At 62.5% G+C, this 57,423-nt stretch carries 52 protein-coding genes and 3 pseudogenes (2 of these 55 only partly in view); 15 read left to right on the top strand and 40 right to left on the bottom strand.

Going from position 1 to position 57,423, the window contains the following annotated elements; all coding sequences use genetic code 11:
- Positions 1–189, top strand: the 3' end of a protein-coding gene (locus tag NLY36_RS23595) for a LacI family DNA-binding transcriptional regulator (protein WP_023695152.1). The gene continues 906 nt to the left of window position 1, outside the view; the window shows 189 of its 1,095 coding nt (coding positions 907–1,095); its start codon lies beyond the left edge, outside the window; its stop codon occupies positions 187–189.
- Positions 190–365: 176 nt separating this feature from the next.
- Here the strand turns inward: NLY36_RS23595 and NLY36_RS23590 are convergent, their stop codons facing one another.
- From NLY36_RS23590 to NLY36_RS23555, 8 genes are all read right to left on the bottom strand, one after another.
- The gene (locus NLY36_RS23590; protein WP_023735709.1) at positions 366–1,784 is read right to left on the bottom strand and encodes an NAD(P)/FAD-dependent oxidoreductase; all 1,419 of its coding nucleotides are present in this window, start codon (positions 1,782–1,784) and stop codon (positions 366–368) included.
- Positions 1,781–2,644: a PfkB family carbohydrate kinase gene (locus NLY36_RS23585; RefSeq protein WP_023695150.1), complete on the bottom strand. Its 864-nt coding sequence runs from the start codon at positions 2,642–2,644 to the stop codon at positions 1,781–1,783. The genes NLY36_RS23590 and NLY36_RS23585 overlap by 4 nt, the downstream gene beginning before the upstream one ends.
- Entirely contained in the window at positions 2,641–3,495 is an 855-nt protein-coding gene (locus NLY36_RS23580) for a sugar phosphate isomerase/epimerase family protein (RefSeq protein ID WP_023726218.1), read from the bottom strand. The genes NLY36_RS23585 and NLY36_RS23580 overlap by 4 nt, the downstream gene beginning before the upstream one ends.
- 21 nt (positions 3,496–3,516) lie before the next feature.
- On the bottom strand, positions 3,517–4,377 hold the full coding sequence (locus NLY36_RS23575; RefSeq protein ID WP_023686871.1) for a carbohydrate ABC transporter permease: 861 nt from the start codon (positions 4,375–4,377) through the stop codon (positions 3,517–3,519).
- Positions 4,374–5,333 (bottom strand): carbohydrate ABC transporter permease, encoded by a 960-nt coding sequence (locus NLY36_RS23570; RefSeq protein WP_023682778.1) that lies wholly within the window; start codon positions 5,331–5,333, stop codon positions 4,374–4,376. The genes NLY36_RS23575 and NLY36_RS23570 overlap by 4 nt, the downstream gene beginning before the upstream one ends.
- Before the next feature lie 11 nt (positions 5,334–5,344).
- Positions 5,345–6,664, bottom strand: coding sequence for an ABC transporter substrate-binding protein (locus NLY36_RS23565; protein WP_023735710.1), 1,320 nt, complete (start codon positions 6,662–6,664; stop codon positions 5,345–5,347).
- A 28-nt stretch (positions 6,665–6,692) separates the two neighbouring features.
- Positions 6,693–7,706 (bottom strand): SIS domain-containing protein, encoded by a 1,014-nt coding sequence (locus NLY36_RS23560; RefSeq protein WP_023686869.1) that lies wholly within the window; start codon positions 7,704–7,706, stop codon positions 6,693–6,695.
- Between the two features lie 172 nt (positions 7,707–7,878).
- Complete coding sequence (locus NLY36_RS23555; protein WP_023667745.1) at positions 7,879–8,901, bottom strand: LacI family DNA-binding transcriptional regulator; 1,023 nt, start codon at positions 8,899–8,901, stop codon at positions 7,879–7,881.
- 1,013 nt (positions 8,902–9,914) lie between these two features.
- Here NLY36_RS23555 and NLY36_RS23550 point away from each other — a divergent pair.
- From NLY36_RS23550 to NLY36_RS23525, 6 genes are all read left to right on the top strand, one after another.
- Positions 9,915–10,994, top strand: a complete 1,080-nt coding sequence (locus NLY36_RS23550; protein WP_023692318.1) for a substrate-binding domain-containing protein — start codon at positions 9,915–9,917, stop codon at positions 10,992–10,994.
- A gap of 365 nt (positions 10,995–11,359) precedes the next feature.
- On the top strand, positions 11,360–12,352 hold the full coding sequence (locus NLY36_RS23545; RefSeq protein ID WP_023735711.1) for a substrate-binding domain-containing protein: 993 nt from the start codon (positions 11,360–11,362) through the stop codon (positions 12,350–12,352).
- 80 nt (positions 12,353–12,432) lie between these two features.
- Positions 12,433–13,947 (top strand): sugar ABC transporter ATP-binding protein, encoded by a 1,515-nt coding sequence (locus NLY36_RS23540; RefSeq protein WP_023735712.1) that lies wholly within the window; start codon positions 12,433–12,435, stop codon positions 13,945–13,947.
- Positions 13,940–14,947 (top strand): ABC transporter permease, encoded by a 1,008-nt coding sequence (locus NLY36_RS23535; RefSeq protein WP_023667741.1) that lies wholly within the window; start codon positions 13,940–13,942, stop codon positions 14,945–14,947. The genes NLY36_RS23540 and NLY36_RS23535 overlap by 8 nt, the downstream gene beginning before the upstream one ends.
- Entirely contained in the window at positions 14,944–15,969 is a 1,026-nt protein-coding gene (locus NLY36_RS23530; protein ID WP_023695143.1) for an ABC transporter permease, read from the top strand. Before NLY36_RS23535 ends, NLY36_RS23530 begins: the two co-directional genes overlap by 4 nt.
- A complete protein-coding gene (locus NLY36_RS23525) occupies positions 15,966–16,817 on the top strand; it encodes a sugar phosphate isomerase/epimerase family protein (RefSeq protein ID WP_023667739.1) in 852 nt (283 codons plus the stop codon). The genes NLY36_RS23530 and NLY36_RS23525 overlap by 4 nt, the downstream gene beginning before the upstream one ends.
- Before the next feature lie 239 nt (positions 16,818–17,056).
- Here the strand turns inward: NLY36_RS23525 and NLY36_RS23520 are convergent.
- Positions 17,057–17,289: pseudogene (locus tag NLY36_RS23520) on the bottom strand (alcohol dehydrogenase catalytic domain-containing protein); the annotation flags it as partial.
- Positions 17,290–17,365: 76 nt separating this feature from the next.
- On the opposite strand from NLY36_RS23520, the gene NLY36_RS23515 reads away from it, so the two are divergent.
- Positions 17,366–18,316: a helix-turn-helix domain-containing protein gene (locus NLY36_RS23515; RefSeq protein ID WP_023695141.1), complete on the top strand. Its 951-nt coding sequence runs from the start codon at positions 17,366–17,368 to the stop codon at positions 18,314–18,316.
- Positions 18,317–18,455: 139 nt separating this feature from the next.
- On the opposite strand, the gene NLY36_RS23510 is transcribed toward NLY36_RS23515, so the two are convergent.
- The 10 genes from NLY36_RS23510 to NLY36_RS23465 all read right to left on the bottom strand — a co-directional run bounded on the left by NLY36_RS23510 (position 18,456) and on the right by NLY36_RS23465 (position 26,978).
- Positions 18,456–19,442, bottom strand: a complete 987-nt coding sequence (locus tag NLY36_RS23510) for a branched-chain amino acid ABC transporter permease (RefSeq protein ID WP_023686861.1) — start codon at positions 19,440–19,442, stop codon at positions 18,456–18,458.
- Positions 19,443–19,447: 5 nt separating this feature from the next.
- Positions 19,448–20,344: a branched-chain amino acid ABC transporter permease gene (locus NLY36_RS23505; protein WP_023695140.1), complete on the bottom strand. Its 897-nt coding sequence runs from the start codon at positions 20,342–20,344 to the stop codon at positions 19,448–19,450.
- Positions 20,341–21,048, bottom strand: a complete 708-nt coding sequence (locus NLY36_RS23500; RefSeq protein WP_245260223.1) for an ABC transporter ATP-binding protein — start codon at positions 21,046–21,048, stop codon at positions 20,341–20,343. Before NLY36_RS23500 ends, NLY36_RS23505 begins: the two co-directional genes overlap by 4 nt.
- 1 nt (position 21,049) lies before the next feature.
- Positions 21,050–21,787, bottom strand: coding sequence for an ABC transporter ATP-binding protein (locus NLY36_RS23495; protein WP_023695138.1), 738 nt, complete (start codon positions 21,785–21,787; stop codon positions 21,050–21,052).
- Positions 21,788–21,929: 142 nt separating this feature from the next.
- Positions 21,930–23,138 (bottom strand): amino acid ABC transporter substrate-binding protein, encoded by a 1,209-nt coding sequence (locus NLY36_RS23490; protein ID WP_023735714.1) that lies wholly within the window; start codon positions 23,136–23,138, stop codon positions 21,930–21,932.
- Positions 23,139–23,193: 55 nt separating this feature from the next.
- A complete protein-coding gene (locus NLY36_RS23485; RefSeq protein ID WP_023695136.1) occupies positions 23,194–23,583 on the bottom strand; it encodes a nuclear transport factor 2 family protein in 390 nt (129 codons plus the stop codon).
- Between the two features lie 17 nt (positions 23,584–23,600).
- Positions 23,601–24,395: a MoaF C-terminal domain-containing protein gene (locus NLY36_RS23480; protein ID WP_023695135.1), complete on the bottom strand. Its 795-nt coding sequence runs from the start codon at positions 24,393–24,395 to the stop codon at positions 23,601–23,603.
- A 13-nt stretch (positions 24,396–24,408) separates the two neighbouring features.
- Positions 24,409–25,197, bottom strand: a complete 789-nt coding sequence (locus NLY36_RS23475; protein WP_023695134.1) for an SDR family NAD(P)-dependent oxidoreductase — start codon at positions 25,195–25,197, stop codon at positions 24,409–24,411.
- A gap of 264 nt (positions 25,198–25,461) precedes the next feature.
- Complete coding sequence (locus NLY36_RS23470) at positions 25,462–26,049, bottom strand: YceI family protein (protein WP_023735715.1); 588 nt, start codon at positions 26,047–26,049, stop codon at positions 25,462–25,464.
- A 35-nt stretch (positions 26,050–26,084) separates the two neighbouring features.
- Positions 26,085–26,978 (bottom strand): hypothetical protein, encoded by an 894-nt coding sequence (locus tag NLY36_RS23465; protein ID WP_023695132.1) that lies wholly within the window; start codon positions 26,976–26,978, stop codon positions 26,085–26,087.
- A 208-nt stretch (positions 26,979–27,186) separates the two neighbouring features.
- Between NLY36_RS23465 and NLY36_RS23460 the strand changes: the two genes are divergently transcribed.
- The gene (locus tag NLY36_RS23460; RefSeq protein ID WP_156933195.1) at positions 27,187–28,689 is read left to right on the top strand and encodes an aldehyde dehydrogenase family protein; all 1,503 of its coding nucleotides are present in this window, start codon (positions 27,187–27,189) and stop codon (positions 28,687–28,689) included.
- A gap of 4 nt (positions 28,690–28,693) precedes the next feature.
- The gene (locus NLY36_RS23455) at positions 28,694–30,283 is read left to right on the top strand and encodes a GMC family oxidoreductase (RefSeq protein ID WP_023695130.1); all 1,590 of its coding nucleotides are present in this window, start codon (positions 28,694–28,696) and stop codon (positions 30,281–30,283) included.
- A 152-nt stretch (positions 30,284–30,435) separates the two neighbouring features.
- Here NLY36_RS23455 and NLY36_RS23450 read toward each other — a convergent pair whose 3' ends face one another.
- Entirely contained in the window at positions 30,436–30,600 is a 165-nt protein-coding gene (locus tag NLY36_RS23450; RefSeq protein ID WP_023715648.1) for a hypothetical protein, read from the bottom strand.
- Here NLY36_RS23450 and NLY36_RS23445 point away from each other — a divergent pair.
- Positions 30,560–30,813, top strand: a pseudogene (locus tag NLY36_RS23445) (MBL fold metallo-hydrolase); the annotation flags it as partial. The gene NLY36_RS23450 and the pseudogene NLY36_RS23445 overlap by 41 nt on opposite strands.
- Positions 30,814–30,836: 23 nt before the next feature.
- On the opposite strand, the gene NLY36_RS23440 reads toward NLY36_RS23445, so the two are convergent.
- The 7 genes from NLY36_RS23440 to NLY36_RS23410 form a co-directional block, all read right to left on the bottom strand.
- On the bottom strand, positions 30,837–31,580 hold the full coding sequence (locus tag NLY36_RS23440; protein ID WP_023686849.1) for an ATP-binding cassette domain-containing protein: 744 nt from the start codon (positions 31,578–31,580) through the stop codon (positions 30,837–30,839).
- Positions 31,581–31,589: 9 nt separating this feature from the next.
- Positions 31,590–32,789 carry an alanine racemase gene (locus tag NLY36_RS23435; RefSeq protein WP_023729115.1) on the bottom strand — a complete coding sequence of 400 codons (1,200 nt, stop codon included), beginning with the start codon at positions 32,787–32,789 and terminating at the stop codon, positions 31,590–31,592.
- A 12-nt stretch (positions 32,790–32,801) separates the two neighbouring features.
- Positions 32,802–33,770, bottom strand: coding sequence for an ABC transporter permease (locus NLY36_RS23430; protein WP_023686847.1), 969 nt, complete (start codon positions 33,768–33,770; stop codon positions 32,802–32,804).
- A gap of 35 nt (positions 33,771–33,805) precedes the next feature.
- Positions 33,806–34,867, bottom strand: coding sequence for a substrate-binding domain-containing protein (locus NLY36_RS23425; RefSeq protein ID WP_023735717.1), 1,062 nt, complete (start codon positions 34,865–34,867; stop codon positions 33,806–33,808).
- Positions 34,868–34,934: 67 nt separating this feature from the next.
- The gene (locus tag NLY36_RS23420) at positions 34,935–35,996 is read right to left on the bottom strand and encodes a substrate-binding domain-containing protein (RefSeq protein ID WP_031249128.1); all 1,062 of its coding nucleotides are present in this window, start codon (positions 35,994–35,996) and stop codon (positions 34,935–34,937) included.
- A 31-nt stretch (positions 35,997–36,027) separates the two neighbouring features.
- Positions 36,028–37,281 (bottom strand): M20 family metallopeptidase, encoded by a 1,254-nt coding sequence (locus NLY36_RS23415; RefSeq protein WP_023667730.1) that lies wholly within the window; start codon positions 37,279–37,281, stop codon positions 36,028–36,030.
- Complete coding sequence (locus NLY36_RS23410) at positions 37,278–38,492, bottom strand: ROK family transcriptional regulator (protein ID WP_023681814.1); 1,215 nt, start codon at positions 38,490–38,492, stop codon at positions 37,278–37,280. The genes NLY36_RS23415 and NLY36_RS23410 overlap by 4 nt, the downstream gene beginning before the upstream one ends.
- A gap of 919 nt (positions 38,493–39,411) precedes the next feature.
- Here NLY36_RS23410 and NLY36_RS23405 point away from each other — a divergent pair.
- A complete protein-coding gene (locus NLY36_RS23405) occupies positions 39,412–40,758 on the top strand; it encodes a family 1 glycosylhydrolase (protein ID WP_023695123.1) in 1,347 nt (448 codons plus the stop codon).
- Between the two features lie 271 nt (positions 40,759–41,029).
- The gene (locus NLY36_RS31690; protein WP_156933196.1) at positions 41,030–41,338 is read left to right on the top strand and encodes a MucR family transcriptional regulator; all 309 of its coding nucleotides are present in this window, start codon (positions 41,030–41,032) and stop codon (positions 41,336–41,338) included.
- Between the two features lie 172 nt (positions 41,339–41,510).
- Here NLY36_RS31690 and NLY36_RS23395 read toward each other — a convergent pair whose 3' ends face one another.
- From NLY36_RS23395 to NLY36_RS23365, 7 genes and pseudogenes are all read right to left on the bottom strand, one after another.
- On the bottom strand, positions 41,511–42,059 hold the full coding sequence (locus tag NLY36_RS23395; protein WP_023667727.1) for a hypothetical protein: 549 nt from the start codon (positions 42,057–42,059) through the stop codon (positions 41,511–41,513).
- Positions 42,060–42,248: 189 nt separating this feature from the next.
- Positions 42,249–42,525 (bottom strand): annotated as a pseudogene (locus tag NLY36_RS23390) (Arm DNA-binding domain-containing protein); the annotation flags it as partial.
- Positions 42,526–42,816: 291 nt separating this feature from the next.
- Positions 42,817–44,394 (bottom strand): glutamine-hydrolyzing GMP synthase, encoded by a 1,578-nt coding sequence (gene guaA / locus NLY36_RS23385; RefSeq protein WP_023695122.1) that lies wholly within the window; start codon positions 44,392–44,394, stop codon positions 42,817–42,819.
- A gap of 55 nt (positions 44,395–44,449) precedes the next feature.
- Positions 44,450–45,118, bottom strand: coding sequence for a 5'-methylthioadenosine/S-adenosylhomocysteine nucleosidase (locus NLY36_RS23380; protein WP_023695121.1), 669 nt, complete (start codon positions 45,116–45,118; stop codon positions 44,450–44,452).
- Positions 45,115–45,573 (bottom strand): PaaI family thioesterase, encoded by a 459-nt coding sequence (locus NLY36_RS23375; protein ID WP_023701303.1) that lies wholly within the window; start codon positions 45,571–45,573, stop codon positions 45,115–45,117. Before NLY36_RS23375 ends, NLY36_RS23380 begins: the two co-directional genes overlap by 4 nt.
- 84 nt (positions 45,574–45,657) lie before the next feature.
- Positions 45,658–46,098, bottom strand: coding sequence for a TspO/MBR family protein (locus NLY36_RS23370; RefSeq protein WP_023695120.1), 441 nt, complete (start codon positions 46,096–46,098; stop codon positions 45,658–45,660).
- 84 nt (positions 46,099–46,182) lie between these two features.
- Entirely contained in the window at positions 46,183–47,472 is a 1,290-nt protein-coding gene (locus NLY36_RS23365; protein ID WP_023735720.1) for an RsmB/NOP family class I SAM-dependent RNA methyltransferase, read from the bottom strand.
- Positions 47,473–47,791: 319 nt separating this feature from the next.
- Between NLY36_RS23365 and NLY36_RS23360 the strand changes: the two genes are divergently transcribed.
- On the top strand, positions 47,792–48,469 hold the full coding sequence (locus NLY36_RS23360; RefSeq protein ID WP_023681822.1) for an MIP family channel protein: 678 nt from the start codon (positions 47,792–47,794) through the stop codon (positions 48,467–48,469).
- Positions 48,470–48,533: 64 nt separating this feature from the next.
- Here NLY36_RS23360 and katG read toward each other — a convergent pair whose 3' ends face one another.
- The gene (gene katG / locus NLY36_RS23355) at positions 48,534–50,729 is read right to left on the bottom strand and encodes a catalase/peroxidase HPI (RefSeq protein ID WP_023695117.1); all 2,196 of its coding nucleotides are present in this window, start codon (positions 50,727–50,729) and stop codon (positions 48,534–48,536) included.
- Between the two features lie 140 nt (positions 50,730–50,869).
- On the opposite strand from katG, the gene NLY36_RS23350 reads away from it, so the two are divergent.
- Positions 50,870–51,778, top strand: a complete 909-nt coding sequence (locus NLY36_RS23350; protein WP_023695116.1) for a hydrogen peroxide-inducible genes activator — start codon at positions 50,870–50,872, stop codon at positions 51,776–51,778.
- Positions 51,779–51,885: 107 nt separating this feature from the next.
- Here the strand turns inward: NLY36_RS23350 and NLY36_RS23345 are convergent, their stop codons facing one another.
- From NLY36_RS23345 to hisS, 5 genes are all read right to left on the bottom strand, one after another.
- Entirely contained in the window at positions 51,886–52,989 is a 1,104-nt protein-coding gene (locus NLY36_RS23345) for a calcium:cation antiporter (RefSeq protein ID WP_023735721.1), read from the bottom strand.
- A 90-nt stretch (positions 52,990–53,079) separates the two neighbouring features.
- Positions 53,080–54,840, bottom strand: coding sequence for an AMP-binding protein (locus NLY36_RS23340; protein ID WP_023695114.1), 1,761 nt, complete (start codon positions 54,838–54,840; stop codon positions 53,080–53,082).
- Positions 54,841–55,070: 230 nt separating this feature from the next.
- Positions 55,071–55,772, bottom strand: coding sequence for an ATP phosphoribosyltransferase (gene hisG, locus NLY36_RS23335; protein WP_023695113.1), 702 nt, complete (start codon positions 55,770–55,772; stop codon positions 55,071–55,073).
- Positions 55,769–56,890: an ATP phosphoribosyltransferase regulatory subunit gene (locus NLY36_RS23330; RefSeq protein WP_023695112.1), complete on the bottom strand. Its 1,122-nt coding sequence runs from the start codon at positions 56,888–56,890 to the stop codon at positions 55,769–55,771. Before NLY36_RS23330 ends, hisG begins: the two co-directional genes overlap by 4 nt.
- A gap of 172 nt (positions 56,891–57,062) precedes the next feature.
- Positions 57,063–57,423 carry the final stretch of a histidine--tRNA ligase gene (gene hisS, locus NLY36_RS23325; protein WP_286461491.1) on the bottom strand. The gene runs 1,145 nt beyond the window's last position, so only the last 361 of its 1,506 coding nucleotides appear in the window; the start codon falls outside the window, past its right edge; its stop codon occupies positions 57,063–57,065.

The raw sequence follows: 57,423 nt of genomic DNA, 5'->3' as shown, positions 1-57,423 counted from the left end.
ACCACGCCGCCCATCACCGTTATCGACCAGCCCGTCTACGCGCTTGGCAAGAGCGTCGCGGAATTGCTCATCCGGCGATTGAAGGGAGATTCCCGCCCGGCGGAAAAGCTCGTTTTGCCGACCGCCATCATTGCACGCGGATCCGTTGGCCCGCCCTCGAATGGAAAGCCGCAAGTGCGCCAAGCATAGGTGTGACGGCGATACGGCCCACATGAATACGTTAGAACAAGGTCGACGCACTCCGCTTTAAGAATGTACGTCGATCAACCCAGCAAGCACCTGATCGCAATGCCGCGTCCACCGTCATCGGGACGGCACGTGCCGGCTCATGGTTTGAAGAGCGTGACGATGAGCCAGATGCCCGGCTACTTCTTGCGCCTGCCTGGCTTCAGGGCCGCCAGAAGATTGGTGATCCTGCCCGCCTTTCGGTTGCGGATCTCGGCCTCGTTCTTGCGGCGCACCGCGGCGCGGACAAGCTTGGCGCCGAGATAACGCAAAGGCTCGGGCGGCAGCGACATGCGCCGCTCGATGCCGACCAGACCACTTTCGCTCCAGCGATCCTTTCGCTCGAGCACCAGGCTCGCCAGAATGCGTCCGGCTATCGGCGTCTGCGCGATGCCGGTGCCGTTAAATCCCATGCCGTAGAAGATATTGGGATGATCGCGCAGGTGGTCGAAGACAGGAACGTGTTCAGGCACGCAGTCGATCGGCCCCGACCAGTCATATTCGATCGCCACACCGCGCAGCGAGGGGTAGACCCGATGCAGCTCTCGCATATTGTCGCGACCGTGCTCCGGGCTGCGGTTGAAGCTGGCGCCGAAATTTCCACTGAAGGCGACGTTGCCGCTGCCACGACCGAAGACCACCCTGCCCCCGATGGTGCGCTGGTAGTAGAGCACCTGGGCCTGGGAATCGCAGATCGAGGCACCGTCGCGCCAACCGATGCTGTCGAGCAGTTCGGGAACGGCGGCAGTGGCAATCACCTCGCTGCCGACGACATAAAGATGTCGCCGCAGTTCCGGCAGCGCGGAAAGCCAGGCGTTGGCGGCAAGCACGATTTTGTCAGCCCGTACCGCGCCATGCGCCGTGCGCACCGTGCATGTCATGCCGGGTTCGATGGCGAGGACCGGGCTGCGCTCATGGATGATGACGCCGCGTGCCAGTGCCAGCTTGCGCAATCCGATGGCAAGTTTGGCGGGATGGACCGTGCCGGCAGTGGTCTCGACGACGCCGACATAGGAGGCCGATGAACCGGTGCGGCGTTGAATGTCCTCGGCTGTCAGCGGGCTGAAACGGTTTTCTCCAACAACCGCCGTCAAGGCCACGGCGGTCTCCCAGGCGCCTTCCTGCGCAATGGAGCTTGCTGTCCACAACCATCCGTCCAGCCTCAGGTCCATGTCTATGGTGCCGTTTTGCTGCAGCGTCTTCAGCTCCGCGATCGATGCCACCGTGTCGGCGCACAGCAGGCGCGCTTCCTCGAGACCGACGACCGCACTGATCTGGTCGATTTCGGCGAACCATGAATGGACCTGACCGCCGTTGCGCCCCGAGGCCCCCGATCCGCACAGATCGGCTTCAAGGATCACCACCCGCGTTTGCGGCGCAAGTTCAAGGATCCGCAGCGCCGTCCACAGACCGGTATAGCCGCCACCGACGATCACCACGTCGGCGCGCTCGTCGCCTCGCAATGGCTCGGTCGCAGGGGCGGCGGCAATGTCCTGCAGCCAAAACGACCGGTCAGATGCAAGCGCGACCGCAGGCTGCCGCAAACGAATTGTACTCACGCTTGGGCTCCCTGCGCATCGACAATGAAGCTGGCATATTTGGCTGGCAGCCAATCGGGTATCGGACGCGGTCTCTGGGGAAACCCGCCAAGATGGGTGCAGGTCTGCGCCGCCGCGATCGACGCCCTGTGCAATGCCTCCAGGGCGCCGAGGCCGCCGAAATGGAAGCCGGCGAGGAAAGTGGCAATGAAACTGTCGCCGGCGCCACACGTATCCACGACATCGACAAGCGTCGCCGGCGCATGCACGACATTCGTGCCATCGTCGAAGTAGGAGCCGCGTCGACCACAGGTCAAAACTACCTGCCTTGCGCCGGCCGCCCTGAGCGCGCCCAGCGATGGCTCGATGGGAACATCGACATCGTCCGGTCCGGACGCAAACAAAAGCGGGACACCGTCGAGCGGCAGCGCCATATGGGCGGTCGATAGATCGATGCTGAACGGCACATGGTCCGCCACCAATCGTTGAACAAGGTGCTTGTTGGCGTTGGTGCCGAGATGCACCCAGTCGGCCGCGGCGATGACCGCATAATGCGCGGGCGCCGGCATGTAGTTTTCGCCCACACCGAAGGATTCGTGCAGGAACTTCCGGTCGCCGGATTCATCGCGCAGCAAGGTGACGGCCGTATCGCCGGGACGCCGTTCGACGTCGTCCGGAGATAGGCCGGCACCTTGCAGTTCGGCAAGCACCACGTCGCCTTCGGGATCGTTCCCGACGGCGCCGAAATAGCGCGCGGACCAGCCGTTGCGCCGCCATTGCGCCGCGACATTCAAGGCATTGCCGCCCACCGTCATCAAGTTGTTGGTCAAATAGGCATCAAGGCAATTGTCCCCGACCGCGATAAGCTTTTTCGACCTCATGCCGGCACCGTTGCGCGATCGATATACGGCGCGATGGCGCCAAGGCAGCGTGTCCAGGCTTTTACCGGATCGAGCGCGTAGGAGCCGTTGCCGAACGGCTCGAAGGTGAACTTACCGGCATAGCCGAGGCGCGCGAGTTCGCTGACATAGTGGTCGAGCGGCAGCGTGCCCTCCCCCCACACCAGATGCCCGGCTGGCGTGCCGTCGACCAGATGAACATGCGCCAGCCGCGAGCCGAACAGGTCGACATAGCCGGCCACGGTGTCGCCGGCCGTGGCCATGGCGACAGTGTCGAGCACGATATCGATATTGCCGGCGCCCACCTCATCCAGCATTTGGCGCAGGCCTGCCGCATTATTGACGAGGTTGCTCTCGAACCGCTGCAACGGCTCGAGCAGGCAGCGCACCCCGTTTGCGGCGGCGCGCCGGGCGATCTCGCCGATCGAACCGACCGCGCGGTCCCATGCCGGTTGCCGGGGTTCGCTCTCGTAGCCCCGGCCGGGCGTCAGGAAGAGATAGCGGGCGCCAAGCGCCGCGCAGATGTCGGCTGCACGCCAAAACCGCTCGATGCTGTCCTGGCGCAGTGCGGCGTCGCCGGAGGCAATGTTGATTGGATACAACACCTGCTCAGGCGTAAAGCACCAGGCCGACAGCTCGTTGTCGGCGAGTACCCGGCGAACGGATTCGACACGTGCGTCCGTGGCGTGGAACAGGTCCAGATGCTGGGCAATCCCCCACAGCTCGATCTCGCGCAGGCCAAAGCCTCGGATCGTCCTGGCGACCTCATCGAAGGGGAAGTGCTGGAAGCTGAAATTGGCTCCGATCAGCTGATGAGCAGCGAGCTGCGGCATGAAGGCTCCTTTCGGGAATTGTTATTTGCCGATGCCTTCGGCCAAGCCACGGATGAAGTAGCGTTGCGCGCCAAAGAACACGATCACGATAGGCAGCGCCGAGATCGTCATGGCCGCGAACACCACGGCATAGTTGGTCCCGTGGGTTGCCATGATCGACGTCAGTCCGACCGGCAGCGTCTGCACATCCGAGCCGCTCGTGAAGATCATGGCGAAGAGATATTCGTTCCAGGCGAACAGGACGTGCAGGATGACGCAGGAAATGATGATCGGCCGGCACAGCGGCAAGGTGATGCGCCAGAAGATCTGACCCTCGCTGGCGCCATCCATCGTCGCCGCCTCGTCGATGTCTTCAGGCAGATCCAGCATGTAGGCGCGGATGAGGAAGGTGGTGAACGGCACACGGAACGCCGTGTAGAGAATGATCAGCGCCCAGTAGGTGTTGTAGAGACCGAGCGCCTGCAACATCTTCACCAGTGGAATGATCGCCACCGTGGGGCTCAGCATCAAGCCGCCCAGAACGATGGCGATAACCAGCGGCTTTGCCGGCATCTTGGTGCGGGTCAGGCCGAAAGCCGTCCAGGCGCTGATCAGCACGGTGCATATGGCCGAAGCGACGGTCACCAGCACCGAGACTGTCACGTAGCCACGCACGCCCTGGTTCCACGCTTGCACGTAATTGTTCCACGACCAATGGGTGGGCAGGGCGAAGGGATCGCCGAAGATCTGCGCATTGTCCTTGAAGCCGCTCAGCGCCATCCAGATCAGCGGATAGATGACGACGACACCAAGGCAGACCAGGAATGAATAGAGCAACGTCCTGGCGATGACCGACCACACATTGACGTGCCGGCTGCGACCGGCTGCGACCATCGCACTCATAGCTGCACCCGGCGGCGCTTGGTGTACCAGAGCTGTGCCGCACCTGTGAGCATGGTCAACATGAAGATGACGGCGGCGATCGCCGCGCCATAGCCGAAATTGTCCTCGATGAAGGCCTTCTGGTAGAGCCACGTGCCCAGCACCTGGCTGCTGTTGTTGGGCCCGCCTGCGGTCATCACCATGACCTCGTTGAACACCTGGAACGCGCCCGTGATGGTGACGATGATCATCAACCCCGTCATTTCCCGGGTCAGCGGAAAGGTGATGCTCCACAGGCGGCGAAGAGGACCCGCGCCGTCGATCGTTGCGGCATCGTAGAGGTCGCGCGGGATCTTCTGGATGGCGATGGCGAACAGCAGCGTCGAATAGCCAAAACCCTGCCATTGGCTCATGGCGATGATGGCATAGATGGCGGTGTGCTCATTGCCGAGCCAAGGCATGACGAGCTGGCTCAGTCCAACACGGCTGAGCGCGGCATCCAGCAAGCCGATCTGCGGCTGGTAGATGAAATAAAACAGCAGGCCGGTCACCGTGATCGAGATTGCCGACGGCACGAAATAGACGGCGCGCCACAGCCGGCGCCAGCTTTCGCTTTTCAGGTCCTCGATAATGGCCGCCAGCAGGAACGCGCCGAAGACCTGGAAGATGACGGAGATGAGAGCGTAGAGGCAGTTGTTCCACAGCGCCAGCAGCACGACCGGGTCATGCAGCAGCCGGTCGTAGTTGGCGAGGCCGACATTGGTGACCTCGCCGGTGTAGATGTCCTGGTCGGTGGTGCTGACGATGAAATTGTCGACGATCGGATAATAGACGAACCAGCCGATGAGGATGAGCGCGATCGCCGCCCATCGCAACGACAACAGGTTGGCGAAGCAGGCCCGCCGGCTCTTTGGCCGTTGCGGCCTGGCGACGCCGATGTCGGCGCCGCTGTCCACTGTGTCCGAGGCCCTTGCCATGCTCGCCTGCTTTATTTGGCCGCGGATGCGGCTTTGCGCACCTCGTCCATCACTTGCTCGGGCGTCATCGAGCCGCCCGCCAGCGCCTGCAGGCTGGACAGCCAGACGGCGGCGACGCGCGGTGGGTTGGCCGTATCCAGCCAGGGCATGAGGTATGAGGCGGCGTTGATATCCTTGAGGCCATCGACCACAGTCGCGCTCATGTTCGATTCCGAGGCGCCGCCGATGGTGGCGCTCGGCTGGCCATAGGGTGGCGCAGACAAGACCTGCGCATTTTCCTTCGAGGTCACGAACTTCATGAAATCGATCGCCAGCGGGATGTTCTTCGATGCCGCATTGATCATGTAGCCCTCCGGCGCGCCCTCGATCGACTTGGCGTCACCCTTGGCGCCGGCGGGCACCGGCAGCCGGAAGAATCCGAAATCGGCGGGCTTTAACGCCGACTCCGGCGTGGCGGCCTGATCGAACTCGATGATTTCCTGGTAGTACATGGCCGACTGGGCGTTGGTGAAGGCCTGGAGAGCCGAGGCATAGGATGTGCCGTTGACGCCGGCGCCATCGGTGCAGCGCTCGACAAGCTGGCTGAACTGCTTGAGTGCTGCGACATAGCCTGGATCGCTGTATTGGGCGGTGGCCGGATCGAAGTCGCGTTCCAGCGTTGCCTGCGGCACGTTGTAGGCGAGCAGCTGGCCTGCAAAGTGGATCGCCGGCCAAGCCTCCTTGTTGCCGAAGGAGATCGGTGTCACGCCGGATTTGCGGATGGCATCGCAGCTGGTCAGCAAGTCCTCGAAAGTGGCGGGTGCCTTGAGGCTGAGCTTGGCGAAGATCTGCTTGTTGTAGCCCATGAACTTGGCATCCTGGTAAAGCGGAATGCCATAGAACTTGCCGTTGTACTGGAACGCCTTGACGGCGGCTGGAGACAGCGACTTGCCCCACTCGGTATCGGCAGCAATGACGGGCGTGAGATCAACGGCGCGATTGCCGCGCACGAAATTGCCACCCCAACTGCCTGTCCAGGAGAAATAGATATCGGGCAGCGAGTTGGAAGCGACCAGCGTCTTGGTCTTGCCCTTCACGCTGTCGTCGCTCTCCTGGATAAGTTCGACCTTCACATCCGGATGGAGCTTCTCATAGGCCTGTGCCAGGTTGACGAAATAGGGCGACAGCTGTTGCAGCCCGAACTTGGTCAGGACCGAAAGCGTGCCGGTGTATTCCACCTTGGCGTTTGGGTCGGCCGTGACAGCCGGCGAAGCGGCGGAACTGCCGCTTATCGACAACAATGATGATACCGCGGCCACCGTGACCGCCACGACTTGCAGCGAACGTTTCATGGATAGCTCCTTCAGAGGTGAGAGGGGATCAATATTCCACGCGTTTGTAGTAGCGACGGGTGGTCAGCGGGTGGTTGCGCAGCACCTCGAGATGGGCGCTCAGCCGCTCGAGCAAGGTGGCGAGCAGAACCGGCGAGATCATGCCGCGGACCTTTGCGGAGATGCCCGGCAACTTGACCGAGGCCGCGTCCAGCGTGCGAACGCGGTCCGTGTAGCGCCTGGCGAAGTTCTCGACCCGGTCGGCCAGGGGCCGAAGGGCATCTTCGCCCTTGAACACGAAAACGCTGACGCCCGGCTCGACCAACTCGAGCGTACCGTGGAAGAAGTCGGCGGCGTGCACCGGGCGGGTGCGAATCCACTGCATCTCTTCGAGGATGCACATGCCGTAATAGTGTGCCTCCGGCCACACCGAGCCGGCGCCGGTGAAGATGTGATAGGTATCGTCCTTGATTGTCTGGGCCAGTTCGGCCGCCCTGTCCTCAAAGGCAGCCTTGGCGTCGGCAAGCAGATCCGGCAGCAGTTTGAGTTCGGCGACAGTGCCATCAAAATCATCATATTCGCCGCGCTCTTCCAGCAGGGCCAGGACGATCAGCAGCGTCTGCAGGTAGAAGGATTCCGACGAGGTGTCGTCTTCGGCGAAGTTCGTGAAATTGTGGTCAGCCTCCCGTGCGATTGGCGTATCCGAATGGCCGGTGAGCGAAATCGTGCGCACACCACGTTTTTTCAGAAAGGCCATGAGCTCGACGCCTTCCTTGGTCGTGCCCGACAAGGACGGGATGACCACCACGGCCTTGCTGTCGAGACCGGCGGGCGGATCGATCACGACCTGCGCCGGATAGGCACCGCTCACCGGGAAGGTGGAACAGCGCTGCGCCAACTCGATCGCGGGCAAGGTTAGAAGCTGCACGCCGCCGGTGCCCATGAAAAACAGCCGCTCGACGCCATCTGCCAGCAGTGTGCGCATCAGTGAGCGAACCTCACCTGCGACGGCGACGGCCCCGCTTTGGATCTTCACGAAGCGGTCCCTATCGAAGTTCAGCATGACGTTTTCCTTGTATTTCGCGTGTGACAGGCCTCTAGCCCGCCTTAGGCGTCGGTGGGCCGTCTAGCTCGTTTTCCGATGTGAGATCGATCTCACAAGCAATAATGGGCACGCAATTTCGCCAATGGCAAGTCCTTTAGACGAAATTCTCCGAAATCGAGGGGTTTGCTCTTTAGCGCACAGCGCGCCGGGCAACCGATCCGCGTACGATCAAGCGGGTCTGAAATCGGGTACGGCGCGGTGCAACCTTTTTGCCGGCAAGCCGCTCCAGCAGATATCTAGCGGCGAGCGGTCCGATCTCGGAGATGGGTTGCGCCACGACCGTTATCTGCGGATCGGTGAACGTGGCGAGGTTGAAGTCATCGAAGCCAACCACCGACACGTCATGCGGAATCGAGAGCCCCATTGAACGCAGGCCAAGAAGCGCGCCTTGCGTCATGAGGCTGTCCACCGTGAACAGTGCGGTGGGGCGATTGCGCCGGCTGAACAGGCGGATCGTGGCTTCGATGGCGTGCTCGACGGTCGAGCGCGATACGCCGATGAGCGCTTCATCGATTGCGATCCCATGCGAGTGGAGCGAGTTTTCGTAGCCAGCCAAGCGTTCCTGTGCCGTAAAGATGCGTGACTCGTCGCGCAGAAGACCGATCCGGTGGTGACCGTTGCCAACCAGATAGTCCACTGCCTCGCGTGCCCCGCCCTCGTTGTCGACGACGACGCTGTCGCATTGCAGGTCCTTTACCACGCGGTCGATGAGCACGATCGGCGCGCCTTCGCGGGCCAGTTGCACAATATGCTGGCTGTCGGTTGCAGACGTTGGGGCAAGGATGAAGCCGCGAATGCTGAGCGAGCGAAGGCTCTCAAGCAGTTCTTTCTCCTGTTCTACATTCTCCTCGCTGCTGGCAATCAGAAGATTGTGGCGGTGCTTGCGCAGTTCCACCTCTATGTCGTGCGCGATTCGGGCGAAGAACGGATTCTGGATATCGCCGGGCACGAAGCCTATGATCGGCAATTGTCCACTGCGCAGCGCCTGCGCGACGAGGTTGGCCCGATAGCCCAGCCTTTCGGCTGCCTCAACCACGCGGAGCGCCGTCTCGTCGCCAACGTAACCATAGCTGTTGAGCGCCCGGGCGGCCGTGGCGCGCGACACCTTAGCCGCTGCGGCAACGTCCTTTAGTGTGATTCCTTTCTGGGCCACAGGTAACCGTCCTTCTTGGATCTGAACATTGCGTCAGATCATTCTCGGCTCGTCTTGCCGGCATCGTTGTGCGGCATATCGGACGATTCTCAAACTGCGAACATAGCTTTCGCAACTCCTTGCCACCTAATCGAGATACGCGCGCTGTTTGGCTATCTGGAAATTTGATCCACGAATGCACCTACATGTTGTGCAGTCAGTTCATTGCCTTGCACTGCCAGCATACGGCAATGAGTTCACGCCATGGTCCAGGCGGCCTCCCTGGCATCGATCATAACACCGATGGAGACGACTAGCCTTGCCGCCAAACTCGTCCAGCGATTGGAGGCGAGCTTTCAAAAAGGTCGAGCCAGACGCTCAAGGCCCGCTGCACGGAGAGCCACAGGCCGGGGGACTCTGAGCAAATCGGGAATCTGAGTCGCTTGCTCTGAACCGTCGGCATCATGCTGCTAACCGGTTTTGATCCTCCGGGGCTCCGCATTGGCAATAGCGACGAAAATGCTGTCGAGCAGACCCTTGTCGCGGAAGGAACTTGCCAAGCAAGGGCACCTCGGCCAAGTACGCAAACAACGCCCGGAGACGAAGGCGCATCCGGCAGCACCCTTTTGGGGCCAGATAGAGACTCAGAAACCCAAAACTTTCATCTTCCCGCTATTGAAACGGAGGACTCGATCGTGGCGCGTGCGCCCGACCATCGCCAACGGTGGGCTCCAAACTGATCGAAACTTCTCGTCGACCTTTGCAAGGTGATTGATCATCGGGGAGACCAAAGCCGAAACACTGGGGTTGGTGTCTCCAGTGACGCTGAACGAAGCTTCAGGGAAAATCCCAAATCTGCCGATTTCCCTGGCGCTGTCATTGCAACGATCGAGACAATCAGGGAGACCGGACCGGAGGCACGAGAGGCCGCGTCCTTCCGTGGGGTCGCTCCTCCAAACCGTTTGACGCAATTTAGAGATGTTGCCTTGACCCCGCACTAGCGTCTACTGCATCTGCTAGTAGGAGCGTCACGAATGGCGAGAAAGTCTGTCCGACGCAAGTCAACGATTTATGACATCGCGGTGGCGGCAAAGTCGTCCCCGACAGCGGTCAGTCTCGTCCTCAATGGCTCGTGGCAACAGCACCGGATCAAGGCGGAAACCGCAGCGACCATCCTCGATTGGGCTGAGCGGCTTGGCTATGCTGTCAACCTCAAGGCACGAGGATTGCGGCTTTCCCGATCCGGGCTCGCTGGAATGATCTTGCCACATTACCGCAATCGCTTCTTCGCCGGATTGGCCGAAGCCTTCGAAGCGGAATCCCGCGTCCACCGCTTGTGCCCGATCGTCGTCAGCACCCATCGCAATCCTGATAACGAGTTGAGTGTGACGGAAACCCTGCTGGCCCAGCAGGTGGAATTTCTCTTCCTTGCGGGCGTTCGTGACCCCGATCCGCTGAATGATCTGTGCCGGGCAGCGGGCGTCCGGTGCATCAACATCGATCTGCCAGGCCGCCGGGCTCCCTCAGTTGTTTCTGACAACTACGGGGGCGCCAAGGCGCTCACAGAGATCATTGTTCAGAAATTGAAAGAACGAGGGGGCTCCACCGAAGATCTCTTCTTCTTTGGCGGGGTCAGCGATGATGACGCAACACGTAGCCGTTTGCTGGGTTTTCACGATGCGCTGGCAGCGCATGGGATTGTTACGGGCCCGGGCACGATTGACTGCTGCGGATACGCACCGACCAACGCTGCTCGGTCTCTCGCTGCACGATACGCTCAGCTTGGGCATCTGCCCTCAGGTATGTTCGTCAACGGCGTGACCGCTCTTGAAGGAACATTGCGGTTCACTTCGACGCTAGCCTCAAGTGAGCTTGGACGGGTTGTTGTCGGAAGCTTCGACTGGGATCCATTCGCGGCGCATTTGCCCTTCGATGTGACCATGGTCCGACAGAATGTCGAGGTGATGATTGCTGAAGGATTTTCGCTTCTGGAGAATTATTCGATAGACCACTTTCCGCTGGTGACCGTACCGACCAGCTTTGGGCGAACCGGAGAGCATGACGGCGCCCAAGAAGATTGGGATTCGGCATCCAAATCGAGCATCGACCACTAGCAATTCTTTGTCACGAGACATCGTTGCAGAAGTTCAACTCCGTTCATCAGCACCTCGGATCTGGGTAGCACCGCCTCCACCCAAGGCTCGCGGGGGATCGCATGTCGTTTCTACGGGTGCAGCCTGAGTGCGAAAGGGCGGATCGTTTACATCAATCGAGAAATGTTTTTAGACGCTGGTGGCGTGACCGCCTTGCTAAATCTATTTAGCACCTTGACCGGCCGGCATTCAAAGTCTTTTATGGCGCGTTCTGGGAGGAATGCGGCGCCGAGTGCGTCAATGCCGTAGGGCCCAAAGGGGTGGGCCAAACAAAGCCGACATGGGCAATAGGCAACCCAAAAACTCGTCAATCAGGGAGGAACTAAATGTTAGCAAAAACTATACTCGCGGCAGCGTTCGGCGCAGCCCTTTCGGTCGCCACAATGGATGCTGCACTGGCGAAGGACATCAAGGTTGGAGTCGTCGTGAAGATCGGCGGCATTCCCTGGTTCAATGCCATGGAAACGGGAATAAAGGAAAAGTCGAAAGAGCTTGGCGACGACGGCTTCATGGTCGGGCCGACCAGCGCCGACCCGGCACTTCAGGTCCGCGCGATCGAAGACCTGATAGCTCAGGGCGTCAGCGTAATTGGCGTCGTGCCGAATGATGCAAACGTTCTCGAGCCGGTTCTAAAAAAGGCGCGCGACACGGGCATCAAGGTCATAACCCATGAATCGCCGGACCAGGTGAACGCTGATTGGGACTTCGAAATGGTCTCGGCCGTTGGTTTCGGTGAGGCCCATGCCAAACTATTTGCCGAGAAAATGGGCGGCAAAGGCAAGTACGTCGTGTACGTGGGTTCTCTTACCGTGCCCGCACACAATGCCTGGGCCGATGCTGCAATCGCCTACCTGAAGAAGAACTTTCCCGACATGCAGATGGTTGGCGACAGATATGGCGTCGCCGAGAGCGCCGATGACAGCCGAAAGACGGCTCTGGATGTGCTTGCCGCCAATCCTGACCTCGGCGGCTTCCTGACGTTCGGCAGTCAGGGACCGATCGGCGCCGGACGCGCGATCGAGGAGCAGAAGCTTGGTGACAAGGTGGTTCTTGTCGGTTCATTCTCGCCTAGCCAAGGCAGCGCAATGCTCAAGTCCGGCATTATTGACGGCGGCTACATGTGGAATCCTCTGGAAGCGGGCAAGGTATTCGTAACAATGGCTGATTTTCTGGCGGGCGGCGGTGAAATCACCGACGGCATGACGATCGAAGGTCTGGGTGTCGTTCACCCTGACTTCAAAACCGGCACCATCATCGTGGACGCTGTGCAGCCTATCACGGTCGAAACGGTCGATGGTCTTGCAGCCCTAGGGCTTTAGATGGCGGACCATGGCTGGCGTGCCGGGGTGGCAGATCAATCCCGGCACGCCCCATCCTTGTCATTTCAGAAGGGCCCGCCGTGAACCTCGTCGCGTCTACGACGCAGGACCTCCCACCGGTTCTGTCGTTTAGCAACATAAGCGTCACATTTGGTGGCGTTAGAGCCCTCCAGGATGTCGCCTTCGAGGTTCTCCCGGGCGAAGTGCAATGCATCGCCGGTGAGAACGGCAGCGGCAAGAGCACCCTGATCAAGGTAATCACCGGCGTTTGTCAGCCGCTAGGCGGCGCAAACATGTCGATCGCCGGAAAGTCTGTCGACATCATGTCGCCGGCTGCGGCGCGCAGCGCCGGGGTGGAAGTCATCTGGCAGGACCTCGCACTGTTTCCTGAAATGACAGTCGCGGAAAATATCGGGATCAGAACTGTCCTCGGCAACATGCCTCGGCTCGTCGATCATTCGCGCATTCGCGAGGTGGCGCGAGGGCTGTTGGCGCGGCTTGGCGCCGACCTCGATGTCGACGCGCCTCTGCGTAGCTTTGCAATCGCCCAACGTCAGATCGTCGCCATCGCCCGGGCGCTCGCCGGCGATGCGAAGGTTATTTTCATGGACGAGCCCACATCGTCGCTTACTCAATCGGAAACAGACCGGTTGCTCGCTATCGTTCGAACACTCTCGAATGAAGGCATGGCTATCGTCTTCGTCAGCCATCGCCTTGCAGAAGTTCTGGAGATCTCAGGTCGCGTCACCGTTCTGCGCGACGGTAAGGTCGTTGGGGTGTTCCCGACCGCCGGAATGACCCAATCACGCCTCACCGAACTAATGACCGGCAAGACTTTCGACCAAACCGTGAGCACGAGAAACCTTAGTGGATCACCCGTCGTGTTGAAGATCGACCGATTGACCCGCGCAGGCGACTATGACGACGTTTCGCTGACAATACGGCGCGGTGAAACGCTTGGCCTGACCGGGCTACTCGGCGCCGGTCGCACAGAACTCGCGCTTTCGATTTTCGGCATGCTGCGCCCAGACCGCGGCAGCATCGCACTCAACGGGACGGTTCTTCATCTGAACTCCAACCGCGACGCAATCCGCGCGGGTATTGGATATCTCTCCGAAGACCGCTTGTCCCTTGGTCTCATACAAGCTCAGTCCATCGCCGACAACGCCGTTATCCCGGTGCTCGACAAGATCCTTGATCGAGGGCTGATCTCCTCGGAGAAGAAGGATGCGCTCGTCAATCATTGGATCGAGGAATTGGCGATAAAAGTCGGGCGGCAGACCGATGCGATTTCCACGCTCTCAGGCGGCAACCAGCAAAGGGTGGCCATCGCCAAATGGCTGGCGGTCGGACTGAAACTGATCATTCTTGATTCGCCGACCGTGGGGGTGGACGTTGGCGCACGGGCCGGCATCTTCGAGATTGTCGCCAAGCTCGCTGCCGAAGGCCTGGCGATTCTGCTGATATCCGATGAAGTGCCGGAGGTCTATTTCAACGCCGATCGCATCCTCCATATGGCCGCGGGCAAGATAGTCGCCGAATACGACCCGCACGCCATCTCGCTCGGTGACCTGGAAGCTGCCGTCTATGCGTAACCGCGGCAAGCTCTTCCGGGCTCATCCCACCGAGACATGGCTCGTTGTGGTTCTTCTCATCATGAGCGCAGGTCTCTCCGTTGCGAGCGACAAATTCTTCACCATTGCCAATCTCTTCAATCTGCTCAACACAAGCTCGACAAATCTGATCTTCGCGGTTGGGCTGCTGGTGGTGTTGATCGCTGGGGGCATCGACATCTCCTTCGCTGTGGCCGCGTCAGTGGTTCAATACGTTGTGGCGCTGGCTCTAGCCCAAATGGGAGGTGGTGATTGGTTCATCGGCCTCACCTTGGCGGCAATTGTCGGGATCGCCCTGGGTGCGGTGAACGCCGGCCTCATCTACTATTTCCAGATCATTTCAATCGTTGTCACCATCGCCACCTTCAATATTTTTTTCGGCCTGCTGATGTTCTTCACGCACGGTGTATCGATCTACAATCTGCCTGCATGGTGGACGCATCGCACTGTGCTTTTCGAGTTCCAACAGGCGAATGGCAATTGGGCCGAGCTAACACTGCCGGTTGCGATCATGGCGGTCTGCGTCGCCGCCACCTGGGGGCTTATCCGGTATACCACCACGGGACGGCAGCTATACGCTTTTGGCGATAACCCGGAGGGCGCCCGTCGCCTCGGTATCAACATCGCGGCGATGCACTTCATTGCCTTCGGCTGGCTTGGTTTGATGGCCGGGATCGCGGGACTTGTGCAGGTGCACTATTCCCAGGAAGTCGTGCCCAACGCATTGGTGGGGCGCGAGCTGGACGTGCTGGCAGCTGTTGTCCTTGGCGGTGCCAGGCTGGGTGGCGGGCGCGGCACCGTGCTCGGTTGCATCCTTGGCGTGTTTCTTGTGTCGGTGACGCAAAACGGGCTGAACCTCCTCGGCATCTCTCCCTATGCTTTCAAGATGATCGTCGGGGCGATCATCTTGATTGCCATCACGCTGTCCAACGCGCCGCTCGGGCATATCCTCGCGGGCTTGCGGCAGAGGATGGGTACATGACGCAGCGCGTGCTCGAAACTGGAGCGCTACGGCACGGATTCTTGCGCCGTCTTGCCGGCACGTTGGGCGCCGAGAATATCGGACTTTTGCTGACATTGATTTTGGTGATTGCATTCTTCGGATCTCTCTCGCCGCGATTCCTGTCCAAAGCTACCTTTGAATCGGTGGCCTTCCAGTTGCCTGAACTTGGACTGCTTACGCTCGCGATGTTGATGCCGATCATCTCGGGCGGCATCAATCTCGCCGTGACGTTCACGGCCAATCTCTGTGGCCTCACGCTCGCCTGGGTTCTTCAGGCCAACGGAGGACCGGACGCAAGCATCTATGCCTTTCTACTCGGTTCCGTTCTTGCGGTCGGCGTTGGCACGGCAAGCGGCTTGGTCATGGGCCCGGTGATAGCCTATACCGGCGCGCACCCCATCCTCGTTTCGCTCTCGGTGATGATTTTCCTGCGCGGCCTTGGCGAGTTTCTCACCCGCGGCGCCGATATTTCGGGCTTTCCCGAATTCATCCAGCCCCTGGGCCACGGCAGCATCGTCGGCATTCCTGTCCCGCTGCTGATACTGCTCGGCGCAGTCATCGTCTGGCATGTCTTGATGACCCGAACCAGGCTTGGCTTTTCAAACTATATGGTCGGCTCCAACATCGAGGCGACGCGCTATTCCGGCATCTCGACGCGACGCGTGATCATTCTGATCTACGCGCTGTCTGGCGCCATGTGTGCGTTGGCCGGCATTATCATGATGGCACGATTCAATTCCGTCCGTGTCGGCCATGGCGAGTCCTATGTGCTGATTACGGTGCTTGCCTGCTTTTTGGGCGGGGTGAATCCGTTTGGCGGCTTCGGCAAGGTCGTTTCGGTCTTCCTAGCCCTCATCGTTTTGCAGTTGCTTTCTTCGGGACTGAATCTCTTGGGCGCCAGCCAGCACCTGGCCACAGCCATTTGGGGCATCATGCTGATCGGCGTCATGATCTTGCGGTGGGCTGCCGGGCAGCTCAATTTCATGAGGATAACACGATGAAGGGTTTTGGCGTTCATACGAGCATGTGGACGAGTGGTTGGTCCGTAGAGGGCGCCGAGCACACTGTAGCGGCGGTGAAAAAATACGATCTCGATTTCATTGAAATTTCGCTGGCCGATCCATTTTCTTGCGATGCCGATCACACCCGCAAGCTGCTGGCGGCAAATGGCATGCAGGCGGTGTGCTCGCTAGGGTTGCCCGAATATGCGTGGGCATCGCGCCACCCACAGGAGGCGATTGACTTTCTCAAGGTGGCTATCGACAAGACGGCCGACATCGGAGCTCAGGCGCTATGCGGCGTAATCTATGGCGGCATCGGCGAGCGTACTGGCGTGCCACCTACGCAGGACGAACTTGATAACATTGCGAAAGTGATGACGTCCGCCGCCGCGCAAGCCAAGTCTCGCGGCATCGAACTCGGTGTTGAAGCCGTGAACCGCTACGAGAACCACATCATCAACACCGCGGCTCAGGCGGTGGCACTAATCGAGAGAGTCGGCGCCGACAATATGTTCGTGCACCTTGATACCTATCACATGAACATAGAGGAGAAAGGTATGGGCAACGGTATTATCGTCGCCCGCGATTACCTCAAATATATCCACCTCTCCGAGTCTGATCGCGGCACCCCAGGCGAGGGCAATTGCAATTGGGATGAGACGTTCGCAACGCTGGCCGCGATCCGCTTCAAGGGCGGGCTCGCGATGGAGAGCTTCATCAACATGGATCCGCGTCTGGCGTTTGGCCTCAGCGTGTGGCGTCCGGTGGCCGAGAGTGAAGCGGTTGTAATGGGCAACGGTCTGCCGTTCTTGCGCAACAAGGCACGGCAGTACGGGCTGATCGCATAAGTTACATCGCCATGCGAGATCGAAACTCGGCACATCATGAGCCGACTGCATCGACATTGCGGCGACTGCCTTCGAAGCAGGAGCCGCTCGAGAGGCAATATTGCGGCGTTTTAGATCCCGGCCTTCGGCTGCCCCCCGGGCGCAAGCAGCCAACCGGTCGGCGATCGCAACTGCCGTGAACAACCTATTTCACCGGCTCGGGCATCACAGCCTACCTTCGGCGGTTGCGAGCCGGCTCCGACCCGCTCACCGAACTCGATGGCGACGCCCTCACCGACCGCGGTCACGGTGCCCGAGAGTTCATGCGCCATGATGCGCGGATAGGCCAGGTAGGGAGCTTGCCTTCAAAAATATGGTAGTCGGTCCCACAGAGTCCGACATGGCTGATGCTGACCAGCGCCCATCCGGCTTCCGGCTGGCCGGGCGGCGCGGCGTGAATCACCTCCGCCGTTGCGGCAAAGATGCTTATCATGTTAAGGAAGACGCGGCGCTGCCGCAGCGTCACAATCCCGCGACAAGACGGGAACAATGAGAATGTGGAGGAGACTATGACCGCCCACCACGTGAGCGTCGCCGATGGCGAGGCTTTCCTATCCGCGTCGCGGATGCTGTTCGGCCCGATCACCCAGCGTTTCTCGCGCGGCGAGGCGCCGTCGCTGCCGAAGCTCGTGTCCGTGCATCTCGGCTCCTGTCGGCTCTCCGAGATCAAGGCCAAGTCGCATCTCGTCGTCAGCGACCGCACCTTCTGGCGTAGCTTCGATCCCGATGCGATCAAAATCCTGATGCAGCTCAGCGGCCGCAGCCGTTTCGAGCAGAAGGGGGTCGCGGTCGATCTCGGCCCACGCGCTGCGATCATCTATGATCCAATGCGCAGCTATTCGCTGCAAAACCTGTCGGATGTCGACCAACTCATCCTGCAGGTGCCGCGCTCGACTTTCGGCGACGGGACGTTGACGCGTCTCTCGGCGCCGGTGCCGTTGCCCGGCAACGACGATAGCCTTACCCATATCGTTTCCGGTCTGATGCAGATGGCGATCGGCACCGCGCACAAGCTCGACGAGGCCAGTTGCCGCCGTGTCGGAGAAAGCCTTATACAACTCGTCAACGGACTGATCCAGGCAAGGCCGACGGCGCCGGAGTTCCGCCGCTCGCCGCTGGAAGCGCTGCGTGAACGCATCGTCGCCTATATCGACGCCAACCTGGCGCGTTCAAACCTGTCGGCCGAGGACATAGCCCGCCACATGGGCTGCTCCCGCCGCTATCTGCACCGCGCCTTCGAAGGCGAAGGCACCACACTGGAGCGATTCGTGTGGGATAGACGGCTGGAGCGCAGCAAGGAGGAGCTGCTGTCGCCCGCCCGCGCCTCAGCCTCCATCTCGGAAGTCGCGTTTGCCTGCGGGTTCAATTCTAGCGCACATTTTTCGCGGGCGTTCAGAAGCAAGTATGATGTTGCGCCGAGAGACTTGCGGGAGCGAGTGCGAATGGTGGTGGTGCATTAGGAAGGTGCTGCTAGCCGTATCTTTATCGGATACCGCAAACTGTTTTGCACCCATATACGGGCACATTTTATCTCACCTTCTCGAGGACTCTCACTCCCGACCTGCAGCGCTTACGTCTCAAAAGGGCTATACTCAGGCCTCAAGCTGTCCGCGCCCGGCCCGCAAAACTCCGCATCAGCCCCTTCGGCAAGAACAGCATCGCCAAGATGATGGTCAGACCCGAAATCACCGGGTGGTAATCCGGCACGACTATGCGCGCCAGGTCGAACACCGCGTACATGACGAAGGCACCGAGGATCGGGCCGAGCACGGTGCCGGTGCCGCCGACCACAGTCATCATCAGCGGCAAAAGCATCCAGTCAAGGTCAAAGACGGAGTCCGGGCCGACATGGAAGATGTAGTAGGTGTACAGGCTGCCGGCGACGCCGGCGATAAAGGCGCTGCCAGCAAAGGCGGCGACCTTGACCCTTAGCGTGTCAATGCCGTTGGCCGATGCCGCCATCTCGTCGTCGCGCACGGCGACTAGCGCCAGGCCGTAGCGCGAGCGCATCAGCAAGCGGATGGCAAGCGCCGTGCCCACCATCAGGCCGAGCCCGACCAGATAGTGCGGCAAGAGCGTATCGAAGGTGCCGGCGGGCGCCACCACGCCGAAGGCGCCGCCGGTGAAATCACCGCCATTGATGAACATCACCTTGACGATCTCGCCGAAGCCGAGCGTGCCGAGCGCGAAATAGTCGCCGCGCAGCTTTGACAGCAACGGCAGGCCGATGATGATGGCGGCGACGGCCGCGACCAGTCCGCCCAGCATCATCGTCGCCGGGTCGAAATAGTAGATCCGCGGATAGGCGTCATAGAACGAGCCCCAGAGATAATTGCCGCTCCACAGGATGGCGGTGGTGTAGGCGCCGAGCCCGAAGAAGGCATGGTTACCGAGGCTGATCTGGCCGCCGAAGCCGGCAACGAGGTTCCAGCCTTGCGCCATGGTGGCGTAGATGAAAACGAAGAACAGGAGCGAAAAGGCATAAGAATCGATCGCGCCGGGCACGAGCGGCACCAGCGCGAGGGCCGCGACCACAGCAATTGCGATCCCAATCCAGAATTGTTTCGGCAAGGCTTTCTTGATCATGACGCTCAAGCCTTCTTGTAGGGCCGGCTGAACAGGCCTTCCGGCTTGAACATGAGCACCGCCAGGAACACGCCGTAGGCTACGGCGTTGGTCCAGCCGCCCGAGATGAAATACTGCACATAGGCTTCGATCAGACCGAGGATGATGCCGCCGGCAAGTGCGCCCGCTACATTGCCGATCCCGCCCAGCGCCAGCGCCACCAGCGCCTTGAGGCTGAAGATGAAGCCGGCGAACGGGTTGAACGGGAATGTCGTCGCCACCGCGACCCCGGCCGCTCCGGCAAGCGCTATGCCGATCGCGAAGGCGATGGCGTTGACGCGGTGCGGGCTGATGCCCATCAGAGTCGCCGCCTCAATGTCCTCGGAGGCCGCGCGCACCGCCTTACCGACCAATGTCTTGCGCAGGAACAGCACCACCAGGCCGGTACCGGCGAGCGCAATCACGAAGCCCATCGAACGGGTGAAGGAGGTGCGCACGCCCAAAATCTCGATGCCGCTCGCCGTGTAGGAGGTGACGATCGCCGCAGTGTTGCCGCCCCAGATAACCGTCATCAGGTTCTGGATCAGGAACATCAGACCGACCGCGATCAAGAGCGAGATGTTGCGGTCCTCCGCTGCCGCCGCGCGGCGAAACAGGCCTTGGTAGACCAGCCAGCCGACAGCGAGCCCGACGGGCACCACGATCAGCAGCGACACGAAAGGGTCGATGCCGACGCCGTAGAACAGCGCTCGTGCGAAATAGGCGGACAGGATGATCATCGCGCCCTGCGCCAGAAAGATCAGCCGCATGGTGCCGAAGATGAGGCTGAGGCCCACCGCCGCAACGCCGTACATGGCGCCACCCAGCGCGCCGTTGAGCGACAGTTGCAGCAGGATTTCGGGAGGCGGAATGTTCTGCATCATTGCACCTCCAATACGCCCATATAGGCCTTCTGGATTTCGGGATCGGCGATGAGCTCGGCACCGGTGCCTTGCATGGCAAGCTCGCCGGTTTTCAGCACAAAGGCGTAGTCGGCGACCTTCAGTGCCTGATGGATATTCTGCTCGACCAAGAGGATGGTGACGCCCTGCTTGTGCAAGGTCTCGATCAGAGCGAACATCTGCTGCACCACGATCGGGCTCAGCCCCAACGACGGTTCATCGAGAATCAGCAGCGACGGGTCCGACATGGTGGCGCGCGCGATGGCCAGCATCTGCTGCTCGCCGCCGGAGAGCGAACCGGCCTTCTGCCCTGCCCGCTCCTTTAGCCGCGGAAACAGCGTGTAAGCTTTCTCCAGCGACTGCTTGAAGCGCTTCCGAACTTTGGGTTGGAAGGCGCCGAGTTCGAGGTTTTCCAGCACCGTCATCTGCCGGAACAGGCCGCGCCCTTCCGGCACATGCGCGATGCCCATCGTCGCGATCTCCTCCGGCGCCTTGCCGGCCAGCAGCGCGCCAGAGAGGAAGATCTCGCCGCGCTTCGGCTTCAGCAGACCGGAGATGGTCTTCAGCAGCGTCGTCTTTCCCGCGCCGTTGGCGCCGACAATGGCGACGATGCTGCCGGGCTCGACGTGGATCGACACGCCCCACAACGCGCCGACGTCGCCATAGGCAACTTCCACGTTGTTCACTTCAAGCAGCCGGTTCGCCAAGATAGGCCTCTATCACTTTGCGGTTGGCAACGATCTCGCGCGGCGTGCCGTCGGCGATCTTCTCGCCATGGTCCAGGACGATTACCCGGCTGCACACTTTCATGATGGCATCGACCTTGTGCTCTACCCACAGGATCGAGACCCCCTTGTCTGTGCGCACGCGGCGAATGACATCGACCATGCGCTGGATCTCGGTCGGGTTCAGCCCCGCCATCGGCTCGTCCAGCAACAGCAGCCCCGGGCGGGAGGCAACGGCTCGCGCGATCTCCAGCAGTCGCCGGTCCGACAGCGTCATGTGTGCAGTGCGGATATCGCGCTTGCCAGTCAGCCCGACCAGTTCAAGGGCCTCCTCGGCGGCTGCCGTCGCATGCTTGACCCGGCCGCCGGAGCCATAGACGGCGCCAACCATGACGTTCTCGAAGGCGGTCATGGTCAGGAACGTGCGCACCAGCTGGAAAGTGCGGGCAATGCCGAGCCGGCAGATTCGATGCGGGGCCGTGCCGGTGATGTCCTCGCCACGGAAGCGGATACGGCCCTGGGTTGGGGTGTAGAGCGCGGTAATTACGTTGAACAGTGTCGACTTGCCGGCGCCGTTGGGACCGATCAGGCCGATCAGCTCATTGGCTCCGACGGCGATGTCGATGTTGTTGAGCACGACAAGCCCGCCGAACCGCTTCTGGATCGCCTCGAGGCGAAGCAAGGTCTCGTCAGGCTGCATCGTGTGTTTCCGTTTCTCCAGGGGAAGCTGTCCATGCAATCTGTCGAGGTCAGCGCCGCCCTCGTCGCCCCGCCGCCCTTCTCCCCGCGTACGACGGGGGAGAAGGGGCGGGCGGCAACGTCGGAGCCCGTGCCCTCGCCGCTCAGCGCTTGTCCCAGGCCGGCGCCGGCTTGTAGGTCCAGTTGCCATTGGGGAAGATCAGCTGGTGCTTGCCTTGCCACCATTGCGTGGCAACGCTGGGGATCAGGGCAAAGCCTGTCTGGTCGAATTTGAGATCGCCGACGACGGTGTCCTTGAATTCCTGGTTGAAGATCACGTCATGCAGCGCGGCGGCATCGGTGGTTCCCGCCTTTTCGATCGCCTGCGCCAGCACCTGCGCATTAGCGTAGAAGGCGCCGACTGTGACGGAGTCCTTCTTGAATTCGGCCTCGTAGCGATCTCCGAGTTCCTTGGCGCCTCGATAGGGATAGCTCGACGACCAGAAACCGTCAGTCATGATGTAGTCTGAATCCGCTCCGAGCGCTTCGTGGAACTCGCCCGTCCAGGTGCCCTTCCAGCCATGCAGATAAGGTACGGAGAAGCCGAGCTCCTTCATCTGGCGCAGCAGCGTCACAGTGTCGGCCGGCGAGCCGAACACCAGCATGGCGTCGACGTTGGCGGCCTTGAGCTTGGTGATCAGTGCCGAGTAGTCGGTGGCCCCGATCGCCCAGGGATCGTCCACGGCGAAAGTGTAACCATATTTCTTCGCAGCCGCCTCGAAGGCGCCGCCAAAGCCCTTGCCGTCGGGCGAATCCTCGGTGACAAGAGCCGGGTTCTTCGGCTTCTCATTGGCCGGCAGCTTGTTCCAGATCTCGAATGGCACTTCGGCGCCCGGCCCCGGGTGGAAGAAGAAGAGGGCCGAATATTTGAGCTTCAACGGCTGCCACTCGAACGGGAACGCCGTCGTGATCATGTAGAACTTCTTGTATTTCTCGGCGACGATGGCACCGGCGATGTTCATCGGCCCGGAATGGGTCGATAGCAGCGCGTCGACCTTCTGCACCTTGATCAGGTTTTCCAGCGCCGAGGCGACCTTGCCTTCCGAGCTTTCGTCGTCGGCGACGACGAGGCGCACCGGCAGCTTCTTGCCGGCCGACTTGAGCATGATGCCGCCAGCCTTGTTGATATCGGCCACCGCTTGCTCATAGGCCCATTTCTGCTCCTTGCCGTCGCCGGCCAGCGGCCCGGTCAAGGAGATCGGCGCGCCGATGACGATCTCATCGCCGGCGGCATTCGCGACCCCTGTGACGCCGGCCGCAACTGCGGTCGCCAGCACCAGGCCCGCCAGAATTGCCTTCAGATTTTTTCCCATTGCATCCTCCCAGGTTGTTTCATCGGCCAGACGCATCGGCGCCCGCCCGCATGCCTCAGACCGTCGCTGCCGCGACCAGTCTGGTGTCGGTGAATTGCTCGAAACTCACGGCTTTACCGTCGTCCATCTCCCAGACATGGACGACGCGCGCGGACATTGGCTTGCCGGTCTTCCTGTAGGTGCCCGAATAGGTGCCGATGCCGACGATTGTGGCGCCGCCATCGACCAGTCTTTCGAGCTTCAGCGTGTAGCCGTCCCACTCCTCGCCGATGCGCTTGAAGACCCCCGCTATGATGGCGTCGGGGCCGACATAGGTGCCGGCATAGGGGAAGCCCGCCATTTCGGTCCAGGCGGTGCGGCTGGTGATCGGCGCCATCATCGCGGCCAAATCCTTGGCATTGGAGCCGGCGTAATGAGCCTTGATAGCTTCGTAGTTCTTGTTCATCGTGTTCTCCCGCACGGTCAGACCGGCGCCTTGCCTTCGTCATAGACGGTTCTGGATTTCTTCTCGATGTGAGCGCCTGCCGGCTTGTTCTCGACCTTGCCCAGGCTGGTCACGCCGAGGAATTTCCCGGTCGAGCGCATGACGTCCCAATTGTAGAAGAACAGCGAGGCGACCGGGATGATGAACTCGCGAAAGCCGAACACATATTGGTTGTCTGCAAACTTCCAGGTGGTCGCGAGGTCGACGTCGCCATGGCCACGCTGGATGCCGACGAGGTTCTGCCAGCCATAACGCTCGGAGCTCAGATAGATGTGCTCGTAGACGTGGTTGGGGCTGTAGGTGTAGTGCGCGGTGAGCCCGATCAGGTCCCGGCTCGGCGCCGGCTTGATACCGGTCGGCGCCTTGCCGGGATCCCCGAGTACGCCGGCCGACCAGGTCTGCGCGACGAGCGGCTCGCCGGGCGCTTCGCCTTCTTCACGCACCCGTTCGCGCACCGACAGCACCCGGCGCGTGCTGGTGTTCACGACGTAGGCCTCATCCTCGGTCGGCCGGGCGGCGAAAGTCATGTTGATGAAGAACACATTAGCGGCGACTTCGAGCGCCTCGTACCAGTCCGCCCCCGCCTCGCTACCCTCGCTCCACGCCACCGTGTCGGCCGACGTGAAGGCAAGGTCGATTGTGCGCCCGGTGTCCAGCGTGATCTTGAAGGTCTGGCCGCGCAACGCTGACGTCGTCGCCAGCCGGTTGGTGGCGATGCCGGCGGCGAAATCATCGAAATGCTTCCAGTCCGCCGGCCTGTTCTGGTCCTTCATCGCACTCTCCCAATCAATCGACAAAAGCTAATGTCGGCAGGTCGACGACGGTAGCGCCGCCGTCGACGGTCAGGATCGAACCGTTCATCATGGCCGCCTCGCTCGAAGCGACGAAGCAGATAACGTTGGAAACCTCTTCCGGTGTCGCCGAACGGCCGAGCGGCACATCCTTGGTCACCAGACGGTAGGCCTCGTCGGTCGAGCCAAGTCCGTGTTTCTCGACGATCAGCGCCATCTGCTCGTCGGCCATGTCGGTTGAGACCCAGCCCGGGCAGATGATATTGGTGCGCACGCCCTTGCGGCCATAGTCGCGCGCCAACGATTTGCCGAAGCCGATGCAGGCGTGCTTCATGGTGACGTAGCCGGCAGCGTCCGGGCCGGCAAACAGCCCGGCGATCGAGGCAACGACGACGATGTTGCCCTTCCGCGCGATCAGGTCCGGCAGGCATTCGCGGGCGCAAACGAAAGCGGTGTCGAGATTGGTGCGCGTCGCCAGGCTCCAGGTTTCGTCGCTCATCGAAATCGTCGGGCCGACACCATGGCCGCCGGCATTGGCGACGAGGATATCGACCGGTCCGATTTTTTCATGCACTTCGGCAAGCGCCGCACGCACCGCCTTCGGATCGGCGGCATCGCCCTGCACCACCAGACCGCCAATATCCCTGGTGACGGCCTCCAGCGGCTCGCGCCGCCGGCCCATCAGCACCACCTTGGCGCCGTCCGCCGCCATGCGCCTTGCGACCGCGGCACCAATGCCGGTGCCGCCGCCAGTGATGAAAGCCGTCTTTCCGGAAAATCGCATGGTTCCATCCCGATTGGTGCTGTGCCGGCTGCGCCGATCTTCGCTGGGCATAGTGCGGCATCAGCCGTTTCGCGTCTTGTCCAAGCGGGAACTTTGTTTTGACTGAGCGCGCACTTCGCGCCTCGTCCGTTAAAGCCGCGCGACCTCTCGGCCGCGCGGCAGCCGCCACCCCCGCAAGAGCAATTCCAGGAAAGTGTGAAGCGGTTTTCCCGGGGAAAGTGCGTAGCGCTTCCCCCGGGGAATTGCGCCAAACAAAGAAGGGGCCTATTTCTTCATCGCTTCGAGATCGATGACGATGTCGACATCCGGGCCGAGGCCGAAGCCGGCGGCAGCCTTGGCCATCGGGAAGTCCGCGGTGCTGACTTTTCCCGTGGCGGTGAACGCTGCCTTGGTCAGCGTCGCATCCCACGGCGCCGGCGCGTCATTGACCAGCGTCACGTCGAGCGTGATCTCCTTGGACACACCGCTGATGGTGAGATTGCCCGTGACCTTGCCGGTCTTGTCGCTGACCTTCTCGACCTTGGTGCTCTCGAACGAAATCGCCGGGAATTCGGCGGCGTTGAAGAAGTCGGGGCCTTTCAGATCGTTGTCGCGCTGGTCATAAGCGGTGTGCACCGAGCCGACATCGAGCTCGGCCTTCACGCTGCTCTTCGACGGATCGGCCTTGTCCATGACGATGGCGCCCTTGACGGCATCGAACTGGCCATGCGCGATGCCATAGATGCCGTGCTTGATGGTGAAGGTAACCCAGGCGTGCTGGCCATCGATCTCGTAGTTTTCGGCGTGCGCGGCCGATGCGAACGCGCATGTCGAGGCAAAGGCCAGCGCGGCCGTCAGTTTTCCTATTGTCACGTATCTCTCCCCATTGTTGGTTGTCATTTCTTGGCTCAGGAAAAGCCCAGCGCGGCTCCGTGCGGCGCCCGAACGATCGCCGTCAGGATGGCCAGCATCGCCGGCATGGCGATCAGCAGACCGGCAACCAGCGGCCGCAACGGCCTGATGCCGGGAACAAGGCGCCGCAGCGGACCGGGCACCAGGGCAGCCACGATCAGCGGCAAGGGCGAAAGCACCAGCGCGACCGGATTGGCCTTAGGCGCCAGCAGCGCCATCTGGATCAGCACCGTGGCCGCGGCGTAGACGAGGATCAGCTCGGCGCCCTTGCTCCAGGCGGCCGCCGTGCCGCCGCGCAGCACCGCGATATACTGGACGAGGCACCAGCCGCCGGCGAGCGCGGCCAGCGATCCCAGCAACTGCCCAGTGACGATCGACGCGCCAAGCACCGAGATGATGGCGCCGGCCAGGCACATGGCGAGCATGGCCGCGGGTGCCAGGAACGGATCCTCCACCAGCGGCGACGGCAAAGCCTTCAGGGACAGCAGCATCGCGACGCCGACGATTACGAGAAGGCCGGTGACGAGGGCTGCGATCATCTGCGGATCGAGCGAACCGCCAGCAAGGCGGCGCCAGCCGAGCCACAACAGCGCCGCCGCAAGGGCCGCGGCGACCAGCACGCCCGGGGTGCTCAACAGGCGCTCGGGCAACAGCCCGATGAGAATACCGGCAACAGCGAGATAGATCAGCTTCTGGCTGGCGGCGACGGGCGGCACGACCGGCGGGCCAAGCGTGTCCCAGTAGAAGAACAGCAGCAACGCGGCCCAGATCAACGAGAGCGCCGGCGAGGATCCCGGCAGCGCAAATCGTGCCAGCAACGCCATCGCCATGCCGAGCACAAGCGGCAGCGCCGCCGTGGTGACCATCGGATTGCCCAGCAATGCGCTCAATGGCCGACACCTCTTCGCGTCAGGGAGGCTCGCGCAAAACGCGCGGCTCGATGCGATCCTGATCTAGGCCACTCAATCGCGAGGTGTCTTGTCCGAGCGGGAACTTTGTTTTGACTGAGCGCGCACTCGCGCCGCCTTTGGCTTGAAGCCAGTCCATGCGCTCCATAACCCTCGCTGCACCGTGTTCATCAACATCGAGGAGGATGGCATGAACGAGAGAATGGTGCCGCCGATCAGCCCAGCCGCCGCCGCGTTCCTGGCGCGTTCGCACCGGCCCTTCATCAATGGCCGCTTTGTTGACGGCCTTGCCGGTAACGACCTCCCCGTCGACGATTCCGCCTCCGGCGAGATCGTCGCCCGTGTCCCCGAAAGCGGCCCCGAACTGGTCGATCGGGCGGTGCACGCGGCGCGTGCGGCGCTCGAAGGCCCCTGGGCGTCGATGCGGCCGGTCGATCGCCAGAACCTGATGCTGAAACTCGCCGACGCGGTCGAGGCCGACGCCGACCTTCTGGCCGAGATCGAAAGCATCGAGAACGGCAAGTCGCTCGGCGTCGCCCGTATGCTCAGCGCCGGCGGCACCGTCGACTGGCTGCGCTACTATGCCGGCTGGGCGACCAAGATCGAGGGCTCGACCTTCCAGGTGTCCATCCCCGTGCCGCCGGGCGCCAGACACCAGGCGATGACGGTGATGGAGCCGGTCGGCGTCGTCGGCGCCATAGTGCCGTGGAATTTTCCGCTGCTGATCGGCATGTGGAAGATCGCGCCGGCGCTCGCTTGCGGCTGCACCGTGGTGCTGAAGCCGCCGCAGGAAACGCCACTAGGCCTGCTCAGGCTCGCCGAACTGATCGAAGCCGTTGGCTTCCCGCCGGGCGTCGTCAACATCGTCACCGGCAGCGGCAGCGTCACCGGCGAGGCGCTGATCCGCCATCCCGGCATCGACAAGCTGACCTTCACCGGCTCGACGGAAGTCGGCAAACGCGTCGGCCATGCGGCGGTCGACCGTGTCGCCCGCTTCACGCTGGAGCTCGGGTCGAAATCGCCGATGATCCTGCTTGCCGACATGGAGGAAGGCATCGAGCCGCTGGTCGCCGGCCTTGGCATGTTCTTCAACCAGGGCCAGGTCTGCACCTCGGCCTCGCGGCTCTTGATCGAGAAATCGATCTACGACCGCACGCTGGCAAGGCTGGCCGAAATCGCCGACGGCATGACGCTGGGCGCCGGCCGCGATGCCGAAGCGCAAATCAATCCGCTGGTCTCGGCCAAGCACCGGAAAAGCGTCGAGGGCTTTGTCGAGCGTGGACTGGCGGCCGGAGGCGAGCGGGTCAGCGGCGCGCGACCGGTGCCGGCCAGGGGCCATTATGTGGCGCCGACCATCCTGCACAATGTCCGACCCGACATGGAGATCATGCGCGAGGAGGTGTTCGGGCCGGTGGTGGCGGCGATGCCAGTCGCCGACCTCGACGAGGCGATCCGCATCGCCAACGACACGCGCTATGGTCTCTCAGCCTCGATCTGGACCCGCGACCTGGGCAAGGCGATGACCGCCATCCACAGCCTAAAGGCCGGCACCGTGTGGGTCAATTCGCACAACACGCTCGACCCCGCCGCACCGTTCGGCGGCTTCAAGCAGTCCGGCATCGGCCGCGAACATGGCCGTGCCGCGATCGAAGGCTATCTTGAGACCAAGACCGTCATCATGCGCTACGCCTGACACGATGAGCGCCGAATACGACTACATCATCGCCGGCGCCGGATCGGCCGGCTGCACGCTGGCCAACCGGCTGGTCGGATCAGGCAAGCGCGTGCTCCTCGTCGAGGCCGGGCCGGCCGACAACACCAGGCTCATCGACATGCCCGCCACCTTCGCCAAGGTGATCGGCACGGCGCGCAGCTGGATCTACGAATCCGAGCCGGAACCGAGCGTCGGCGGACGCCGGCTGCCGGTGCCGCAGGGCCGCACACTGGGCGGCGGCTCTTCGATCAATGCCATGCTCTATGTCAGGGGCCAACCGCAGGATTATGATGGCTGGCGCGACCTCGGCTGCCCCGGCTGGGGCTGGGACGAGGTGCTGCCGGTGTTCCGGCGGCTTGAGCGCAACGAGCGCCTCGCCGGCGAACGCCACGGCACCGAGGGACCGCTCCCGGTCTCCGATCCGCGCTACCGCCATCCGTTGTCCATGGCCTATGTCAAGGCGGCGCAACAGGCCGGCTTCCGCTACAATGACGACTTCAACGGCGCCGGGCAGGAGGGCGTCGGCTTCTACCAGACGACTACATCGAATGGCGAACGCCAGTCGGCGGCAAAAGTGTTCCTCAAGCCGCTGGCCGGCAATACCAATCTCACCGTCGTCACCGATGCGCTGGTCACCGGCGTGACGCTGGAAAACGGCGCGGCGAGCGGCGTTGCCTACACCACTTCGGATGGCCGGAACCACGCGGCGACGGCAAAGGCCGAGGTGATCCTCACCTCGGGCGCGCTGGCAACGCCGAAATTGATGATGCTGTCGGGACTGGGACCCGCCGAACATCTGGCCGGGCTCGGCATTCCGGTCATCCGCGACATGCCTTCGGTCGGCCGCGACCTGCAGGACCATGTCGCCGCCCCCGTCTATGCGCTGACGCGCCAGCCGATCTCGCTGCTCGGCGAGGACCGTGGCCTGCGGGCGCTGCGCCATGGCATACAGTACATGCTGTTCCGCAGCGGCCTGCTCACCTCCAACGTCGTCGAAAGCGGCGGCTTTTTCGACACCGATGGCGACGGCCGGCCCGACATCCAGTTCCACGTCCTCCCGGTGATGATCGAAAGCGCCGAGCACGGCTCGATCGATCGCCACGGCATGGAGCTCAACCCTTGTGTGCTCAGGCCAAACTCGCGCGGCATGGTCAGGCTGCGGTCGCGCGACGCGGCCGCCCCGATCCGCTTCACCACCGGCTTTCTGACCGATCCCGGCGATCTTGCCCTGCTGCTCGCCGGCATGAAGATCGCCCGCACCATCCTGCGTCAGCCGGCCCTGCAGGCGGTGATCGCCGAGGAGCTGTCGCCGGGCGGGGCCGCCGACCTTTCCGATCAGTCCATAACAGACCACATCCTCGAACACGCCAAGACGGTTTATCACCCCTGCGGCACCTGCCGGATGGGCACCGATGACCAGGCGGTGGTCGACCCGCAATTGCGCGTGCGCGGCGTGCCGCGCCTACGCATCTGCGACGCCTCGATCATGCCGCGTCTCATCAGCGGCAACACCAACGCGCCGGTGATCATGATCGCCGATCGGTGCGCCGATTTCATCCTCGGCAGCGCTTAGCGAGAAACGGGCAGCCCAGAGAAATCCAGGCTGTTTTGAGACGGTGTATCTGTCCAGCGCATGCAGCGACTTTGTCGCGACCGAAACCGGACAGCTTGACGCCGCCGGGCGGCACGGTGATGTCGGCGCCGCCATACATTGCATAGGTCCTATCAAATCGAGACTGGGATAGCGATGCCAACGCGCTGCTGTTGGCCGCCAGAAAGCTGGTGCGGATACGCCTGGAGAAATTCAGGCGATGCAGGCAGCTTCACCAGACGCAGCAGTTCCAGCAGCATCCATGACGGCGCCGAAGTCGCGCCCGGCTTCCAGATCATCGCTGCGCCGGCCACACGCCCGGCCACTCGGTCTACCTCGCAAACTACGGCAAGGAACAGCGCATGATTTCGGGCGACACGATGTATGTGCCAGCGCTGCTGGCGCCGCATCCGGAGTGGCAAGGCAGCTACGACCAGGACGGGCCGATGGCGATCACCACGCGGCACAAGCTGATCGATCGCGTGATCGCCGACAACATCCGGATCTCGGGCGGGGGCTCTCAGAGAGGTTCCTGCTATTGCTGCTGCAGGCCGGTGATCATGGCAATGATCTCGTTCTTATCGGTCTTCGCGGTCTCGCGAATTCCAATCTGCTTGCCACGCCTGAGAACACAGATGCGGTCGGAGAGCTTGAAGACCTGGTCGAGGCTGTGGCTGATGATCAGGATGCCGACATTGCGCTGCTTCAGCGACTGGACGATAGCCTCCACCCGGGCGGTTTCGGCAACGCCCAGCGCCGCCGTCGGCTCATCCAGCAGGATCAGCTTGCTTGCCCAATGCGTGGCGCGCGCGATCGCAACGCCCTGGCGCTGGCCGCCGGAGAGATCGCGGATAGTGGCGTGGGCGGAGGGGATGCGCACGTCCAGTTCCTTCACCAGTTTCTCGGTCTCGTCGATCATGCGGCGGCGGTCGAGCAAACCGAGGCGGTTCAGCGGCTCGCGGCCGAGGAACATGTTCATGTAGACCGTCTGCTGGTCGGCCAGCGCTAGGTCCTGGTAGACGACCTCGATGCCGTGCGCGCGCCCCATGGTGGCATTCGACATCGTCACCGGTTTTCCTTCGATGACGATGGTGCCGGACGAGGGCGGGTGGACGCCCGAGACGATCTTGACCAGCGTCGACTTTCCGGCGCCGTTGTCGCCGACGAGTGCAACGATCTCGCCCGGGAAAACCTCGAGCGAAAAACTCTCGATCGCGGTGATGCCGCCGAAATTCTTGCGAATGTCGTGCAGCTGAAGGATGGGCGCGCTCACCGTCATGTGTTTCTCCTAGACTGGCCAGGCATAGGGTTCACCGAAGCCGTTCTCGATGGTTTCCACTTTCGGATTGTCCGTCGAAATGCCCGACACGCCGACAATATGGGCGCGGGTGACGAAGGCCTGGCCACGGAAGCCGAACACGGCGCTGTCGCCAGGCTTCGGCGCGTTCGCGCCGGCGGCATCGATCATGGCGTAATAGTCGATCGCCGAGGGCGGCGGCACCTCGACGCTGCGCAGTGCCGAGCCTGCCGTCGTCGGTTCAGCCGAGACGATCGCCTTGACGTCGTAGTCGGGGAAGATCGGATCGATGTAGAAGCCGCCGCCAAGGCAATAGGCCTTGCCGCCGGAGAGATGCGAGACCTCGGTGAGATAGAGCACCGCCGGAAGCTCCGGCAAATCTTCCATGACATGCAGCGCGGTGGTGCCATGCAGTCCATTGCCGGGCTCGCACTGCGTCGCGCCAGCCTCGGCGAGTGCCGCCAGCATGACACTCGACGTGGTGCCCGGCGCGTTGATCTCAATGTCCTTGCGGCCTGCCTTGGCCAACGCTTCCGCAGCTTTCGCCAGCGTCGCCAGATTGGGGGTCGGCAGCACTTTTCGCGAAGCATGGTCGAACAGCAGAGCAGGGAAAGTGGTGATGCCGGCGAAACGGCCGCCTTCGACGGCATCCAGCCGGTCGGCGACATCGATAATGTCGGCGGCATTGAAACCGCCTTCATGGCCGCGATAGAAGATATCGCCTTCGGCGGCGATGCGGGCCAGCAGATGCTGCACATAGCCGGCCGCCTTGGCGCCTGTTGCCGCTTCCCCAGCCTTGGTATCATTGAACACGGTCCAGTAGTCCGGCTTGAAGGTTTTCGCCGCAGCCGCCGCTTCGAATTTTGCGACCTGCTGGAGATGGCCGAGATGGCCAAGCTTCATGCCTGCCTTGTGGGTGGCGCGGGCGCAAGCCATGTCGACGGCGACCGCGCGGTCAATGCCGCCGCGCATCACAGCCCGGCAGAACGACGAGGAGCGGCCGACCTGCTTGGTCATGGCGAAGATCTTCAGGCCGTTGCGGTTGGCCTCGCTCTTGAGAACCCGCGCATTGGCCTCAACCGTGTCGAGATCGAGCACATAAGCATTGGCCGGCAGCTTACCTTGCTGGTGCAACCGGATAGCTGATTCGATGAAGGCGGGGTTGCGGCGGCGCAAAATGTCGAGAAACATGGATGGCTTCCTTCAGCGGTTCTTTTCGCGCAGCGACACGGCGACTGCGGTCAGGATGATGAGGCCGCGCACGATCATCTGGTCGGAGACCGACAGGCCCATCAGGATCAGGCCGTTGTTGAGCATGCCCATCATCAACGAGCCGACCAGCGCGCCGACCACGGAGCCCTTGCCGCCATTGAGCAGCGTGCCGCCGACGATGACGGCGGCGATGACCGTCATCAGGTCGGTTTCGCCGAGAGTATATTTCGCCGCCTGCAGGCGACCGGCATAGAGCAAGCCGGCAAGACCGGCGAGCCCGCCGCTGATGGTCAGCACGGCGAGCCTGATCCTGGGCACGCTGATGCCCGATACGCTTGCGGCGCGGGCATTGTCGCCGGTCGCCAGCACATGCGCGCCGAAACGGGTTTCGCGGAACACCAGGTGGCCGATGGCCACGGCAATCACCGACCACCAGACGAGTGAGGGGACACCGAGCAGCGAGCCGGAACCGAAGAAGCCGGTGAACGCTTCGTTGGTCACCGAGATCGAGCGAAGGTCTGTCATCGAACGCGAAACGCCGGCGAACAGGCCGAGCGTCGCCAGCGTCACCAGGAAGGAGGGCAGCCTGACATACGCCACCAGCACGCCGTTGATGACGCCGATCAGCAGGCCGGCGCCGAGGCCGGCGACTATCCCTGCCGGCATGCCGTACGCGTTGATGGTGACGGCGGCTGCAAGGGCCGCCACCGCCACGATCGAGCCGATCGACAAATCTATTTCGCCGGCCGACATGACGAAGACCAGGCCGATGGCCATGATCGTCACCGGCGTCGTCTGCAACACGATGTTCGATAAGTTTCGGACGGTGAGGAAGCCGCTGTCCCTCAGCACAATGGCGAAGAACAGGAAGATCGCCAGGAAACCGAGGTAGACGACATATTGCTGCAGATTGAAGCGGCTGGCGAAGCTGCTACCGGCGCTGGTGTTGGCACTGGACATTTTATTCCTCCGGTGGTGAGCGCTTCGCCTCGAGCCTATTTCACCGCGTCCGCGATAGCCGCCGGTACGTCCCTGTTGAGGGACTTCTTCCAACCGTCCTTCACCGTGTCCTTGGTGACGGCGATGGAATCTACGGCATAGAATGGTTCGGCCTTCTTGCCGACCAGAGAACCTGCCGAGGCGCGCGCCAGCGTCACGCCAATGCTGTAGGCCTCGTCGGCGACGAGGGCCGCGATGTTGCCGCCCTTGACCATGTCGAGCGCGGCAGGCTCATTGAGGTCGAGCGTGACAATCTTGGTGTGCGTGTTGCCGGCACCGCGCAAGGCCGAAAGCACGCTCAGCGCCGGTTCGGCCCAGGTGACATAGATGCCGTCCAGGTCCGGATGCTGGGTGATCATCGCCTGGGCGATGTCTTCGCTGCGCGCCGGGTCGGCCATGCCGGCCTCGGCCTCGATCTTCATATCGGGATAGTCCTGCTCGATGGTCTTCTTGAAGGCCTGGTCGCGCTGGTTGGTGACGTAGAAGTCGGCATCGTGGAAGATGTAGCCGACCTTGCCTTTCTTGCCGAGCGCCTCGGCCATGGCGATGCCGGCCTTGTTGCCCATCTGAAAGAGATCGTCGGAGACGATGGTGACATAGTCCCTGCCCTGCTTGTAGCCGGCCGGGGAATTGTCGACGAAGCCGAGCTTGACGCCGGCCTGTCGTGCCGGATCGTAGACCGAAGCTGCAGTCGCCGGATCGACGGGAAGCGACAGGATGATCGACGGCTTTTTGGCCATCACCGTCTCGATATCGGCCTTCTGTCGCGCGGCGTCGAAACCGGCATCGGTCTGCGCCACCACCTCGATGCCGAGGCGCTTGAATTCGTCATGGGCGCCGGCATTGACGGCGTTGGTGTATTCGCTCATCTCGTGCCAGACGAGGGCGGCGGTGAACTTGCCGTCCTTGATCTGCTGCTCTTCGGCTGGCGTCAGCGTAAGACTGCTCGCCGGCACCGGCTTTTCACCATTCGGTCCTGTGGTGACGCCTTCGGCGGCGAAGGCGTGCATGGCTAGCAGGCTCGCCACCGTCGTTATGATTGCAGATGCTATGCGCATGTCCCGATTCCCCTTTTTGTTGTCGAAGAAAAGCTCCGGTGCGGCGGGCCGCGCCGGAGCGAGAGCCTTACTTGAACGCGTCGAGCACCGGCTGCGGCGCGTCGCGGTTGAGCGAGTCCTTCCAGCCCTGCGCGACATTCTCCTTGGTGACGGTCAGGGCCGGGGCGACGACGAAGGCTGGTGTCGGCTGGCCAAGCAGCGACTTCATGCCGGAAGCAGCCATGGCGCGGCCGAGTTCATAGGCCTTGTCGGCGACGAGGGCTGCGACATTGCCGCCCTTGACCATGTCGAGCGCGACCGGCTCGGCGAGGTCGAGCGTGACGATCTTGGTCCTGGCGTTGCCGGCGCCGCGTAGCGCCGACAGCACGCCGTCGGCCGGCTCGGCCCAGGTCACGTAGATGCCGTCGAGATCGGGATGCTGCAAAAGCATCGCGTTGGCCAGTTCCTCGGCGCGGGCCGGGTCGGATATGCCCTGTTCGGCGACGATCTTGATGTCGGGATAGACCTTCTCGATGGTGGTCTTGAAGGCTTGGTCGCGCTGGTTGGTGACGTAGTAGGCAGCGTCGTGGAAAATGTAGCCGACCTTGCCCTTGCCGCCGATCGCCTTGGCCATCGCGTCCGCAGCCTGCTTGCCCATCTGGAATAGATCGTCAGTCACGATCGAAGCGTAGTCGGTGCCCTGCTTGTAGTCCTTGGGCAAGTTGGACAGGAACACCAGCTTGGTGCCGTCCTTGACCGCCTGGCGGAAGGCTTCTGCCGAGGTGACCGGGTCGAGCGGCAGCGCCAAGATGACGTTGGGCTTGGCGGCCAACGCCGTCTCGATGTCGCTGCGCTGGCGGGCGGAGTCGAACTGGGCATCCGTTTTGACCGCAATGGTGATACCGGCGCGGGCGAATTCGTCGGTGGCGCCGGCGGTTACCGCATTGGTGAAATCGGACGAGGTGTGCCAGAGCAAGGCAGCCTTGTAGCCCTTGTCCTTGAGCGCGGCGATGTCGGCATCGCTTAGGATCACCTCGGCGCTCGGCGTGGCGCTCTCGCCCTGCGGGCCGACCGTCTGTGCGAAAGCTGGGTTGGCGGCAAGCATCAATCCGCCGGCAAAGGCGGCGGCGATCAGTGTCTTCATCGGCATGTCAGTTCTCCCATTTTGCTTCGTTGGTGGTTCAGTCGGCCACGCCGCAATAGCGGGCCATGAAGGCGGCGAAGCCGACTATGCCGGCGAAATATTCCTCGACATCCACGTGCTCCTCGAATGTGTGGCAATTCCTGATGTCGCCGGGCGCGCAATAGACGGCAGGAATACCGAGCTGATTGATGATGAAGGGGGACTCCGACCAGAACGGTGCGCCCTCGATGACGCCGCGTCCGCTCATTGCGCCGGCCATCGCGTCGGACAGCATGGCGACTTCCGCCCGCGTTTCGCCGATCTCGGCAGCGGTGCCGCCCAGCCTGTGGTCGCGGCCGGCGGGGTAGGCGAACTCTACCGAAATATCCGGATCGGTGATCGCGCCGCGCACGGCAGCCTCGATCTCGGCGGCGGCGGTGTCGAGGTCTTCGCCAGGCAACAGCTTACGGATCAGCGAGAGCGTGCAGCGCTCGGGAACGGCAATGTAGCCGCCGCCGGCAAGCCCGGTGATAAGCAGGAAGCCGCGCCCGACCAGTTTGTGCTCGGCGCGCGCGGCGACCTCATCCGAATGCTTCCAAAGCGCCGTCATCGCGGCATGGCTTGCACGGAGCGCATCCTTGCCGAGTTCTGGCACACCGAAATAGGCGGATTTGCCGGTAATCGAGATATCGGTGATGAAGAAGCCGATCTGCGCCGCATAAACGGCCAGGCGGGTCGGCTCGACATAGACGCTGAAATCGGGTGCTGTGACCTCGCCGGTCTCGATGCGTCCGACGAAGTGCTTGATCCCGGCGGAAATGCCGGTGCCGGGCTGGCCGCTCTCCTCGTCGCCGATGAAAGCGAAGGCGACGTCGCCCTTGAGGCGAACGCCTGCCTTGTCGAGTAGCGCGAGTGCCGCCAGCGAAGCAGTGATGCCGGCCTTGAGGTCGCCTGAGCCGCGGCCCCAGACAGCACCATCAATGATCGGGGCGGCGAACGGATCCTCACGCTCGGTGCCTGCCCAATGCTCGCGCCAGCCGTCGACATGGACGGTGTCGGTATGGCCCATGAACAGCAGGCGCTTTCCCTGGTCGGCCCCCTTGCGCTCGCCCCAGATGTTGGGCCGCCCGGGAAGAAATTCCGTCCTGGTCAGGCCGCTGAGGTCAAGGTCGCGCATCCTGGCTTCTAGGAAGTCGACGAAGTTGGCTTCGTTGCCGGTGATGCTCTCTCGGCCGATGGCGCGGCGAAACAGCGTTAGTGCGTCGTCACGGTCGAGCGCTGCCTGCAGGCGGGCGGTAATATCGTGAGTCATATCGCGGCCTCCTTCAGGGCGGCGGCCTGGGCAGGCGGCAGCGAAATCCGGCCATCAGGCGCGTCGACGCCGAACAGCGTGTTGTGCAACTGGCCAAGGCCGATTGCCGCCGCGCCAATGAGGGCTGCGCGTGCGCCGAGTTCGCTCGCCTCGACCCTGACCGGATAGGGGAAGCATAGCGGCAGAAGCGCCTGCACCCTGGACAGGATTTCGGGCCGCAACCCAATCGAGCCGCCGAGGATAAACTTTTCTGGATTGGCGATTGCCGCGATTGCCGCAACGCCTTGCGCCAGATGGCGGGCAGTTTCGTCGAGCACGGTGAGCGCGTCCTTGTCGCCAAGCGCGGCATTCTCGAATATTGCCGGCACCGAGACCTGCCTGCCGGTGAGAGCGTGGTAGCGATCGGTCATGGCGTGGGTGGCCACCGCGCGTTCGAATGCGCCGGTGCGCAGTGATTCCTCGGTGAAGGGATCGGCCCCGATCGGCATGAAACCGATCTCGCCGGCGGCGTGCCCAGCACCCCGCACCAGATGGCCGCCCAGCATCAGCCCGCTGCCGATGCCGGTGCCGAGCGCGATGTAGGCGAGATTGTCGATGCCCTGGCCTTGGCCGAGCCAGTTCTCGCCAAGCACCGCGAGATTGACGTCGTTCTCGATCATCACCGCGACGCCGAGCGCTTCTTCGAAGGCATCCAGCACATTCATTGTGTCGAAGCCGGCAATGTTCGGCGCCATTAGAATGCGGCCGGTGGCCGGGTCAGGAGCGCCAGGCGCGCCGATGACGGCCAGGCGTATCTTCTTGCGCGCGACGTGCTGTCTGGCCGCGGCATCGAAGGCCAGCGCTGCAATCTGATCGACGACGAACTGGCCGCCGCGCGGATCGGTCGGTGTGGCGGCTTCGGCAAAGATCTGGCAGGCAAGGTCGGTCAGCGCGACCCGCACCTTGGTACCGCCAAGGTCGACGGCGATGATATAGGCTGCGTCGTGGACCAGTTCGTAGGTGACGGCGGTGCGCCCGACATGGCCGCTGGTGCGGCCGGTTTCCTGGACCCAGCCCTCCTGCTCGAGCCCGCGCATGATTTCGGAGATGGTCTGCTTCGACAGGCCCGTCAGCTTGGCGATCGAGGCGCGCGAGATCGGCCCGCCCTGGACGATCGCTTCCATCACGGAGCGTTGTGAGAACTGACGGGATATGCGCGGCAGGTCAGTCACATCGAACCCCGGTTAATTCGTTCTGTGACCGAACTTATTATTCAGAACTGGACCTGTCAATGTATGTTCGCGAGCGGCGGTTTTTGCGTACGCGAACATTGATCCGGAGGCAGGATTCAGGCGCGTTGCTGCCGTTCGGCAGAAGATAAATGCGGTCAGGGAGTGGCTGGATCAGCTTCTTGAGTCAATTGGGCGAACAGCTTCGTAGCGCATTGACAAATAATGATCATGCTAGTCTCTGAGGGGCACTGTTTTCTACAGGAGATCAATACAGCGGATGGTTCGCCGGTCCACACCTCTCGTATTCTCTCGTATGGGTCTGTCGAACCAAAGGACGATGAACGAGACTAACTATTGGCTTCGAGAATATCGGTGATGTACCGCGGGTCTGCCTCCCAGTGAATGGCTCAAATGGGGCCGGCAGCGGAACATCCGCTTACGGTTTGCAAACGTGGATAACTGCCATACCGCCTTAACTCGCAAAGACCCGTTTGACGCCAACTGGGCTGGCCCGAAGCCGACCTCTCCGTCCAGCATAGTCCGATCATATTCGGCGCAAGCTGCTCGCTTGAACCGTGGGATAGAATTCCGCCAATCTCGACCCGCCTATGCCTGGGGTGGCCCTGCTCACGATCACGAGCGTAGCGCCATCTTCCGAATGGCCGGGTAGGGCTGGAGAAATCGCCGCCGAACCTTCTCGACCAGCCATTCTCCGGCTTTGGCAAAAAGCCGGTTCGAAGGCTTTCCCGCCATGTGGCGTTGCCTTTCGCAAAGACCGGTCAACCGACTTTGAATAGCACTTGCAGGCACGTGGTTGCCAGGCGCCCACCGAACTTGACAAGCAGTCTTGCAGGAACTGCGTCGAGCACTGAACGTTTGACCCAAGCGCGGGCATCTCCGCCTTGGCTAAGGACCATCAATGTTCACGTTCATGTTTGCCACCGGCATCGAGAACAGCACCCCCACCATTCGACAAGGCCGGGAGCGCGTCGACGAAATGGAAAAATGCCGCTTCTACGAACGATGGCGCACCGACTTCGAACTGGTCCAGGATCTCGGGGTGCATTTCCTCCGCTACGGACCTCCCATCCACAAAACGTGGCTGGGTGATGGACGTTATGATTGGGCATTCGCCGATGAGACCTTCGCGGACCTGAAGGAGAAAGACATTCTTCCGATCGTCGACCTTTGCCATTTTGGCGTGCCGGACTGGGTTGGCAACTTCCAGAACCCGGACTTTCCGACACTATTCGAGCACTACGCCAGGGATTTCGCGATGCGCTATCCGTGGATCCAGCTCTTCACCCCAATAAATGAGATGTTCATCTGCGCCACCTTTTCGGCTCGCTGGGGATGGTGGAACGAACAACTGAGCAGCGACACTGCTTTCGTCACCGCCCTCAAGCACATCGTGAAGGCGAACGTGCTTGCCATGCGGGCGATCCTCGAGGTGCGGCCGGACGCCATCTTCATACAGAGCGAATCCTCGGAATACTTCCACGCCGATTCTCCCGAGGCGGTCGGCAGAGCGGAACGGTTCAACAGCGAGCGTTTCCTGTCGCTTGATCTCAACTACGGTCATGACGTCGACGCGCACACCTATCGCTATCTTCTCGAAAACGGGATGACGGCCGAAGAATACAGTTTCTTCCTGGAGAGCCATCTGCGCAGGCATTGCGTGATGGGCACCGACTATTATCAGACCAACGAACATAGGGTTTGGGCAGACGGAACGACGTCCGGGTCCGGCGAGGTGTTTGGCTATGACGAGATCACGCGGCAGTACTTCAACCGCTACCGGCTTCCCGTAATGCATACGGAGACCAACATCAGCGAAGGCCCCAATGGAGACGAAGCCGTCTATTGGCTGTGGAAAAAGTGGGCCAACGTGCTGCGGATTCGCAACGATGGCATCCCCATCGTAGGCTTCACCTGGTACTCGCTGACGGATCAGGTGGACTGGGACAGTGCGCTTCGGGAGAACAACGGACGGATCAATCCGCTCGGCCTCTATGACCTCGACCGAAATCCGAGGGCGGTGGGGCGCGCTTTCAAGGCGCTGATCGCGAACTGGAACAAGCTGTTGGCCACACAAAGTGTCTGCCTTGCTTTGCCGGTCTTTCTTCCCTCACAGCAAGACGATGCCATTGTTCGCGCGCAACAGGATTATGCGCGCAGCCTGCTGAGCGTGGATCGGGTCGCTGAAGGCTGGACTGAACCACTTGCTGCTCCCCAGAAAGAGGTCGAACCCGATGCGCCTGGATAACAAGGCTGCATTGTAACCGGTGCTGCAAGCGGCATTGGACTGGCCATCGCCATGCGGTTGGGCACCGAAGGTGCACGGGTGAGCCGACGTGGGTGGAGGCAAGGTCGAGAAGGCGCGCATCGGTTCGACAAGGGGCGCTCCGGGGAGGCCGCTATCACGGTGCTGTCGACTTGCGCTCACGCGTTCGGCAGGTTGGTAATAATCGTCAACAACGCGCCGGCCTGATAATCTTTAACCCATTGAGGCATTCACTAGAGCGGGCTGGCTGAAGGTGCTGAGCGTCGACCTGCTGGGAGCAATTTATTTCGCCGGAAAGGCATTCGCTCATATGACATCTGGCGGCGTCATCGTAAAACATATTGAGTGTGCGCGGTCGAGACGAGCTCCGCATGTCGAGCTATACGCTGCGGCAAAGGCCACCCTCCTGTCTCTAACCGAGACCCGACGCAGTTCGCACCTTGGCCGACTGGGCATGAATCCGGACGATTACCGAACCAAATGGAACCTGCCTCGCAATTACCCGATTGTGGCACCCAACTATTCGGGAAGCGTTCCGCATATCGCCTCTAACACCCAGTAGCGGACAGCTCTCGCCTGAGGCGTCAGTCGTCGTTGAAGCGCTCCGGCATCGCATTCGAGGCCAAGGCTGGTGCACAAGGATCATGACATCGAATTCCACTCTTTACAGGAACAAGTGCCTTTCCTCGGGATTAGGATTCGACGCCGCAACGGCGTCGAACCCCAAAGGAGACTCACATGAAACGTAAGATTTTGACAGCTACAGCGATCTCTCTCTGTCTCGCCACCGCGGCCTTGGCGCAGTCGTCGGGAACATCCAGCGGCACGAACGGAACGTCCGGCTCATCGGCCGGGTCCAGTATGAGCTCTACGTCCGGCTCCGGCCAAAGCGGTATCCCGAGCGGCTGGGACAGCAAGCTCTCCGGCTCATTCTTCAGCGACGCCAATTCGGGAAGACTTCTGTCGCAGGATGAGATCCGCAAGAACTGGTCGTCCCTGAGCTCTGAACAGCAGGCACAGGTTCGCTCCGACTGCTCGAGGATGACGGCCAGTAACGGCACTGGCTCTGGCACAATGACCGGCACGTCAGGTAGCTCGGCTTCGACCGGCAGTGATACAACGGCGAGTATCGGCACCGGCTCTGGCACAGCCACCGGCACTTCAGGCAGCTCTGGTTCGACCGGCAGTAACACCACGGCCAGCAACAGCACTGGTTCGGGTACAACCACCGGCACGTCGGGATCCTCGAATACAGCTGGCGATACGACCGCCAGCACCAGCACGGGTTCGGGCGCGAACTCGGCTGCTCAAATGGCTTCGATGCAGCAGCTCTGCACTCAGGTTCAAGGGATGTGAGTGAATGCGGCGCTCCGGGCCGGCTTGGCCGGAATAAGAAGAGGCCTTGAAGGCCCGGGCATCGCTTTGGTTTGGTAGCCATTTCGGCGCTGAAGTCGGCCGGAGACCGGGGTCACAACTCGGCGCTTGTCGCGCTGCTTTTCTATCGCCGGCGACCGTCCCTCGCCAATAGCGCGCTTCGCGTCGAGACACTTCTCCCGGCTGAGGCAAGCGAGATTCCGTCCCGTCCATACCTGCCAAGATAGACCGTCTCGCGGCCTCCGTTGAGCCTGTAATCCAGCCGAAAGGAGATCGCACCACTGGGCATCGCGCGGACATACATGCCGTCACGGTCTGCAATCTTATAGATTTCTCTTTTGGTTTCAGTGCCTTAAGGGCGGCATCCGTCAGCATACCCATTGCCTTCTGAAAAGTACCGTCAGTACAATTTCGAGGCTGCGTGGCAGGAAATTCCTTTTTTCTTCGATGCCTTAGGCAGAAAAAAGTACCGTCACGAGCCTCGTTGGCTCCTACGGTACTTGGAAAAACTCGGGTGGGCAATGTGCGGAAGGGTCCGTCAACCGGTCCGTCAAAGTTAATCTTTGCGTACCGATTGTCGCTGATTGTCCGTGAAGGATTTATTTTTGTTTTCAGTAGGTTACATCGCAGATCGGCATATTTCGGCGGCGTTTGAGTGGGCCTGAATCACTCCCACTCGATGGTGCCTGGCGGCTTTGACGTCACGTCGTAGACGACGCGGTTGATGCCGCGGACTTCGTTGATGATGCGGGTGGCCGCCGCGCCGAGGAAAGCCATGTCGTAGTGGTAGAAGTCGGCGGTCATGCCGTCGACGGACGTCACGGCGCGCAGGGCGCAGACGAATTCGTAGGTGCGGCCGTCGCCCATCACACCGACGGTCTGCACCGGAAGCAGCACGGCGAAAGCCTGCCAGATGGCGTCGTAGAGGCCGGCCTTGCGGATCTCGTCGAGATAGATGGCGTCGGCCTCGCGCAGGATTTCGAGCTTTTCGCGGGTGATACCGCCGGGGCAGCGGATGGCAAGGCCTGGTCCGGGGAACGGATGGCGGCCAATAAAACTTTCGGGCAGGCCGAGTTCCTTGCCCAGTGCCCTCACCTCGTCCTTGAACAGTTCGCGCAGCGGCTCGACCAGCTGCATGTTCATGCGCGCCGGCAGGCCGCCGACATTGTGGTGCGACTTGATGGTCACCGACGGGCCGCCGGTGAAGGAGACGCTCTCGATGACGTCGGGATAGAGCGTGCCTTGCGCCAGGAAATCGGCGCCGCCGAGTTTCTTGGCCTCTTCCTCGAACACTTCGATGAACAGCCGGCCGATGGTCTTGCGCTTCTTCTCGGGGTCGGACTCGCCTTCCAGCGCCGAGATGAATTTTTCCGACGCGTCGACCAGGATCAGCGGCAGATTGTAGTGCTGGCGGAACATCGCCACGACGCCGGCCGCCTCGTCCTTGCGCATAAGGCCATGGTCGACAAGAATGCAGGTCAGCTGGTCGCCTACCGCTTCGTGGATCAGCAAGGCAGCGACCGATGAATCCACGCCGCCCGACAGCGCGCAGATCACCTTGCCCTTGCCGACCTGTTTGCGAATGGTCTCGACCGCGTGCTCACGATAGGCGCGCATCGTCCAGTCGCCTTCGATGCCGGCGATGTTGTGCACGAAGTTTCTCAGCAGCCTGGCGCCATCCGGCGTATGCACCACTTCGGGGTGGAACATGATGCCGTACATCTTGCGCGCGACATTGCCGAAGATGGCGAAGGGCGAGCCTTCCGACTTGCCGAAGACTTCGAACCCCTTGGGCAGCGAGATGACGCGGTCGCCATGGCTCATCCACACCTGGTGGCGCTGGCCTGGCGCCCACAGGCCCTCGAACAGCGGGCTGTCCTTCTCGATCTCGACGAAGGCACGGCCGAATTCGCGATGGTTCGAGCTTTCGGCTACGCCGCCCATCTGCACGCACATGGCCATCTGGCCGTAGCAGATACCGAGCACCGGCACGCCGGCATCGAAGACGATCTGCGGCGCGCGCGGGCTGCCGATGTCCGATGTCGAGGAGGGACCGCCCGACAGGATAACGGCTTTTGGATTGATGCGCTTGAAGGCAGCTTCGGCCGATTGGAACGGCACGATCTCGGAAAACACACCGGCCTCGCGGATGCGGCGGGCGATGAGCTGCGTGAACTGGCTGCCGAAATCGATGATGAGAACGGTGTCCGCCAGGACGGTGTCGGAATGATTGGCTGTCGTCATGGCGAGCCTTTAGAGAAAGAAACGAGTCGGCGCAATGGGTTGCGTAACCCGACTTTCAGAGCGGTGCAGGCTCGCCCGCAGGGGGCTCCTTGCGCAGCGTGCCCGACCCGATGGCCTGTTCGAGGCGCATGACTGCATCCGCCAGCTTCTCATCGATGACATGCAGGTATTCGGTCCAGTCGCCGACATGCCGCAGATCGGCAGCGCCGTCGGAAATGCCGCGCAGGCCGATCAGCGGGATATCGAACAGCTGGCAGGCGCGCAGGCAGGCGAAGGTTTCCATGTCGACCATATCGGCGGCGATGGCGTCGTAGGCGGCGCCAGTAATGATGGCGCCGCCGGTCGACAGCGTGGCTTGCCTGATGTCAGGAATCCTGAACGGCAGCGGCACGATCACCGGCAGGTCGAGAAACGGCGTCACGCCCTTCTCGAAGCCCAAGGGCGAGGCGTCGATGTCGCGATAGCTGACCGAGACCGCCTGGTAGATTTCCGTCTGCTCAAGCGTGCGGCTGCCGGCGGAGCCGAGCGAGACGACGATATCGGGCAGCGCTTTTTCCGGCTTCAGCCGAGACAATTCGGCGCCAAGCCGCACGCCTGCCTCGACCGGGCCGACACCCGTCATCAGCGGGGTGAACAGCTTTTGCAGATGCGGACCGTATTCGGCCTTGGCCGCCATGACGAAAAGGACATCCTTGCCGCCAATTCGCGTAACGCTGGCCATCATCCCGCTATCCCGTCACGGCCAACCACCGTCATCATCGTGCCGGTCATGGTCGCGATCAGCTTGGCCTCGCCATCGGCGGCAAAGGCGTACGCTTGGCCATCGGCGACAATGATGGTGCGGCCGGGTTTGGTCACCGAGCCGCGGAACAGGAAGCGTTCGCCCCGGCCGGGCGCCAGGAGGTTGACCTTGAATTCGATGGTCAGCACGCCGGAATTTTCCGGCATCAGCGAGAACGCGGCATAGCCGCAGGCCGAGTCCAGCGCCGTCGAAATCACCCCGGCATGCAGGAAACCGTGCTGCTGGGTCAGTGCCTGGGAATAGGGCATTTCGATCTCGATGATGCCCGGCGTCACAAGGGTCAGCTCGGCGCCAATGGTCGCCATCGCCTGCTGGCGGGCGAACGACGCCCTGACGCGGTCCTCATAATCGGGTGCGGGTACGATCTTTGCTGCCATGGCCATCGCCCTGATTTATCTGCAAAGCTTATCGCAGACGCCTGAACGCCACGCAAATGCTTTTGCTGCACTGCAGCAAAGCACTCAGTTCAACAGGAGCAGCGACGCGTTGAGCAAGGTGGCGAAGGCCACCCATAGGGCATAGGGCGCAAACAGCCATCCGCAAACCCGGTCGCGGTTCCACACCGTGGCTATGAACAGCGCAATGCTGGCGAGAAGAGCCAGGATCACGACCAGTGCCGGCCCCACCAGTTTGGCGCCGAAGAAAGTCGGCGACCACGCGAAGTTCAGAACAAGCTGGAGGGCCCAGATCTTCATCGCGGCGCCTGCTCGTTCCCGCTCCCATGTCCGCCAGCCGGCTACGGCGATCAGGACATAAAGGAGCGTCCAGGCCGGCGCGAAGACCCAGTTGGGCGGGTTGAAGGGCGGCTTGGCGAGCGAGGCATACCATTCACCCGGCAACGTCGCATAGCCGATCAACAGGCCGCTGCCGAGCACCAGAATGAGGAAAAGCAGAGGCGACACATATCTTTGCAAGAATTCTACCCCGTCTGGCGGCCGACGCCGCGCATCTGCAACTGGCGCTATGTCAGCCTGTAAATCGCAGCGTCAATTCGCCCCACGCAGCGCACAGAAATAGAACCCGTCGGTGCCGCTGAGCGCCGGCGACAGCGAGATATCGCTTGTCTTGCCGATCCGGGCGGCCGCTGCGTGACCGGGGAAGCTGACATCCCAGAGCGCGCGATGATCGACCGGGACAAAGCCCTTGTGCCGCTCGCGGAAGGCAGCGATCTGCTCGCCATTCTCCTCGTCGAACACCGAACAGGTGATGTAGACCAGCAGGCCGCCCGGTTTGACATAGGCCTTGGCCGCGTCGAGGATCGCCGACTGCTCGCCCTTGCGGGCATCGAGCTGTCTTTGCGTCAGCCGCCATTTGGCGTCGGGACGGCGCCGCCAAGTGCCGCTGCCGGTGCAGGGCGCATCGACCAGCACAATGTCCATGTGGCCTGCGAGGGGGCTGAGTTCAGCCGGCTTGGTGACGACCTGCACGTTGCGGTTTTCCGAACGGCGGATGCGGTCGAAGATCGGCGCCAGTCGCGCCTTTTCGGTATCATGGGCGAAGACCTGGCCTTTGTTGGCCATCGCCGCAGACAGCGCCAGCGTCTTGCCGCCGGCGCCGGCGCAGAAGTCGAGCACCTGCATGCCGGCCTGCGCGCCGGCAAGGGCGGCAACGATCTGCGAACCCTCGTCCTGGACCTCGAACCAGCCTTTCTGGAAGGCCGGCTCGGCCTGTACGTTGGGGTGCCGGCCGTCGCCGTCGATGGGCGGGATGCGAATGCCTTGCGGCGCGATAGCGGCTGCCTTGGCGCCGGTTTCGGCGAGTTCCGCCAGCACTTTGGCGCGGTCGGACTGCAGCGTATTGACCCTGATGTCGAGCGGCGGGCGGGTCGCCAAAGCCGCCCCTTCCGCAACCCAGTCTGCGCCAAAGGATCGTTCGAAGAGCGGCGCGCACCAGTCGGGTATGTCCGCCCGCACCGCCTCCGGCGCGTCTTCAGGCCGGCGCTCGGCCAGCGCCTGCAACTCGGCGGCGCTGAGCAGCGGCGGCGCGAACTTGTCACCCTGGAGCGCATCGTTAAGCGATTGCGGCGTCTGGCCCCATTCGATGAGCAGCGCGCCGAAGCCGATGGCGCGGGGCGTGTCTTCACCCAAAAGCCAGCCGGCGGAACGTTTGTGGCGCAGCGCGTCGTAGACGATGTTGCCGATCGCCGCGCGGTCGCCGCCGCCGGCAAAGCGATGCGACAGGCCCCAATCTTTCAGCGCATCGGCCACCGGCCGGTGGCGCCGGCCAATGTCGTCCAGCACTTCAATGGCTGCCGCCAGCCGTCCGCCCAGTCGCATTCGTCATTCCACCTATCGAGCACAGTATCCTTCGGCCTGCTCTTAGAGCGTTTCGCGTCGAGATTGAACCCCGCTTGAATTTCGCGGCGACGAGGCCTTCCGCTCGCGGCCGACGATTTTCCCCGCCGGCAAATGTCCGCCCGCCGGCGATAACAAATCTCAAATATATGCAAGATCTCTAATGTTGGTAACTGGCCGCCGTAAGCACGATCTGTGGCGCAATTGCTCTGCTTTCCAAGCTTTTGCGTTGGGAATACTCTTTGCGCCATGATTCGCGGCGCGGAAAAGCGGACCGACGGATCGATACGAGGAGAGGGCAATGAAAACGTATCTTGCGGAAGTTCTAGGGACATTTCTATTGGTGTTTATCGGCACGGCGTCGGTGGCGACGGGTGGCTTTCTCGCCGACTTGCCGCTGGGCCAGGAAGCCATCGGCCTGGCGTTCGGCATCGGCCTGATTGCGGCGGCTTACGCGGTGGGTCCCATCTCAGGCGCACATCTCAACCCGGCCGTCACGCTCGGCGTCTTCCTTGCCGGCCGGCTGCCGGCCAAGGATGTGATTCCTTACTGGATCGCGCAGATCATCGGCGCCATTCTGGCCTCGCTGGCGCTGTGGATCATCGTCTCCGGCCAGACCGGCGGGCACACCACCGGTTTCGGCGCCAATGGCTGGGACGTGGCGAAATGGGGGACGAGTTCGGCCTTCCTGTGGGAGCTGATCGGCACCTTCACCTTCGTCACCGTCATCCTCGGCGTCACCGCCGAGAAGCACTCGACGGCGTTCGCCGGCCTGGTCATCGGCCTGACGCTGGCCGGACTGCACTTCGCAATGATCCCGGTGACCGGCACCTCGCTCAATCCGGCGCGTTCGATCGGCCCGGCGCTGTTTACCGGCGGCGCAGCCCTCAGCCAGCTCTGGCTGTTCATCGTTGCGCCGCTGATCGGCGGCGCAATCGCTGGCGTCGTCGCCAAGGCACGCATCTTCGAAAAGGACTGATTTCGAAGCCTGCGAAAACGAAGGGCGCGGGCCTCGGCCCGCGCCCTTCGTTTGGGAGGTTGTATCAGGGAGCGATGTCGAAACGGTCGGCGTTCATCACCTTGGTCCACGCCTTGACGAAATCGCCAACGAATTTCTGCCCGGCATCCGCCGACCCGTAGACCTCGGCCAGCGCGCGCAGCTGCGCATGCGAGCCGAAGATCAGGTCGGCGCGTGTGGCGGTCCACCTGACTGCCCTGGTCTTGCGGTCGCGTGCTTCATAGACCTCATGCGAGCCCGGCTCGGAGGCCGGATCCCAGATGGTGCTCATCGAGAGCAGGTTGACGAAGAAGTCGTTCGTCAGCGTGCCCGGCCTGTCGGTCAACACACCATGCTTCGAGCCGCCGGTGTTGGCGCCGAGCACGCGCAGGCCACCAACCAGCACCGTCATCTCCGGCGCCGTCAGGTTGAGCAGTTGCGCCCGGTCGACCAGCATGGCTTCGACCGACATCGGCGGTTTGCCCCTGACATAGTTGCGGAAGCCGTCAATTTTCGGCTCGAGCGCCGCAAAGGAATGGACGTCGGTCTGCGCCTGCGAGGCGTCGGTGCGGCCGGGCGTGAAGGGAACCTTCACCGCATTGCCGCCATCCTGCGCCGCTTTCTCGACCGCGGCGACGCCGCCGAGCACGATGAGGTCGGCCAGCGAGACCTTCTTGCCGCCTGCGTTGAACTCGTTCTGGATGGCTTCGAGCTTCGCCAGCACGGTGGCCAGTTCGACAGGCTGGTTGACCTCCCAGTCCTTCTGCGGCGCCAGACGAATGCGCGCGCCATTGGCGCCGCCGCGCTTGTCGGAGTTGCGGAAGGTCGAGGCCGAGGCCCAGGCGGTCGAGACCAATTGCGAAACGCCGAGGCCCGAAGCCAGGATCTTGGCCTTCAGCAATGCGATGTCCTGGTCGCTGACCAGCTCATGGTCGACGGCCGGAACCGGATCCTGCCAGATCAGCTCTTCCTTCGGCACCAACGGGCCGAGATACCGCACGACCGGCCCCATGTCGCGATGGGTGAGCTTGTACCAGGCACGGGCGAAGGCATCGGCGAACTGCTCCGGATGCTCATGGAAGCGGCGCGAGATCTTCTCATAGGCCGGGTCGGCCCGCAGCGCGAGGTCGGTGGTCAGCATTGCCGGCGCATGACGCTTCGAGGGATTGTGCGCGTCCGGCACCGTAACCGCGCCAGAGCCGCCCTTCGGCGTCCACTGATGGGCCCCGGCCGGGCTCTTGGTCAGCTCCCATTCGAAGTTGAAGAGATTGTCGAAGAAGTTGTTGCTCCACTTGGTCGGCGTCGTCGTCCAGGTAACTTCGAGGCCGGACGTGATCGCATCGCCGGCAATGCCGGTGGCATGCTTGCTCGACCAGCCGAGGCCCTGCGCCTCGATGCCCGCGCCTTCCGGCTCGGCGCCGACCAGTGTTGCATCACCGGCGCCATGGGTCTTGCCGAAGGTGTGGCCGCCGGCGATCAGCGCCACGGTTTCCTCATCGTTCATTGCCATGCGTCCGAAGGTCTCGCGGATGTCGCGGGCCGAGGCCAGCGGATCCGGCTTGCCGTTCGGCCCTTCCGGGTTGACGTAGATCAGGCCCATCTGCACCGCGCCGAGATGGCCGTGCAACTCACGGTCGCCGGAATAGCGCTTGTCGTCGAGCCACTTGGTTTCCGAACCCCAGTCGACATCCTGCTCGGGCTCCCAGACATCGGCGCGGCCACCGGCGAAGCCAAAGGTCTTGAAGCCCATCGATTCCAGCGCGACGTTGCCGGTGAGAATCAACAGGTCGGCCCAGGAGATCTTGCGGCCGTATTTCTGCTTGACCGGCCACAAAAGCCGGCGCGCCTTGTCGAGATTGGCGTTGTCCGGCCAGCTGTTCAGCGGCGCGAAACGCTGCTGGCCCGCACCGGCGCCACCCCGGCCGTCGCCGATGCGATAGGTGCCGGCGCTGTGCCAGGCCATGCGGATGAACAGCGGCCCGTAATGGCCGAAATCGGCCGGCCACCAATCCTGCGAATCCGTCATCACCTTGTGCAAATCCTCGATCACCGCGTCGAGGTCGAGCGTCTTGAACTCCGCGGCGTAGTCGAAAGCTTCGCCCATCGGGTCCGAAAGGCTCGACTGCTGGTGGAGAACGCCGATGTCGAGCTGGTTCGGCCACCAGTCGCGGTTGGTCCTGGCGGAGGTTCCATGCGCGACCGGGCATTTGCCGGCGCTGTTGTCGTCGGTCATCGCGTCCATCCTGGCCTCCGAATTGCTGATTTATGTGTTGTTTTTTCCGGGCCGGCCGGGAGCCGCGCCACTCTGGAACGGTTCCAGACTAAGCCGTCTTTTCGATAAAAACAAATTGCCTTTCCTGTTTGTTGCGATAGGTTTTCCTTATGATTGGCTTGACCGTGCGGCAGATGCAATATTTCGAGGCTTTGGCGCAAACGCTGCATTTCGGCCGCGCCGCAAAACTCGCCGGCGTCAGCCAGCCGGCGCTGTCCGCGCAGATCGCCGAGATGGAGCAAAGGCTGAACTGCCGGCTGTTCGAGCGCGGCGGCAAGACGGTGCGGATGACGGAAGAGGCGCAAGCGCTGCTGCCACGCATCGAGCGCATCCTGCGCGACATCAGTGATGTCGAGACGACGGCTCGGCGCGGCCGCCCGGCGATGGAAGGCCGCTTCCGGCTGGGCATCATTCCGACCGTGGCACCCTATCTGCTGCCGCATGTATTGCCGGAACTGAAACGGCATTTTCCGTCCCTGCAGCTCGAACTGCGCGAAGCAGTCACCGCATCGCTAGTCGAGGACACGGCAACCGGACGGCTCGACGCCTTCATCGCCGCGCTGCCGCTCGAGCAGCCGGGCCTGGTCACCGAGGAACTGTTCGCCGACCGCTTCTTCCTCGCCGTGCCATCCGGAGACCCAGCCTTCGCCTCGCCACCGGTGCCGCCGGAAAGCCCGGCGCTGGAGCGGCTGATGCTTTTGGAGGAAGGCCACTGCTTGCGCGAACAGGCGCTCGCCCTGTGCGGCAGCGTGCGCCCGGTGGCAATGGCAAGCTACGGCGCCACCAGCCTGACGACGCTGCTGCAGATGGTGGCGCATGGTCTCGGCGTCACGCTCATCCCCGAAATGGCGGCAAGGCCGGCCAGCGCCATGCCGGACCTCAAGATCGTGCCGTTCCAGGAGCCAATGCCGCAACGCACGATCTGCCTCGCCTGGCGCCGCAACAAGGTGCGGCATGATGAATGCGTCGAGTTGGCGAAGATCATTCGGGGGTTGGATGGGGTGGTGATGGGGGTGTGAGTCGTTTGGGTCTTGGATGTCGCCTTGGGAACCCCGAAAAGAAACTCAAATCAGGCGCGTTCGCGAATACCCGCATTGATGGCTGGTCGCCAGACCGCACCAAAGCCTCAAGGGATAAATACCAGAAAAACATACGTAAAAAATACAACGGCATGGACGATTCCGGTCAGGAAGGTCGTCCTTTCGTTGCTAAAGCTTACGCCGCATATGAAAAGCGCTAAAACCAAAAGTACTGCGTCAGCTTCCGGGAGCCCCAGGGTCAACCCTCGTCCCGTAAGCAGGCTGGCTGCTGCGACCGCAGGTATCGTCAAACCAATCGTGGCGCAAGCCGAACCCATTGCGACATTCAGGCCGCGCTGCAGCTCATTGTTGAGTGAAGCGCGAACCGCCGAAATGGCTTCCGGCATCAAAACCAGACCCGCGATCATTGCCCCCACAATGCTGTCAGCCTGGGTCACCTGGTAAGCAACGAGCGCATTTTCAACACTTGCGGCGACCTGCTCGGCGAGCATGACAATTCCGATCAGTCCGATTACCAGGAGCAGAGCGCTGGAAGAGATGCTTTTGTGAGGGGCGGTTCGCGCCGAAAGGTCGTGTGCCAGTCCTTCGATGAAATCGTCCCGATGCCGGATTGTCTGCGCGAACACAAAGCTTGCATAGAGCAGCACGGAAAGAACGCTTACCAGGCCAAGCTGAGCTGCCGAAAATGTGCCGGGATCGGTGGTCCGCGTGTAGGTCGGCAGGATAAGCGTCATGACGGTCAGTGCGGCCAGAACCGCCAGATATGCGCTGGTCCCTTGCCGGACAATTGCCTGCTTGCGATGCCGCCAGCCGCCAAACGTGAGACACATTCCGACAACGCCGGTGGAGGCAATCATCACCGTCGAGAAGACGGATTCACGTGCAAGCGTGGGGTTGTTCTCTCCATGCAGCATCATGGAAACGATAATCGACACTTCGATTGCCGTCACGGCAAAAGTCAGCACCAATGTGCCGTAAGGCTCCCCCACACGGTGGGCCACCGCCTCGGCGTGATCGAGCACCACGAAAATAGTGATGAACATGATCGCACTCGAGAGCGCTCCGACGAGAATCCTGACGCTCGGCGAACCTTCGTCCACCGATAGCCCGCTGGCTCTGACCGCAACGGCCAGTGCCAGCGCGGCCAAAGGCATCGCATAGGAAGTCGCTGATCGTGCGAAACCAGTCATTCAAGCCCCAATGCGTTCGGCGAACCTCGCGGAAGCCTGTCGAGCACCCCAATGTCGAAGCGGGCAATCCCGTCCCCCGGCGTTCAACCCTCAAGCCGTCTTCTGCACCACCAGCCCCAGTTCCTCCACCATCGCTTCCCGCATCAGAAACTTCTGCGGCTTGCCCGTCACCGTCATCGGCAGTTCGGTGCGGAAGCGGATGTAGCGGGGGATTTTGTAGTGGGCGATCTGGCCGGCGCAGAAATTCTTGATCTCCTGCTCGGTGGCGATCTGGTTGGGCTTCAGCACGATCCAGGCGCACAGCTCCTCGCCATATTTGGCGTCGGGAATACCGAACACCTGCACCTCCTTGACCTTGGGATGGCGATAGAGAAATTCCTCGACCTCTCTGGGATAGACGTTTTCGCCGCCGCGGATGACCATGTCCTTGACCCGGCCGACAATGTTGCAATAGCCCTGGGAGTCGATGGTGGCGAGATCACCGGTGTGCATCCAGCCATCGCTGTCGATCGCCTCGCGGGTTTTTTCCGCGTCGTCCCAATAACCCTTCATCACGGAATAGCCGCGTGTGCAAAGCTCGCCCGGCGCGCCGACCGCGACGGTGGCGCCGTCGGCGTCGATGGCCTTGACCTCGACATGCGGATGGATGCGGCCGACAGTGGAGACGCGTTTTTCCAGCGGATCGTCGACGCTGCTCTGGAACGAGACCGGGCTGGTCTCGGTCATGCCGTAGGCGATGGTCACCTCTTCCATATGCATCAGCGTCACCACCTTCTTCATCACCTCGATCGGGCATGGTGAGCCCGCCATGATGCCGGTGCGCAGGCTGGAGAGATCGAAGCTGGCGAAATCCGCATGGTCGAGCATGGCGACGAACATGGTCGGTACGCCGTAGAGGCCGGTGCAGCGTTCCTGCGCCACCGCCTTCAGCGTGGCGCCGGCGTCAAAACCCTCGCCCGGGAAAACCATGGTCGCGCCCTTGGTGACGCAGCCCATCGTGCCCATCGACATGCCGAAGCAGTGATAGAGCGGCACCGGGATGCAGAGCCGGTCGTCGACGGTGAGCCTGATTGCCGCGGTGACGAAATTGCCGTTGTTGACGATGTTGGTGTGGGTCAGCGTCGCGCCCTTGGGCGCGCCCGTCGTGCCTGATGTGAACTGGATGTTGATGGCTTCGCCCGGCTTCAGCCCTTCGGAGATGCGGTCGAGGCTGTCATGCTCGTCACGGCCGGCCATCGACAGCACGTCGGCGAAATTGAACATGCCGGGCGAGTTGTCATCGCCCATGCGGATGACGATCTTCAGCGCCGGCAATTTCTGCGCCTTGAGCTTGCCGGGGGTGGCCTTGGCGAGCTCCGGCGCCAGCGTCTCGATCATGCCGAGATAGTCGGAGGTCTTGAAACTGGCGGCGGTGACCAGCGCCTTGCAGCCGACCTTGTTGAGGGCATATTCGAGCTCGGTCAGCCGGTAGGCCGGGTTGATGTTGACCAGGATCAGGCCGATGCGAGCGGTGGCGAATTGGGTGACCAGCCATTCCCAGCGGTTGGGCGACCAGATGCCGACACGGTCGCCTTTTTCGAGGCCGAGCGCCAGGAAGCCGGCGGCGAGCGTATCGACCGTGTCCGACAATTCGCTCCAGGTGAAGCGCTTGTCCTGGCCGACGAAGACGGCAGCATCCTGCGTGGCGTATCTGCCGACCGTGTCGGAGAAAAGCTGGGGGATCGTCTTGTCGAGCAGCGGCGGGGTGCGCTCGCCGGAGACATGCGCGCGGCCGTCGAGCGGGGCGATGAACGCCCTGCCGCGCCCGCGCAGATTGGTGGCGTTCTTGAGCTCGTCGAGATTGATCGCCATCGCCGTCTCCTCCCGATGAGTGAGCCTAGCAGCCTGATGGGATGGTGGAAAGTAGAGGCGGTTCCCCTCCCCCTCGCGGGGAGGGTGCCTCGCGAAGCGAGGCGGTGGGGTCCTCGGCGAAGTGCTCGACTTCCTTGCTCACGGTCGACCCGGCTTGGGTCGTCTCGCGTCGAGCACTGCCGGAGCGACCCCACCCGTCCATCCGCCTTTGGCGGCTGTCCACCCTCCCCTCAAGGGGGAGGGAGCGCGCTCATCTTCGCGGCTATTTCCCGCACTAGCGCCTCATCCGCAGCAGCACGATCTTTCCTGGCAGCCACGAGGCAGGCCTGCGACTTCAGCACAACCCCATCGGCCAGCACCTTGAGATGGTTGGCGCGTAGGGTCGAGCCGGTGGTGGTGATGTCGACGATGACATCGGCAAGGCCTGCCGCCGGCGCGCCTTCGGTAGCGCCGAGGCTTTCGACGATGCGGTAAACCTGGATGCCGTGCTTTTGCGAGAAGAATTGTTGCGTCAGCCGCCAGTATTTGGTTGCGATCCTCAGCCGCCTGCCGTGGCGCTGGCGGAAATCGGCGGCGACATCGTCGAGATCGGCCATGGTATCGACGTCGAGCCAGATGCCGGGCACCGCGACCACGACATCGGCATGGCCGAAGCCGAGGCGAGCGACGATTTCGGCGCGCGCCTCCCAGTCGGCGAGGTTTTCGCGCAGCAGATCCTCGCCGGTAATGCCGAGGTCGACCGAACCTTGCCCAATCTCGCCGGCGATTTCGGACGCCGACAGGAACGCCACCTCGATGCCCTCGGCGCCGTCGATGCGGGCGCGGTATTGGCGCTCATCGCCGGGCAGACTGACGGCAAGCCCGGCCCTGGCCAGCACCTCCAAGGCCTGCTCCTTGAGCCGGCCTTTCGATGGGATCGCCAGCGTGATCATTGCGGCTCTCCCCGCAGCGCTTCGATGCGGTCGAGCCAGACGGAGAAGCCGACGCCGGGGATCGGCGTCTTGGCGCCGAGCAGGGTCAGCAGCCGGTCGTAGCGTCCGCCACCGGCCAGCGGCCGCTCGCCGCCAAGTGCCGCGATCTCGAAGACGATGCCGGTGTAGTAATCCAGCGGACGGCCGAAGGCAGCGTCGTAGCGAACTGTTTGCGTCGGCAGGCCGTGCGCCTCGATGGCCTTGGCGCGGGCAGCGAATTTTTCGAGCGCCGCGCCCAGCGAAAGCCCGGCAGAGGCCGCAAAACTTTCGAGCGCAGCACTCGCGCCGTCGAGCGGCACGTCAATGGCGAGGAAATCCCTGAGTGCTGCAAAGGCCTCGTTCGACAGCCGCACGCTGCGCAATTCGGCCTTTTCGATCAGCCGCCGGGCAATGTCGACTGGCGCGCGTCCGCCGGATGCCAGCAGGCCGGTCTCTTCCATGCCGCCGGCAATGTGGGCGGAAAGCGCTTCGAGATCGCCATCGAGCACCAGGGCCGCGACTTCGCCGTCAAGCTCACCGTTGCGTGGCGGGTTGGCGAGATCGGACAACGCTGCCTGCAGCATCGGCGCCGAACCGAAGGCGCGCGCAAGTCGCATGCGCCAGCCGCGCGGCAGGCCGAGGGCCGCCAGCACCGCCTCGAAGATGGTCTGGTCGCCGAGCGTGATCGCCAGAGGCTGGCCCGGCAGCACCAACTGCAGCAGCGCATGCGCATCGGCCAGCGAACGCGCATCGGCCTTGGCCGTATCGCGGTCACCGAGATCCTCGATGCCGGCCTGAAAGAACTCGTTGCCGCCCTCGCGGCGCTGGCGGAACACTTCGCCGAGATAGGAATAGCGGCGCGGCGTGCCGGCCTGCGAGGCGATGTGGTCGAGGCAGACGGGGATGGTGAATTCGGGCCGCAGACACAGCGTCTTGCCGGTCTCGCTTTCGGTGAGAAAGATGCGGCGGCGCAGATCCTCGCCGGCCATATCGAGGAATGGGTCGGCCGGCTGCAGCACCGCGACCTCAACCGCATGGGTGTTGCGGGTGGCGAAGAGCTTGGTGATTTCGGATGCGATGGCGGGATAGCGGGAGGTCATGCGTGGCGCGAGGCACCCCCCTCTGGCCTGCCGGCCATCTCCCCCTCAAGGGGGGAGATTGGCAGCTTGGAGCGCAGCGCCTCTTCTTCAACGCCGGAGATTGGCGAAACCATGCGCGACATCCAATCTCCCCCCTTGAGGGGGAGATGGCCGGCAGGCCAGAGGGGGGCGTTCAAGCGCCACCCTTCGCACGGTCAGCGGCCTGCACCGCCAAAATCTTCCTCACCTCGGCGACCAGCTCTCCCTCCGCCACCGTCACCTGCGCCGGGCGGGCAGCCCGCCATTCAGCGTTGTCGGCGATTTCAGCGGACATGCGCGCGCCTTCGATCAGATCCTTGATCTGCAACTCGCCCTTGGCGCGCTCATCGCCGCCCTGGATGATCGCGACCGGGCTACCGCGGCGGTCGGCGTATTTCAGCTGCGCCTTCATGCCGGCGCCGCCGAGATACATCTCTGAGCGGATGCCGGCGGCGCGTAGCTCTGCGACCATCTTCTGGTAGCGGCCAAGGCTTTCCGTATCCTTGTCCATGACC

The organism is Mesorhizobium sp. C399B (assembly GCF_030323185.1).
Lineage (GTDB): Bacteria > Pseudomonadota > Alphaproteobacteria > Rhizobiales > Rhizobiaceae > Mesorhizobium.
This window is presented reverse-complemented; position numbering and strand designations above follow the sequence as displayed.

Excerpts from the sequence above, each read along its gene's own strand:
- NLY36_RS23585 (WP_023695150.1), bottom strand. The coding sequence starts at position 2,644 with ATGAGGTCGAAAAAGCTTATCGCGGTCGGGGACAATTGCCTTGATGCC.
- NLY36_RS23580 (WP_023726218.1), bottom strand. The coding sequence starts at position 3,495 with ATGCCGCAGCTCGCTGCTCATCAGCTGATCGGAGCCAATTTCAGCTTC.
- NLY36_RS23575 (WP_023686871.1), bottom strand. The coding sequence starts at position 4,377 with ATGAGTGCGATGGTCGCAGCCGGTCGCAGCCGGCACGTCAATGTGTGG.
- NLY36_RS23570 (WP_023682778.1), bottom strand. The coding sequence starts at position 5,333 with ATGGCAAGGGCCTCGGACACAGTGGACAGCGGCGCCGACATCGGCGTC.
- NLY36_RS23565 (WP_023735710.1), bottom strand. The coding sequence starts at position 6,664 with ATGAAACGTTCGCTGCAAGTCGTGGCGGTCACGGTGGCCGCGGTATCA.
- NLY36_RS23560 (WP_023686869.1), bottom strand. The coding sequence starts at position 7,706 with ATGCTGAACTTCGATAGGGACCGCTTCGTGAAGATCCAAAGCGGGGCC.
- NLY36_RS23550 (WP_023692318.1), top strand. The coding sequence starts at position 9,915 with ATGGCGAGAAAGTCTGTCCGACGCAAGTCAACGATTTATGACATCGCG.
- NLY36_RS23545 (WP_023735711.1), top strand. The coding sequence starts at position 11,360 with ATGTTAGCAAAAACTATACTCGCGGCAGCGTTCGGCGCAGCCCTTTCG.
- NLY36_RS23535 (WP_023667741.1), top strand. The coding sequence starts at position 13,940 with ATGCGTAACCGCGGCAAGCTCTTCCGGGCTCATCCCACCGAGACATGG.
- NLY36_RS23530 (WP_023695143.1), top strand. The coding sequence starts at position 14,944 with ATGACGCAGCGCGTGCTCGAAACTGGAGCGCTACGGCACGGATTCTTG.
- NLY36_RS23525 (WP_023667739.1), top strand. The coding sequence starts at position 15,966 with ATGAAGGGTTTTGGCGTTCATACGAGCATGTGGACGAGTGGTTGGTCC.
- NLY36_RS23515 (WP_023695141.1), top strand. The coding sequence starts at position 17,366 with ATGACCGCCCACCACGTGAGCGTCGCCGATGGCGAGGCTTTCCTATCC.
- NLY36_RS23510 (WP_023686861.1), bottom strand. The coding sequence starts at position 19,442 with ATGATCAAGAAAGCCTTGCCGAAACAATTCTGGATTGGGATCGCAATT.
- NLY36_RS23505 (WP_023695140.1), bottom strand. The coding sequence starts at position 20,344 with ATGATGCAGAACATTCCGCCTCCCGAAATCCTGCTGCAACTGTCGCTC.
- NLY36_RS23495 (WP_023695138.1), bottom strand. The coding sequence starts at position 21,787 with ATGCAGCCTGACGAGACCTTGCTTCGCCTCGAGGCGATCCAGAAGCGG.
- NLY36_RS23490 (WP_023735714.1), bottom strand. The coding sequence starts at position 23,138 with ATGGGAAAAAATCTGAAGGCAATTCTGGCGGGCCTGGTGCTGGCGACC.
- NLY36_RS23485 (WP_023695136.1), bottom strand. The coding sequence starts at position 23,583 with ATGAACAAGAACTACGAAGCTATCAAGGCTCATTACGCCGGCTCCAAT.
- NLY36_RS23480 (WP_023695135.1), bottom strand. The coding sequence starts at position 24,395 with ATGAAGGACCAGAACAGGCCGGCGGACTGGAAGCATTTCGATGATTTC.
- NLY36_RS23475 (WP_023695134.1), bottom strand. The coding sequence starts at position 25,197 with ATGCGATTTTCCGGAAAGACGGCTTTCATCACTGGCGGCGGCACCGGC.
- NLY36_RS23460 (WP_156933195.1), top strand. The coding sequence starts at position 27,187 with ATGAACGAGAGAATGGTGCCGCCGATCAGCCCAGCCGCCGCCGCGTTC.
- NLY36_RS23455 (WP_023695130.1), top strand. The coding sequence starts at position 28,694 with ATGAGCGCCGAATACGACTACATCATCGCCGGCGCCGGATCGGCCGGC.
- NLY36_RS23450 (WP_023715648.1), bottom strand. The coding sequence starts at position 30,600 with ATGATCTGGAAGCCGGGCGCGACTTCGGCGCCGTCATGGATGCTGCTG.
- NLY36_RS23440 (WP_023686849.1), bottom strand. The coding sequence starts at position 31,580 with ATGACGGTGAGCGCGCCCATCCTTCAGCTGCACGACATTCGCAAGAAT.
- NLY36_RS23435 (WP_023729115.1), bottom strand. The coding sequence starts at position 32,789 with ATGTTTCTCGACATTTTGCGCCGCCGCAACCCCGCCTTCATCGAATCA.
- NLY36_RS23430 (WP_023686847.1), bottom strand. The coding sequence starts at position 33,770 with ATGTCCAGTGCCAACACCAGCGCCGGTAGCAGCTTCGCCAGCCGCTTC.
- NLY36_RS23425 (WP_023735717.1), bottom strand. The coding sequence starts at position 34,867 with ATGCGCATAGCATCTGCAATCATAACGACGGTGGCGAGCCTGCTAGCC.
- NLY36_RS23420 (WP_031249128.1), bottom strand. The coding sequence starts at position 35,996 with ATGCCGATGAAGACACTGATCGCCGCCGCCTTTGCCGGCGGATTGATG.
- NLY36_RS23415 (WP_023667730.1), bottom strand. The coding sequence starts at position 37,281 with ATGACTCACGATATTACCGCCCGCCTGCAGGCAGCGCTCGACCGTGAC.
- NLY36_RS23405 (WP_023695123.1), top strand. The coding sequence starts at position 39,412 with ATGTTCACGTTCATGTTTGCCACCGGCATCGAGAACAGCACCCCCACC.
- guaA (WP_023695122.1), bottom strand. The coding sequence starts at position 44,394 with ATGACGACAGCCAATCATTCCGACACCGTCCTGGCGGACACCGTTCTC.
- NLY36_RS23380 (WP_023695121.1), bottom strand. The coding sequence starts at position 45,118 with ATGATGGCCAGCGTTACGCGAATTGGCGGCAAGGATGTCCTTTTCGTC.
- NLY36_RS23375 (WP_023701303.1), bottom strand. The coding sequence starts at position 45,573 with ATGGCAGCAAAGATCGTACCCGCACCCGATTATGAGGACCGCGTCAGG.
- NLY36_RS23365 (WP_023735720.1), bottom strand. The coding sequence starts at position 47,472 with ATGCGACTGGGCGGACGGCTGGCGGCAGCCATTGAAGTGCTGGACGAC.
- NLY36_RS23360 (WP_023681822.1), top strand. The coding sequence starts at position 47,792 with ATGAAAACGTATCTTGCGGAAGTTCTAGGGACATTTCTATTGGTGTTT.
- katG (WP_023695117.1), bottom strand. The coding sequence starts at position 50,729 with ATGGACGCGATGACCGACGACAACAGCGCCGGCAAATGCCCGGTCGCG.
- NLY36_RS23350 (WP_023695116.1), top strand. The coding sequence starts at position 50,870 with ATGATTGGCTTGACCGTGCGGCAGATGCAATATTTCGAGGCTTTGGCG.
- NLY36_RS23345 (WP_023735721.1), bottom strand. The coding sequence starts at position 52,989 with ATGACTGGTTTCGCACGATCAGCGACTTCCTATGCGATGCCTTTGGCC.
- NLY36_RS23340 (WP_023695114.1), bottom strand. The coding sequence starts at position 54,840 with ATGGCGATCAATCTCGACGAGCTCAAGAACGCCACCAATCTGCGCGGG.
- hisG (WP_023695113.1), bottom strand. The coding sequence starts at position 55,772 with ATGATCACGCTGGCGATCCCATCGAAAGGCCGGCTCAAGGAGCAGGCC.
- NLY36_RS23330 (WP_023695112.1), bottom strand. The coding sequence starts at position 56,890 with ATGACCTCCCGCTATCCCGCCATCGCATCCGAAATCACCAAGCTCTTC.